Below are 57,671 nucleotides of genomic sequence, written 5' to 3'. Positions count from 1 at the left end.
GACATCTTGCCAGCAATGTCAGGTGCAAACGTAATTGAGAACATCATTACATCCCGCTCATCACCTTGAACGTTTTCAAGGTTGCGCACGATAACCGGTTCAATACGTTCATCAGCAAAGAACCACTCCAACTCAGGATGATTACGCAATTCAGCGTCAAACAAGTCCTGAATCAAACTCTGCTGTTGTTGGTTGAAGGTTATTACGCCAAGTGTAGGGCGATCTTCTTCCGGTAGATCGATCCACTTGCGCAGGCGTTTAACCGCTTCTTTTACGATGTTCTGGGCTTCTAGCTTATTGGTTCTGCTCTTGCCTCGATCATAAATTGCGTCCGGCGTGTGAACGAGTTTGACAGCACGGTCTGCGACGACAGGTGATGGGAATGTAATCAGCCTGTTTTCGTAGTAGTGCCAGTTGGAGAAGGCGATGAGAGACTCGTGACGACTACGGTAGTGCCAGTTCAGTTGCAAGTTAGGCAAACCAGAGGCTTTTGCCTCTTCAAGGATACTTTCCAGATCCTTCTCGTAGGCTTCCAGCTCTTCATCATCATCTTGTTCTGAACGACCAAAGAAGTTGGTTGGAGGCAGCTGCTTAGGATCGCCCACAATGATGGTTTGTGTACCACGTGCGATTGCTCCAACAGCATCCCATGTCGTGATCTGGGAAGCTTCATCGAAAATCACCACATCAAACTGGGATTGGCCTGCAGGAAGATACTGCGAAATTGACAGTGGAGACATAAGAAGGCAAGGAGCCAACTTGCTGAATGTCCCGGGCATCGCTGAGATTACGTCACGAATAGATTTGCTCGGGCGTTTCAAATTCATCTGGTGACGAAGTGTTCCAAGTTCTGAGTTCTTGGGAACAGCATGCTGTGATGGCAGTTTATGGTTTAGGGCAGATTGTACTTTGTATGCCGCAGTAGCTCGCGCTTGGTCATCCAGTTTTCGGAATTGCTGCAGCATCTCTTCATGCTTGAAGCGCTTAAAACTGCGAAGAACATGAGTGTTATCGATAGCTTCTGGGAGCCACCAGTTTGCAAAAGCAACCGTAAAACGCTTCTCTAAGTCTTCATAAGGAATGAGTTGGTTCTCAATGGCTTCAATAAATGGCGTGAGGTCTTGATTTTCAGCAGTTGTTTTGACTTTCTGCCATTCGGTCCAAACTTGAAGCTGCTTTGAATTGTTGGTTAAGACTTGGAGATCATCCTGCAATCTATGTAAGATTGCAGTCCCTTCAAAATGATCTTTGTTAGAACCTGCTGCGTGGCAAAAACGGCCTAACCCGTCACGGAAGAGCTTTGCAACTTCAATCAATTTTGCTGCCCGTAACCGTAACGGATCATCAGCACTTCCTTCAGATAGGCTAGTGCGGAGTTCTTCGCTTTTGAAGACCGTGGTATTGCTCAGGTGATTGATATGTCGGAAGGCCTTTGTGCTTTCCTCAGCCAAGTCAAAATATGAGCGAAGGTGGTCAATATCTGTTTGTGTAGCTTCCCATTTAGGTAGGGAGCGCCTATCTCTTTGGTTCGCGAGTGAACTTGTAAAGTCACAGAGTTGCGCAAACTTAACGTGAAAATGTTCTTTTGCTTTGAGCAACTTTTGGGATTGTAAACGCAACGGGTGGTTGAATTCTCCCCCCTCTAAGCAAGAACGTAACTTCTTGTTCTTGAAGATGGTTGAGTTGCTGAGGTGATCGATATGAACAAATACGGCTTTGACTTTCTCAGCTAAGTCAAAGTAAGAGCTGAATTTTTCAACATCTGTCCGCGTTCCATTCCATTTTGGGTAGAAACGTTGATCATCCTGTTTTTGAATTGCATTCAATGCATCTTGCATCTCTCGTAGCTGAAAAATTTCAGTTTCGGGATTTGCGCTACCATTTTTAGCATAGGTTTGTAGCAGTTTTCTTATTTTGCCTTTTGCAAAAGCGGAGAACGGCCACATTTTAGAACAAGCTTCACGCCAATTGTGGTCCAGAGAGTCTACCGGTAATCGCAAGATTGTTGCTTCATCATACGATGCACTTAGTTGTGCCTCTGCTGTCCTAAACCGGATTACATCTTTTTCTAGGCTTTGAGAGGTTGCCTTAATCTCGTCAAAGCGCTCTTCAAATACAACGCCTAACTGCGTTTCCTTTGTTGATTGAACCAGCTCGGCAAAGGCACAAACTTCTTCAATATCTTGCAAGCTTAAAGTGTCACTAGCTTTAAAATCACTAAGCTGGTTGAAGGTATCCAGCTGACTAAGAAGATCGCTTACAGCTGCTTTGATTTCATTAAAACGCTCTTCAAATACAACACCTGACTGCTTTCTCTGAGCTGATTGGACTAGCTCTGCTAGCGAGCAAACTTCCTCAATATCGCGTAAGATGAGGGTGTCATTTGCTGTAAAGTTTGAGAGACGATTGAAGGCCGTCAATTGATAGAGAAACCTGGAAACAGACGTCTTGAGCTTATTGAAGCGCGCTTCAAAGACCTGATCCAGTTTCATGTTTTGTGTTGATTGAATTAGTTCTGCCAGCGAGCAGATCTCTTCAATATTCTGCAAGATGAGAGTGTCACTTGCTTTAAAATCAACAAGTTGATTGAAGGCATCTAGTTGATGGATCAACTTTGATGCAGACGCCTTGATCTCATCAAAGCGCTCTTCGAACACGATACTCAACGGAGTGTTCTGAGTTGATAAAACTTGCTCTGAAAATGAGCAAATATTTTCTATATCCTGCAGACTAAGTTGTGCCGTTGCCTTGAAGTCAACAAGTTGGTTGAAGGCATCTAACTGCTCCAGAAATTTGGATGTCACATTCGCAGTTGCTGAGATTGCATCCAGTAAGTTATTTTGCCAGCGTACAGACCAATCTTGGTGCTTAATAAGGTTAAGAGCGGGGATTGGTTGTACTTGGCGGTGCACGCTGGCGATTTCACTTACAGTGTCCTGCAGCTGTGCAAGCGTTTCCTTTCCAATGGACCTGTTGTTATCCCAGTCGAGCTTAGGAACGTAATCATTGGCATGTTTGACGGCTAATCCCAGAGCATCAAACGCAGTAAGGCCGCAGGCAGAAGGCGTGTGAAGGGCAACAATATAGTCGTTAAGATGATCTCGACGAACCTTAAGCTGCTCGTTGATGCGCACCCATTCGCCCGTATCTGGCTTTGTACCTTGCTCCCATGAAGTCTTAAGTTGCTCTAAGAACTGCTTTCGTTCAGCTTTGTTTGAATGCAGCTCCAAGCAAAACTCGCCCAACCCATGTTGTCGCAAGCGACGGTACACAACATCCAAAGCTGCGGTTTTCTCTGCAACAAACAAGACGCTTTTGTTGTTAGCCAAACACTGAGCGATCATGTTTGTGATGGTTTGGCTTTTACCCGTACCTGGAGGACCGACAAGGATAAAGTCCTGACCTTCTACGGCAGCCATGACTGCGCTTAACTGTGAAGAGTCAGCGGGAAGAGGGGTGATGATGTCCTTAGGGTCGTACTTTACGTCAATATCGCGTTCAGAAGGAAAAGCAGTTGAAACACCCGGCTCAAAAGCTTTGTCTGGATTGTCAATTAAGTGCTTTACGACGCGGTTCTTGCGCAGATCATCAGTACGCTCAACGAGATCTTTCCACATAAGGAACTTGGCAAAAGAAAAGGTTGAGAGCGCTGTCTCATCGACAACTTCAAAGCCCGGCACGTCACGTACTGCTTTCCGAACCATCTCAAATACGTATGGAACGTCAATGCCACTCTCATCGGTTGGCAACTTTGTGTCAAATGGTGGGAGAGAAAGATTGTAGTCCTTCTTGAGGAATTCCATCAGAGTTGCGTTAAAGCGCACTTCGTCCTCATGGTGCTCCAAGTTGAATCGAGATGCAGCACTCTTACGCGTGAGTTTTACAGGGATAAGCAGCAATGGCGCTTTATAGGCTTTATCGTCGTCAGCTGACTTCTTCCAGCGCAGGAAACCAACAGCAAGGAACAAGGTGTTGGAGCCGCCCTCGTTCAGATCATTTTTTGCACGCCTGAAGAGTTCTGTAAGGCGTTTGTCCAACTCGCGCTTTTCGAGAATGGAAGGAAGTTCATTTCTCGCGATTGCTTGTGCCGCAAACTCTTGGTCCAGATCTTGTCCGGTATTTTTGAGATGCAAATCCTCATCGCGCTCCCCATGTGGGTTCTCATCCGGCAGCGAGATGACACGAATTTTCTTCCTCTCAGCGAGGCGGTCTTCCAGCAGGGGAACGTCAGTGCATAAGAATGGCACTGTTTGCTTGGTCGGCTTAAAGTTCAACAGGCGGTTTCTCAACGATAGATCAAGCAGCTTGTTTTGCCAGCGTGCGATCCTATCCTTTGGAGTACTCGGAGATTCTTCAGCCTCGTCTAGTGGCAGCGCTTCGAAACTAGGGGCTTTGGGCAATGGCAGAGTTGATGCTTCAAACTCTGGAGCCTCACTGTGATTTTCTGAGGTAACCGTTTGGTGTGAGGCCATAGGGCGAATTTGAGATGCTCTTGCGCGGGCAATATCAATCGCGCCTACGAACTTGGCTTCGTTTTCTTCGTTCGTGTAGCTCTTGGCGATTGCAATTGCTTTTTCAAATTGATCTGCTGGGCGATGAGTAATCCCAGTCGTTTCGAAAACAATAAGCTCGCGTGCAGCGAGTGCTTTTCTGATTTCAGTCGGATCTTGCTCAATGAGAGATGAAAGCGTTGTCTCTCGGAGCCAGAAACCGCAATAACTATGACCTTCAGTGATAAGCACTACAGGATTCAGGCCAATTGCCTCTAGAGCAGATGCAAAGAAGAGCGTGCTATCAAAACATGTTGCCAGGCCCTGTTCTCGGACAGTTGACGGGCGCCGAACTTTTTGCCCGTGAACCTCAAAACTCTTGGGCGGCTCAGCATAAAGCAAGCCCATACCCGCCACCGCTGACCAGAGCGCAGCGCCCAACATGTAAACTCTTTTAGGATCTTTACTCTGATATCCGTCCAGAGCTGGTGAATATCCGTACTTAGCAAGAACTTCCCCAGCATCGCGTTGAACCTGAGCAATAGCAGGATCATTGGGCATAACAAATGCCGCCGCAATGCTTGCCATGCCTGCAAAGCCGCCCCATTCGTCGCGAGCTAACAATCGCAATTCTTTTCTGTGCTCAGCGACAAGTTCCCCCTCAGCATTTCGCAGCTGGAATACGGCGACCCCTTTTTCAGCTTCATCCAGTCCTTGCAGGTAATCTGGGTCTAAAGTCACCTCAAGATTTGAAAGGCTGAGTGTCTCGTCTGCAGGTAAGCGATCAAGCTTCCAGCTTTTGGCCTTTGCGAATGACGGAGTGAAGCTTAGCTCTAGTGTAAGGTTGTTCTGAGCGTGTTCTGCTGAGTTATGCAGTTCGACGAAAGAGAGGAGGGGAACCGAGTTCTGCCAACTCGCATAATTTACAACGCTGGAGATCTTCACGTGGAACGAGATACCGCAATCCGTCTGCTCAGAACGTGCTTCTTGGGTGATCTCCAGCATATTTGCCTCTTTAAAGCTTAAATTTATTTAATTTATATGAGTTGATTCCAATAGCGTAGCTAGCCCAGACAGGCTTTGCTGTCCCAAGATAGCAAGAGTATCAACAGTTATAAGCTTATCTTAAATCGTAGTGGCAGCTAAAATTGCGCATAGGAGATATGTCAGGCGTTGAGTTGTAAAAGAGATTCTATTAGTTAAGTGGCTGTAATTAAATGACTTTATAGAATATTAGAAATGTTTAATGTAGTAATATTTATGATATTAGAAGGGGTCGATGGGTTTGTTTGGGCAGGTGAACATTGATCTGATGTGGATCCGTTTCACCAAAGCAGATTGTTGAAGACTGTGCAAAAATTGGTTTTATAAGCCTGATCTGGGGGAGGGGGCGTCAAGTGATGGATGTGGTCGTGTTTGGTTAAAAAAAGCAATATATGTCCTGATGAACTTTCTTGCTTCATCTACATTGTTGTAAGTCTTGAGATAAACCTCCTCGTACTTGATGATCTATCAGTCCAGACAGCTAATTATCATCATTTTTAGGAACACGCATATATCCGATCAATATGGGTAGCCTCTAAGTATCAGAAAAGCTGGCGCAGGCAGGCAATCTGCCTTTGAATTCTTTACCGGGTTTTCTGGTCGAAATAGTTTCCAAAATAGCGTGCATGTATGAGCACCAGATAAACGGTCGTTTTTCTGGCGGGACAAACTTCTCAAAAAGGGTATGTATAGGCTTCACTTAAACCTTAATAAAAATCCTAAAAATGTAATGTAACGACTCTGCATATGAGCTAAATGCGCGCTACATATGTAGGCTACACGCTGCAACCTATTGGAATAATGCGTATATATCGGCTCGGCCATTTTTGGCCGAGCTTGGCCATTTTTGGCTAAGGCCTTTTTCGCCTGTATATCCATAGAGATAACCCCTAATCATTCAAAGTTTAATGATAATTTCGGCCAAAAATGGCCGAAAGTGCCGTTAGGGAAGTAAGATTGACGTAAGGTGGGGATTTTGGCGGAAAATTATCGATAATTTTATCTGGTAAATATACCAATGATTTAGGTGAAGAGTATCTACTTTTCTCGTTAAAATTGTCAGTTTGGCATGGGCATTGCATCTTCATTGGTCAACCGGCACCCGCTGGTTGCAAGTGTTAATTATTCTTTTAGGAGATAATCCATGCCTACTCCCGCCTATATTACCATTGAAGGCGCAACTCAGGGTCCAATCACTCAGGCCGCGTTCACCGAAGATTCCGTTGGCAACGTGTGGCAGGAAGGCCATGAAGACGAAATCATGGTGCAGCAGGTCGAACATAAAGTTCTGGTCCCGCGTGATCCGCAGTCCGGTCAGCCGTCTGGTCAGCGCGTGCATACGCCGTTTATTTTTGTGTGCTCTTTGAACAAGTCCGTGCCGCTGCTTTACAACGCCCTGTGCTCCGGTGAGATGCTCACCAAGTGTGAAGTGAAGTGGTACCGCACCAACTCCTCCGGTAAGCAGGAGCATTTCTTCACCACCGTTATAGAAGATGCGTTGATCACCGACATCGACTGTGACCTGCCGCACTGTCAGGATCCAAAGAACGCCGACTTCACCCAATTGGTTCGCGTTGAGCTGTCCTACCGCAAGATCACCTGGGAGCACACCGTTGCCGGAACGTCTGGCGGCGACGACTGGCGTGCCCCAGTAGTCTAACCGGCCCTAATAAAGTGGCGGGTGTCGACAGGCGGAGCAACAGCAGAGGCCGTTTGCTGTTGTTGTTCTTGTTGGCTCCCGCCGCACGGGGTGCACTGGCTGCAGTGTGCCTGTGTTGGAATACCATTGTTGTTGCTGTTTGAGAGTACATAGAGTTGCTGCGTTTGTTTCAAAAAGCCCGCACCCGGGTCAAAACCTCCCTGTCGTATCTGCTGTTGGGGCAAAAGCGCCGCGATTATGGCAAGCGCCTCAGCAAGCACGCTACTGTTCACAAGGGCGAGCGGCAACCGGTGGGAACCATGAGCGCCAATGTGGGCGGCCGTCATATTCCTGAGCGTCCAAGGCAGGTGCAGGAAGACCTGTCGGGAGAACTGGAACTCAAAGGGTTTCTCGACACGTTCCAAGCCCACCCGCTGCATCTGGTGCAGGGACAAAATGACAAGGAGCACTCATGAGGAAACTTCTTAACCAGAAGGAGAGCGGGTAATGGTCTGGTCCTACGCAGAACAGCGGATGGCGCAGCGCCATTCCAGCGCAGCTCAACGCCCGCAGCAGTTACAGGGAAGTGACAACCGAGAACTGGAGCGGACACTACACGCGTTGGAAAGCGCCGCCTTTAACTTTGCCACCCGCTTTATCGGTGATGGTAAAGTGCGTCTGGATTACCAGCGGCAAACCTGTGCGTTATCACAGCGGATCCGGAACGAGGTTCTAGCGGGGAAAATCACTGCGAAGCAAGGCGCCCATGCGGCCACCTCGATCCGTAACGAAATTTTAAAAGCTTCCCGGTTTCGCACGAGTGATGTGGGGCTTGCCTTTGCCGAGGCCCATAAAAAGGCGGGAAGAACCTTTGATGATCTCCTGAAAAAGTACTCAGGTGAAAAGTTTGGGAAGAACTTCTCCAGCCTCACCAAAGCCCAGCAGAGTGAGGTGTATCTGGAGCTTGTCGACAGTGCGGGCCGTAACAGTCCAAAACATACGAAAGCGGCAGCCCGCAACCTACGCTTTGGACGAGCGCTTGTGGTTGTTTCCATCACCATTTCGGTGCTCAACATCATTGCGGCGGAAGATAAGGTCAAGGCCACCGCCAAAGAAGGAACTGTGATCGCCGGTGGTTTTGGCGGTGGCGCCGCCGGCGGTGCGGCCGCAGGTTTGCTGTGCGGTCCGGGCGCCCCGGTTTGTGTCACTGTGGGCGTTGTGGTCGGCGGGGTGCTGGGTGCCCTTGGCGCGGATTACGCCTTTGAATGGTTTTGGGAGTAAGTCCGTGCCAGCTCTCCTGCCCATAAAACTCTTTCGCCTTGAGCCGGCACAGAACGGCAAAGCACAGTTGGTTAATACGGCCAATGGGGCCGTTGTGCCCATAGCCGGGACAAGTCTTGCCGCCCAATACCGTTTCGGCGGGCAGTACCTGGTACTGGCTCACAACATGTCGTCGCTTGATGAGGGTATGGCGATCTATGTCCTTTCCGATTCCGCTGTGCTTGATAGCGCTGAAACCACAGATATCGGGTTGAGCGGCGACCCTACTGATATTGAAGTCATCCAGCCCGACACGGTTTACTTTTCTTTTCCAAATCATATGCGCTGGCGGCTGCGCTGCTTTGCCCGGCCCCGCGTTCGCCTGCACCTGCCAACCCCCTACATGTTCTGGGACTACCACCGTCTGTTCCGGTCCTGGTTCTCGCTGCGCCGCGCCAATTAATTGAGGTACCCGATGAATGTGATCAACCCGCTGCCCACCCTTTTGCAAAAAGACGATCTGGCGTTTACCTTTTATTCGCCGCACGTGGAGGAGAACGATCTTCTGGTTGAGGACTTCTCCGTCACTGAACAGGTGTTTGAACTGACCCGCATTGAGGTGAGTCTCGTTTCCAAACGGCCGGACATTGACCTGCAAGCTCTCATTGATACCCCGGCCTCCATCAGTGTGCTGCATAAATATGCGGGCATCCGGCACTTTTCCGGCGTGGTGCACCGGGCCCGGCGGCGCAATCAGGGCCACCACCGTACGTCCTATGAAGTCACTCTCCTGCCCAGCCTGCACCGGCTGGATTATGGCTCCGATTGCCGCATCTTCCAGCTGAAATCAGTGCCTGAGATCATCAAGGAAACCCTCAAGCGCTATGGGATCGAGAATATCAAATGGCACCTGACCGGCGAGCACGTCGCCCGCGAGTACTGTGTCCAGTATAGGGAGACCCACTATGAGTTTATCCGCCGCCTGTGCGCCGAAGAAGGCATCTGGTTCTACTTCACTCATAGTAAGAACGGCAGCCATATCCTGCACTTCATCGACAACTACCGGATTATTTCTACCCAGGAAGGCCAGCCACAGCTGGAATATAACGCTACCTCTGGCGGGGTGACCAAAGGCGTCTTTTGCCAAAACCTGTCGGTGATGGAGGAGGTCCGCTCCTCCAAGTGGACCATGCGGGACTACACCTTCAAGAACCCGCCCTACAATCAGGAACACACGGCCATTCGCCAGGAAGATAATGGCCTTGCCCGCGACTACGCCATGTATGACTATCCAGGCCGTTACAAGAAGGATGCGGCGGGCAAACCGTTTACCCGCTCGTTGATGGAGGCTACCCGTGTGGGGGCCACTCTTGCCGAAGGCCAGACCAACGCCGTTCATATGCTGGTGGGCCACAAGTTCGAGCTCACTGACCACCCGGACAGCAGCACGAACATCAAGTACCACCTGCTCTCCGCCGTTCATACCGGATCGCAGCCGGGGGCTTTAGAAGAGGAAGCCGTCCTTGGTGGCTCCACCTTCTTTATCACCCACTTTGAGGCAATCCCCGACCGACTGGCCTACGCGCCGCCGCAGCGCACCCGGCCCAAGGTGGACGGCTCGCAAATTGCCACTGTGGTCGGCCCTGCGGGAGAAGAGATCTACACCGATGAACATGGCCGGGTGAAAGTGCAGTTCCCGTGGGACCGCTATGGCGAGAGTAACGACCGCTCCTCCTGCTGGATCCGCGTGGCCTCCAACTGGGCCGGCGGCGCGTGGGGTCACATCGCCATTCCGCGCATCGGCCATGAGGTCATCGTCGACTTTCTGGAAGGTGACCCCGACCAGCCGATCGTCACAGGTAGAACTTACCATGCCAATAACAAGCCGCCCTATAAGCTCCCTGACCATAAAACCAAGATGGTCATTCGCTCCGATAGTCATAAAGGCAATGGCTATAACGAAATTAGCTTTGAGGATCAGGCTGGTGAGGAGAATATATTCACACATGCCCAGAAGGATCAGACCCTTAAAATCCTCAATAACCGCGCCAAACGGGTGGAGAACAACCAGATCGAGAGTGTTGGCTCCAACAAGAATATCGAAGTTGGCGCCAACCATCAGGAAAAGATTGGCGGCTCCATGAACTTAACGGTGGGGGGGGGCACTGGAGGGGCCCTGCTCGGAGCACTAGGAGCGGTTGTCGCCGCTGGCGGGGCAGATGCCAAAGCAGGCTCGGCGCGTACAGGGAACGGAGAAGTGGGAGCGTTTGCAGGGGCCGTTGCTGCTGTGGGGGCAGCTGCTGAGACGACAGCTCTGGGGGCGAATGCTTCGTTCAACAGTGCGGGCGGACACTTTAGTGAAGGGGGAAAAAAACAGCAAGGGACAGCTGGTTTCCTAGGCGGGCTGTTGTCCTCCCTCATGCCCATGTCCGGTATTGTCAATACGGTGATAGAAAAGTTCCGATCAGAAACCATCGGATTGGCCGAAACCAAACAGATCGGTGCCTACAAAAATACCAGTGTGGGCCACACTTACACTATCAACGTGGCCGAGGAGTTTGTGGTCACTGTTGGCAAGTCTCGCTTCATTATGAAGAAGGACGGCAGCGTGCGTATTCTCGGCGACAATCTTAACATCACCATGTCTGGCCCAGTCCAGATCAATGGCAAAACCATTGACTTGAACTAGGGGGGATCATGGAACTTAAGAGGCACTTCCCATTCTCTGGAATGGCTTTTCGGCAATATGATCCAAATGGGGTATTACATGCTGTGGTTGCAGTTAGCGCAGCTTATGAAGTTTTTGAAGGTCGAGTATTAAGACTACAGGATGAGCAACCAGACTTACTACTATCAGATATCTATACTGGCTCGGAAGATCCTCCTCGTCATCTTATAAAACAAGCTGATTTCATACCCTATAAACCCGCAACAGATGTTACGGTCCTAGCCCGTGCATATACCCCTTCAGGTGAAGCTGATACTGAGTGGTTTGTAGGCATCAAAGTAGGAGATAGAGAGAAGGTTTTACGAGTTCATGGACCTAGGTACTGGACACCCAGTGTAGATGGGGATGGCTGGGAAATGGGCAAAGGAAAAGCAATTAAGAGTCTTCCTCTTAGCTACTACCAGGCTTTTGGTGGATTAGTTCCTGCAACCAAACCTTTAGACGGAGCACATGACTGCCATGACTTTAATCCATTGGGAAAAGGAATTATTTCTGTCGAAAATAGTCCCAAAGATAAGCCCGTGCGTGCTCCGCAAATTGAAGATGCACACATACCAATAACCGACTGGCGAGAGGACTATGTTCCACAGGGGTTTGCTCCCTTAGCTCCTGTTTGGAGGTTTCGAGAGCAATATGCCGGAACGTACGATACGGCATGGATCAAGATCCAGCACCCCTTTCTACCGGCAGATTTTGATTATCGTTTCTATAACTGTGCACACCCGGATTTGACCTTCTCTCCTCACTTGCGTGGAGGTGAACGTATTCAAATCGCAAATCTGCATCCAGAGTTCAAACAAATTGCGCTGAATCTGCCAAACGACATATTAGGAGTTGTTGCGACGAGGTTGAGTGGAACAATAGAGCGCAAAGTGATGACTTTGGATGGTGTACATTTTGATCTCTTAGATACAATTCCAAAATTACGATTAACCTGGCGTATCTCCTTCCCTTGGGGAGAGGGAATTACTGGGTTTGATGCAGGTATCGTTCAGCAATCTGCTGCAGTTAAGAGTGGAAGGGCACAGGCTTATGGCTGACACGGTAATTCGGGGTGGGAGTGTTTCTGAAATAGCACAATCAGTCGGTACATTTGAGCGACTGGACCTTGATCCTGCCGGCAATATAATGTTCTTCCCTGATGACAACATGCTTATCTATCATCATCCAAGTGGCCTTTACCGTGGGCAGGAGATACAGGACAAGCCTCTACTTAATAAACTCGTCCCCGACAATGAAGAGCCTCCTCAAGCGGTATGGACCACTACGCCGCTTGAAGGTATCCGAGACAGTTCTGAGCCAATTGTTCTGTCAACCACCCCGGATGTGGCTAAAACACCAAGAGGGTCTTCAACGCCACCTATTCCTTATAGCACTAGCGCAAATCCAGCTGATGATCTTTCCTATACACCTTCTGTGCGTATGACCGGCATGAAAACGATGGTTTTACGATCAGATATTACAGTAACGAAAGGGGCAGAGCAAGGAACAGCTAAAGGTGTTGTTTCAGGAACAATTAACGACATTACTGAACCTAGAGGGCACTCAGCTACTGTAAATGCTGAAGGTTCACCGATCATCCGCCACTTTGACCCCTTTTATATGAATAACAAGAATAATCATGGCGAAGTAACATTTATAAAAAGCACAGAGATAGTCACTCCTGAAAATGGAGATAAAGCAGCTGATACCGAGAATGATGAAGATGAAGGATTCTTCACCAATTTATGGGCCAAAGCATCTGATGCAACCTCTGAGGCCATAGGCGCGATAGCAGAATTTGATAATAACTATGGTAATGTACTGACTCGTGGCATGGGCGTTTTACAAGCTGTTGGGGGGGCCGGAGAAGCGGTTCTCGGTGCAGCTATAGCAGGGGCAGGAGGAGCAGCAACTTCAACTGGTATAGGGGCAGCCCCAGGCGTGCCTGCAATGATTGGTGGTGGTGCCTTATTTGTAAATGGCTGGGATAACGTAATTACCGGTGCAAAAACCGCAGTCTATGGTGATTTCCAAAATACAATGGCTTCCGAATTGGCTGGCAGTGCAGCATCTGCGTTGGGAGCCAGTCCTCAGGCGGTTGAAACCGTGAAAAACTCTGTCGACTTGGCAAGCGGGGCTGCTCTCCTTGCCGGAGGACTGGTTGCTGCAACTCGCAAATCAGGAAAACAACTAGTAGAAACCGCATCAAAGCAAGCGGACGGACTCGTCGACGATGTTGCAAAACAAACTGATGAAGTACTAGAGGAGGTAACTGAAGAAACTGGCGAAGCTGCAGCAAAAAATGCAGATGAGGTCCAGAAGGCAACGCCTGATAATAGTGTGAGAGTTTCAAGTCAGCCCCCCACACTTCGCCTTGCCTATGAAAAAGAAGTGAAGGAACTAGCTTTAAAAGCAAAAAAAATGCGGGATGAAGGTTATTCAAGTGAGGAAATAGCTAGAGCCCTGAACTCAGACAGGCGTAATTTAGGAATCAAGTATAAGGACATAACACCCGAACCGCTAAGAAGTGAAATATTTGAACGAAATATGAAAAAATATAATGATAAATGGGGTCCAACAATAGATTACCTTCGTGGAGTAAAGGAGTATTCTTGGGAGCAAATAATAGAGAAATCTAGCAAACCTGGTGGACGTGATATTAACTTTAATAGGAAAAACTAATGATTTGGTTACAATCAGCGAGCAATTTTAACAGTCTTGCCCTGCTAGACACTTCTAATAGTTCAATAGAGTTTATAGATAGGTCAGCAGAGAGAGCTCCAATAAGTAAGACTGGTCATTATGACTATATATCAGGTACATTTGACATACTAAATGACTTCATTTTTGCATATTTTAAAAATGACAATAAAATATATGTTCTAGCTGGCTCTAATATTTATGAAATAAATAATAGATTTGATATTAATATTTCCGGCTCTCCAAATAACCGAATATTATCAATTTCGATTGATAATATAGAAGTTATGAATTTAAATTATCTCATAGATACTTCAATTGAATTTGATAACGATTTTACTCAATGGGATGAAGAAGATAACGATTTTGGTTTGAATCTATATAATTTCTGTAAAAGTAAGACCCGTCAAAATGTTTTACTTGGATTAGAATAATAAGTTGTGATGAATCACACATCTAAAAATCAACTTTATTTTGTGTCAATTAAAATTCTGAAAATATTATGCCAAATTACATTTTAAATTCTACTTGCTATTTAGATTATGTGGATCATCCCTGTAGCCCCACCAATGCATATACTTACGAAAACCCTTATCATAATTGGCAACATATCACTCAAATGCTGCGCGATGCAGATCAGATAGATCTGGAATTCGACCCAAATTTACTTTTTGCGATCATGTACCACGATGCTTTATATGATGGCAAACCAGATAATGAGCGGCGCTCTGCGAGCTATGCGGAGACAATGCTTGGTTGGCACACGCCTTCAGGGGTATCTATACCTAAAGTTAAAAGCTTGATTATGTCAACGGTAACGCATTCTCTTAGTGAGCAAGAAGAAGACCCACGATTAATCAAGTTAGATTTGATGGCGATCGCAATCCCAAATAGGCTTAAAAATTACAATCAACGGGTGATCGAAGAGGCATGTAAACTACATAATATGCAGGAGAAGGATCTGATCCCATTTCGATATAAGTTCTTAAGAAGGTTTCAAAGAACTATGTTAAATAATTATAATCAAACTTGTGACCCTTACTGGCAATCAGTTTATGATGGCATAGAAACTTTGTTGAAAGTCTAATAATCTTACTCTGAGGTTGTCGATACAACGGAAAATGGCTCCCGAATTTATTCTCCAGAATGTACCATGATAGATTCTATCAACCACACCTGATGTAGCAAAAACCCCAAGGGGCTCTTCAACGCCGCCCATTCCGTATAGCACTAAAGCAATGAGGCGCAACGCTGAATCGATTGGGGATTCCCAATCAGGTTGATTTGTGATTCACTCCTTTTAGGGAGGAGATCACATGGGCCGGCCACTTTCACTTGATTTACGCCTTCGCTTTAAAAGGCTCATTTTATCCGGGATGAGCGGGCGTGAAGCAGCACGCCGCCTGCTGATCTCTCCAGCATCAGGATCTCGCTTGGCCCGTAAAGTTCGGGAGGGGCAGAGTTTAATCCCGGTCAGGACAGGGCGCCCAAAGGGAGGCGGAAAATTGGAGCCCTACCTCTCCTTCTTGCGCGAGCTGGTCAATCAAGACGGAGATATCACGTTGATGGAGTTATGTGATGCACTTTTCATGGCTGAGGGAGTGAGGGTTCACCATACTTCCGTCTCCAAGGCTTTGCGCCGTCTTGGCTACACCTATAAAAAAAATCGTTGGTGGCAACCGAGCGTGGCAAACTCCATGTACAAAATGCCAGAGATGAATGGCGCCACACCCGTCAGCCTATAATGCGTGATCTGCCTGAGAGACTGGTGTTTCTCGATGAAACCAGTGTTAAAACGAATTTAACCCGGCTGCGAGGCCGAGCCTTTAAAGGGGAACGAGCCCTTGACACAGCGCCGTTTGGACGCTGGCAGAACCAGACCTTTATCGCCGGTTTGACCCACGAGGGACTCATTGCGCCCTGGGTTCTGGACGGGGCCATGAATGGCAAGGCATTCACCACTTATATCACGACACAACTGGCTCCATGCTTGCACCCTAAAACGGTGGTCATTCTGGATAACCTGTCCACACACAAAGTTCCAGAAGCCGCAAGGGCCCTCAGACAAAGCGGGTGTTGGTTCCTTTTTCTGCCGCCCTATTCTCCTGATCTCAATCCTATCGAAATGGCGTTTTCCAAGCTCAAAGCACACCTACGCAGAATGAAAGCCAGAACCTTTGAGACCTTGATAAAGGCTCTGGGTGACATATGCGATCTGTTCACACCCCAAGAGTGTTGGAATTACTTCAAGGCAGCTGGATATGTTTCAGTATAAAGGCTCAAGACTATAGTGCTAGGGTCCAGACTCATAACCAGTAGCATATGAGCGCCACTAGACTGAGCGCGGAAAGAAAGTTCTTTGCGCTTCGGTCATATCTTGTTGTGATACTGCGGAAATCCTTGATCCTGCAAAACATGCGTTCAATGGCGTTACGCCCCTTGTAAAGGACTGGTGAAAAGTAGTTTTTCCATTTTCGATTGGCTTTGGGCGGAATGTTGGGTACGGTGCCTTGATCTTCGATTTGCTTGCGTAAAGCATTACTGTCATAAGCTTTGTCAGCGTGCAGCATACGGCACTTGGGCAGCTGTTCCAGCAACAGCTTTGCTGCAGAGCAGTCAGCCACTTGGCCGCCTGTCAGTAGAAACCTGAGCGGATGGCATGCTGCATCCGTTAAAGCATGGATCTTTGTTGTCCGACCACCACGTGAGCGGCCTATGGCCTGAACTTTCTCCCCCCTTTACCGCCTGAAGAACAACGGTGTGCTTTTGAGCAGCCCCGTTTGAGTGGTCCGCTTTGAAAGTTAGTGCATGGTTGGCCTTTGGTCTATCGGAATAATGACTTCCGGAACTGGAGGGCGGTAGCCCAGAGCACTATGCGGTCGTTTGGTATTGTAGTGTTTCCTCCAGCGTTCTATGATTATTTGAGCTTCATGTAGCGAGTAGAAGATTTCTCCATTCAATAATTCATCACGCATTCGCCCATTGAAACTTTCGCAATATCCGTTTTCCCAAGGCGATCCTGGCTCAATGTAGGCTGTTTGGGCTCCGACGGATTTGATCCACTTTTGAACCGCCTCCGCCACGAACTCCGGGCCGTTATCTGAACGAATATAGGCAGGTATGCCGCGCAGGATAAACAGGTCCGTCAGCGCATCGATGACTTCGCTCGCATTCAGCTTTCGCTTCACCCGAATAGCAAGGCATTCACGCGTATACTCATCCAAAATATTCAACGTTCTGAATGCCCTGCCATCATCAGTGCGATGATGGACAAAGTCATAGGACCACACGTGATTGCGATACTGTGGCCGGAGACGTATGCAAGACCCATCATTGAGCCAGAGCCGCCCCTGTTTCGGTTGCTTCATGGGAACTTTCAGCCCCTCTCGTCGCCACAGACGTTCAACACGTTTATCGTTCACTTGCCATCCAGCCTCTCGGAGCAAAGCGGCAATGCGACGGTAACCGTAACGGCCATATTGGCGTGCCAGCTCAATCATATCTGCAACCAGCTGATCTTCATCCGCTCGCCCTTTGGGGAAGCGACGCTGTGTGGAGCGATGCTGGCCAAGAACACGACAAACACGCCGCTCGGAAACCTTCACCTGACTGCGTATATGGTTAATGCAGGCTCTGCGACGAGCAGGGCTCAGAAGTTTCCCTTTGCAGCCTCCGTAAGGATCAGCTTGTCCAATGTCAGATCAGAGACCGCACGGCGCAAACGTTCATTTTCTTTCTGCAGCCGCTTCAGTTCCTTGAGTTGCTCCGTACCCATTCCGCCATACTTCTTCTTCCAACGGTAATAGGTTTGCTCGGTAACGCCGATCTGGCGGATCGCATCCAAGCGCGCCATTCCTTGCCCCATCAGGACTTCAACTTGCCGCAGTTTAACGACAATCTCTTCTGGTTTGGGTCTCTTGATTCCCATATCGAGTCCTCCGTTTTCCTAATCATAAACGTGGACCACTTCTTTGGGGGAGGCTCATAAGCTTTGGAGTCAACAGCCGAAGGGCCTTGTTGCACAAATCTATCTCAGTTTACAGTTTACCCTTACCCGTTGACATTCAGGTCGCACTAATGCGTTCGAACGAGGGTCGTCCGAGTACGGTCATTTTGTTAAGAACGACAACAACGACTGGTAGTGATGGAGCGGGTAAAGCTCAATTTGTTGATGGAGGATCTGTTACAGGAGATGCTCCTCGGGATACTACCGCTGTTAAAGAGGGCTATAACTTAGCAAGTAGAAAGAGCTCAGTAGTCGCATACAAAGATCTTATTGAAATTTTGGGGCGGCATCCAGAATGGGTCTATGATCAACAATGAGAAAGATTCGTGTTATTGTTTTAGTACTACTGAGCTTGGGAATTCCCTACTTAGTGTTTGTTGTATACGTCAATTTAGTCACCTATCAAAGGTTCGGTACCCCCCCCCACACACATTTCGGCGTTATCATTGTCAAAAGTGATGGGGAGATGAAAAAAGAAAAACATTGGTACCGCACTGGGAGTTCTGGCCGTCCTGAAGTATGGGCCTGGAGTGATAGGAATTTTAATTACTGGGATATTTGGGAAAATTATGGTTTGATCACTCCTGTTAAAGGGAGATCCAAATCATTCCTCGAACGGTGCCGAGAAATACGCTGATGTTTGCTATTAAGTTTGGGCTAAACAGTAAAAATGTGGTGCAAAATAAAGTATTAAAATTAGCTACAGTTATTACTTTGCTGGCTGGAATCCCGTACATATTATTTGTTACTTATCTAAATATTGTTACCTATCAACGTTTTGGTGCGAAGTTCTGTTGGTATGATCAGGACTATTCAAGTAGAACTAATAAAGTTATTATGCTTGAATCCAATATTTTCTTTCCCAATATTTTCAAACACTTTGATCGAAAATACATGGGGCTAGGTTGGTTTTTTTATGATTGGATTATTGATCGCCCCCCCCATTTCGGCGTTATCATCGTCAAAAGTGATGAAGAAATGAAAAGCGATGAACATTGGGATCTTACAAGGGGGATAGGAATACCCCGTCCTGAGGTTTGGGCGTGGAGCTACAAAAACTGGGGCTATTGGAATATCTGGGAATCAGAAGCTCTGATAACGCCTATCAAAGGACGTTCGTTCGATTTTCTAGCACAGTGCAGGAAAATTCGTTGATGCCTGCCTTGTATTTAAATCTCCAGCAACGGAAAAAATTTTATGCCTGCCGCCTATAGAAAAGGGGATATTGCCGCTGGCCATGGGTGTTTCCCGCCCTCGCCATCAACTGCGGGAAGTCCCGACACCTTTATAAATAGTCTCGCAGTTGTACGCGTAGGCGATGGGATAGCCGCACACGGATGTTCTGACTGCTCATCTCATGGCCGTGCAATGGCAGCCGGCTCAGGCACTGTTTTCGTTAACGGTATTGCTGTTTGCCGGGTAGGCGATGCTGTAGACTGTGGCGGGACAGCTGCAGCAGGTTCAGGGAATGTAGACATTGGTGGTTAGTAAAGATGAAAGTAGGAAAGGCCCTTTAAATTAGGTGAGGGGTTGACACCCGTAGATATATGGCAAGGCTTGCACACCAGTGAGCCACTCTGGATTGCTTCAACTGGTTAATCTGGTAGCGAGGAAAACCAAAGGAGTATTGATGAAAACACCCTCAGCTTGCTGAAGAGGCTTATTAGATTTCCAGCAAAAAGATGGGCACAGATGTGCGATGGAATCGGTTGGACTCCCCTTGGTGCAGCAGCCTTGTCATGGTGTAAGCAAACTAGTCTAAAAGGTGTTCTGAGATGTTAGGACAGCGCGCTGGAGACCTCAGTTGGTGGGGATAGTGCGAAGCGGGCCGCTGGCTTCCTCAACCCTAAATTGTTACCAAAAGAAAAGCTAGCCTGCATTATCGAGGCTGGGCAAAGCGGTGTGGGTGTTTGAGGCCTTTCAGCGGCACCAGTCTTTTCAATAGGTTCCTTATAGGAGCCCTAGCAGGTGCTGTGTTGCAGTGCTAGGGCGGGTTTTATGGTCTTTTAGGTCCGTCCCAAATTACACCAGAACTTTATTTGTTAGGTAGATCGGGTTGTGCAGGTCTGTTCCAAGGGCGGGAAGAGGGCGCTCGGCGTTGTCTTCGTATCCAACTGCAAACCGTACTTTGTTGATGCATACTTTTGCCATTGTGGGGGTGAACAGGTCAAAGAGTGCGAAGCGTTCTGCCAAGGCTTCGTGTTCGGCCATATATTGTTGGAGAACACTTCCTAAAACCGCGTAGAAGGTTTCCTCGTCAATAATACCTGCCCTGTTCAGCCCAGCGGAGAAAAACCGCAGCAGTGAAGCGAAGTGGGCGGTTTGGATGTCGTGGATTATGTAATGTGCGGGTTTTTGAGGCAGGTTGTCGCGCAGGTCCTGAGAAAGGCTTGAGTGCTCGGGAAACACTTGATCCACAACAGCACAATCTCCCTGCAAGTCCTTGATAGCGATACCAACCGGCACGTGGTTTTGCATTGTCACCGTGATGTTCTGGCCGTGGGCTATGAAGCCAACACCATATTTCGCCAGAAAATGGTAGAGAGGAGCAGCCGTGACTTTAAAAAGCTGCGTGAGCCAGTCCTCAATAGACAAGCCGGATTTCTGGGCGTGGTAAACCGCGAGGGGAATACCCTTGGTGTCTTCATGAAGCAGCTCTGCGTAAAGGCAGGCCTGCTGTCCTTCTGCTAAGTGCTTTGCCACATTCTCCCGCCAGATAACGCCCAGACTTTCATGGTGCTGATAGGGAGCATGAGGTGCTTGGGCATAAATGGAGTGTTCAAACCAAACGCCCCTTTGTTCTTGAAGAATGAGGACTTTGTCTTTCAAGAAGCTGTCAGCTTGAACGGTATCATGGAGCCACAGGGAGAGCTTTCCGCCCTTTGCAATATACTTTCCCGGAATACCTCGGTAAGCGGAGGTATTGAGAATTGTCAGGGCGACTTTGATATCCGGAGACCCGGGGCGGTCAATATTGACAAGAGTGCGAAGGCTGGGACCAGAGACGTAACTATCTCCGAACTCACCCAGCATGATAAGGTTTCCCCGCTGGATATCGACAAGGTGGCTCTGCTGAATCACGTGATCCCATTGCCACGGGTGGACAGGAATGAGCACATGAGATTCCAGACCCAGACCTTGCTCGTGTAGGACTGTGTGCAGTCTGTTGAACTCGGCACTCCCCAGACTTTGGGTAAGGGTGTCTGTCTCGTTGCTGTCCAAACTCTCGCTGATTTTGCAGCTACCACGTTTTGCGGCTATCCAAAGCAGCTTGAAAGACCGGTGATATTCAGGTGCATACTGCTCCAGATCGGGAATACTCCAGCCTAGACGTCCTTTGTTGGCAACAGCCTTGGGGTGGCCCGCCAACAGGGATTGGCGCTCATGGGCAGGCAGAGGGAGAATATCCTCCCCGGCACTTTCTTTTGTGCGCTGAAGCAGAACAAGATCTTGCCGCAAGGTGTTTGCCAACTCACGTAGAAATGTCGCCTCGGTCGCAGCACTCATACCCATTTCAGTGCGGGCATCAATGGTAAATTGTTGCGGACAAGCTGGCTCATCGTTGTCAGGGGTTCGCCTGATGCTGTCGCCATTAACGACAAGGTTCCCCCAGATACCAACTTTCGCGGAAAAGCTGTAGGAGATGCCGGAGGATAAAAGAAGATGATAAGCACCATCTTCCTCAGGCTTGGTCACAGGCTTTAAAACCTCTTCAAAGCTCAGTTCACTTATGAGCTTGGCAAGGCTAGCGCGGCAAATCTTGCCCCATTCCAGTTCACTTGCAGTCATTTTTTCTGAGTCGCTCATAGTGCCACCTTGGAGAAAAAGCGGTCTCGGGTGCACTCCATCAAGGCGGATCGTTTATGGGGGAAGTCGAATTCCTTTAGCTTTTTATAGCCAAGTGTACTTGCGTAGCTCAGCAGCTTGGTGTTGTCCGCTCTTGGTTCCCCCATAACCTGTTCAGTCATCGGGCAATCTAGAAACAGGTAATGCAGAAGACTGCGTAAAGTTGCGCTGGTTTTGGCTCTGCCCAGATGCGAACGCTCGCCAATCAAACCGTGCCACCCACGGTCCCAAATCTGGGAGTCGTAGTAGGGGCCAAGCCTATCTTCTCTCACCCAGTAGGTTTCAAAGTAACCCGCATCCTCTCCGTTAATACAGCTGATGAGCGGGTAGGTATGTGGCCGGTTTGCAAAAGCTTCCAGATAGGACCGCAGCTTGTCCTTTGATTCATCCAGTTCCCAGAAATATGCAACCCGGCGATCGTTCATCCAGCGGTGAAACAGGTCCAGATCTTTTTCAAGGTCCACACTGCGGAAGGAAACTGTGAGATCTGATTCCCTATCGTAGCGCTCATAGAAGAGACCTTGAGGATGGGGAGGACGCCTTGGGTGGTCACGCCCGTCAGGACCGGCCATCAGGCCAACGGAATTTCTCGAGGCAGGTTGGTGCCCAAGCCACATGAGCGGTGTTTGATAAAACCCGCTTCGCTCAACAAACAGTTCATTCCCAGCAGTGTATAAAAACGGAAGATCCCGTAGTGGGAAACTGGCTTCAAGGAGTTCAATACAAATTTTTTCCAGCTGCGGGTTCAGTGAGAACTGATGTGATAACTGTGCCACCACTGCTGCCCGCTGGGCTTCGCACGGTGCTCCACCTGCAAATGTCAAGGTCAGCTTCTGCGCAGGCTCTGAGCTGAGAACTGCTTGGGCAACCCGCTCTCCATTACAGATCAGATCTGCAGATGAAACATTGTTCTGGCTTATTGAAACCGTGAGTGGTGCAGCGCTGGCAGGAAATACCTTGTACGCTTCCAGCGGTGAAAAAGTGTGCAGGCTATGATTAAGTGGCTGGTTCATATTGATCTATTTTCACGAGAGGATTGGGAATTTCAATAAAGGAGGCAAGCTGGCCGTCTGTTCCGCCGGAGGCCTCGTTTACCCCACTGAAGCTGGTTTTAAAGTTCGCTTTGCTGCACAGGGTCTGCGCGTTAAGCAGCATTTCATAGAAGGTGGGGTCGGTGTCGCATGCTGCATGTTCTTCTTTTAAAAATGTGTGCAACAGGCAATAAGAGTTTTGCTCTTCCAGATGCCCGTCAATCGCTAATGTACTGATAATGTTCATCAGATTATTGACGATGACGTAGTAGCACAAAAGCGCGTTGCCCAGCTGCGGGCTTGCGATGTTGTTGCTGTCTATGCCGATATTCGGCAGGTGTTTTGCCAGCTCGTCGTGGTGGCTGGTCAGGTGCCCTGTTCCCTGACAGTCCCTGATCCAGCATTTGACAGGAAGACCGTTTGCCAAGGACACCATCATGTTTTGCTGGTGTGAGCCAAAGAGCAAGCCGTGACGGGCACGGATGCGTAGTACAGGGGCGATTGCGACTTTCAAAAAGTCCGTCAGCCAATGCGCGGCAACTTGGGCGCTTGTTTGTCCGGTCTTTTGTGCTCGCTCGGTAATCACTTCTCCAAGGGGGCTGAGGCTGTTCAGCCGCTCCTCGCACAGGCTTGCCAACATGAGCGGGCCGGCCTCGGCAGAATCTTGAAACGGATTGGAGCGAAGCACGATAAGGCTTTCCTCCAGCAAGTCTCCCGCTTGGTCTTGCAGGGCCAGATATGCCGGTTCCTCGAGTATGGTGAGGGTCTTTTCACTGTTATGAATAGCCTCGCCAACCGGACTTTTCATAAGCTGGCAAATCTGAATGCCTCGTTCCACCTCTTTGCGGCTCAGGAAACGCATGGAGTTGGTTAGCCGAACGCCGAGGGAGAACTTGAGCATGTAAGGGGCATGCCAGCCGTGAACGCCCCGTGTGGAGCCTGTTGGGGTGAACGTTTTTCCAGCCACACCCACCGGAATGAGCTTCCCCTCGGCAATGTACTTGCAAACCGCGGGATGTTTTAAAATGTCTCGTGCTTGCAAAGGGTGCCAAGGTACGGGAACAAACCCTTGAGGACACTCATCACGCAACAGGGGCGGCAGGGTGCTATCAGCTGAGACCATCTGCTGGAGGTAAGAGGACAAGCCCCTCTCATCTGCCGTTTTTCCGCTCAGTATGGTTTTATCTGCAAGTACCCAAAACAGAGCAAATTGCCCATTTTGTTCTGGAGAATACAGCTTGGATTCTTCCAGATTCATGCCGTCTTTACTGCGCGGGTTCGGGTGTGTTGGGTGGCCGGAAAGTAAAGCTGTCTCCGCCTCCTGAAAATTCCAGAGGCTGGCTGAGCTGTGAGTGTTATCTCTTGCAAAAGCTTCTGCCATATTCTGCTGGCTGTTGAGAATACGCTCCAGCAATTTCAGCTCAAGAGAGCCACTTTGTCCCTCTGTCCTGTTGTTCTTGACCAGCAGGGCAATGGCCTCAAACAGCTCGATCTCCTCCCTTTTCCCATCTTCAAACTCGCGGATAAATGGCAATTGGATTTGATAGCGAAAATGCCCTTTAAAAGGCATCGCGATGAGTAAGGCGCCGTTGTTGCTTGTAAGAGGCATCCTTGCCATCGGCACACGAGAGCCGGAGGCGCGTGCGCTTGGCTGTGTTAAAAGTGTCCAGCCCTCCCATTCCCGTAGGTAGGCATTGAGAAATGCTGTGGCTGTTGCGTGGGCCGCGCGGGTGTCGGGAGAGATTTCGCCCTGCTCGCACTTTAGCGTTGGTGCATTCATGATCTTGTTTTCGTGAAAGTGTTGGTTTGCAATCAGTAGATGAGGGAAGCTGCTAGGAAGCCAAGCAGCTGGTTTCCCCGTAATTTGCATTGGAGTTTATTTGAGGGCTCCAATCTACCAAGCTGTGGCCTGCGGTGGTCTCGAATATCTCTTTATCCATCAGACGATTGATGATTTTAGCACTGCGCCACGCCATGAGGCTCATTTGCGGGTCAACAATTCCGTGGGAACGCAGGCCCATGTTCAGGCCGAATATCTTGTTCTGGGAGGGGCCATCCCATTGGATCTCATAGGCGTCATCCAGCTTTGGAAGACCACGCTCATCAAGGTCCAGACGCGGCTTTAGATCCTCAAGGAACTGTGGGAGCTTTGGAGAGGCGCCGGTGGCAAGGATGATGATATCGACACTATGGCTTTCTTTAACATCACCAATAATCTGCTGGCACACTAGATCATAGTGGGACCCATTATGGGACAGGGCAACAGCATTGCGGGAGGGGAGAAGGGAAATGCCGCCCTTTTGGGAAACCAAGTGTGTACGCTTGTAGATTTCTTTATAAAGCGCATCAACCGTGACCGGTGTCAGGCCATCACTTGCAAGCTTTTGCCCAGCAAACTCAAAGGCTTGCTGTTCTGGCCCCATGGACTGATAGCTCTCCACATAGTTCGGGGTGAAAACCTGATCGACAAAACCGCCTTCTTCCAGCGGAGAGAAACGCGGTAAATTGCTGATCCAGCTGACATGATGGGGCTCCACAGAAGGATTGCTCAAAAGGTCGAGGACAATTTCAGCTCCGGTCTGTCCGCCTCCTATGACGGCAATTCTTTTGCCAGCGGTTTCGAGTTTGTGGTTGAGGTAGTGGCCCGCGTGGATACAGCTGGTTCCCATATGAGTTTGCGCCCATGCTGGAATGTTGGCGCTCATGCCGATGCCAAGAGACAGGTTGCGCGCCCTTACGTTTTTGCCGTTGCCGAAGTCTACGGTGAACGCACTATCTTTAAACGATATGCTTTGCGCCTGATGATCCCAGTTAAGGCTGTCTATACGCTGGGCAGCCCATGCCAGATAAGCGTTAAACTCCAACCGGCTTACACCCGTGAACCGTCCGGCAAGGAAGTCATAGAAACGCTTGTGAGAGACCAGAAAGTTCGTGAAGGAATGGGGGTTTGTGGGCTGAACAGGTGTCACCAGATCCTTAAGGAAGGATGTTTGTAAAATACTGTCTGGAAACAAAAGGCCCGGATGCCATGCAAACTGGGAGTTTTTGTCGTAGAAACCGGCTCTTGTGTTTGGAAGGCTATCCAGCAGCGCTGCGAGGCTGAGGTTGAATGGACCTATTCCTATACCCGCGAGATCTAGAAGATCACTTGCATCATCTTGATGCCCTATCATTTTTAGCTGGCTCATTGGTCAGGAGTCCTTTTGAAAAGGTTGGGATTTGAGTTGAAATTGAGAAAGGCCCCGGAAGAGGACGAGGGCGGCCACCAAAATAAAGGTGAAGAGTGATGCAACGTGAAAGCTTGTTGAAATGCCCAGCTCCCCTAAACGGGCAAAGACAATACTTCCCACTCCAAGGCCGACCAGCTGGGCACTGAATAGCGTTGTGGTCACTGTTGGAGAGCGTTGTTGACCCGCCCCTTCAAGGGTTAAAGCCAGATTGGAACTCAGTGTGAGAGCGGTACCGGAAGAGAGCAGGCAGGTTATCAGGACGACCTGTACAATTGAGCTTGCAAAAGGCAGCGCGGCTAAGGAGATGGACACCAGTGTCAGGCCAAGCAGCATTGCGATTTTTTTGCGTGTTCCAAGTAGTAGCGTGAGAGCCAGTTGACTTAAGAGCGTCGTAAGTGTTGCCCAAAACAGACAAAGCGCGGTGGTCGAGGCGGCAGCTTCGGCACTAAGGTCAAATCGCTCCCCCAGCCACGGGCCCAGAAGAACATAAGTTCCACCAATGACCATTTGGAGGGTTAAGGTGACCACCAGTGGCTGCAGGAGTACCTTAAAAGATGTGGCTTCGCCTTTTGGTGCGTGAACACTGGTGGGGGGGATTCGAAACAGCGATAGAATAAATAGCGGAAGGATGCTCAAAAGAGGCATAAGGATACTGTAGGACAGCATAAATCCGCCTAGGCCGTTGGCGATCAAGCGGCCAGCCGCCTGCAAGGAACTGGAGGCCGCGACCTTCGACAGGACTTTCCCCTTTGCGGCACTGCTTGCCTTGTAAGACTGTATCAAGGGAAGCAGAGCGGCAGAAAACAGGCAGTAAACAGAACGGGCGGCAACAAGGAATGCGAAATACAGTTCACTCAAGCCCAGTACATTGTGCTGCTGCAGCCAGATCGCAATAATCATGAGCACCAGACCGCACAGGCTTCCCACTGTGGTCAGTTGCAAGGTTCTGCGATACCCCAGCCGCGATGCAACTCTCCCCCAAAGCGGAACCGTGCAGGCGGAGATGATTAATCCGCCGCCAATAAGAATGCCCAGAGAGCTCAAGCTGATTGAAAACAGCTGCTGGAGCAGTGGAACCATTAGGATCAAAGTGCCCTGATAAAATGAATTTGCAAGTATTGTGAAGGACATAGAACTTTGCGGTGTGAACGCTCCCAGAGTTTAAGCCTGCCGGTAAACTAAAAATTAAATATGAATATTAAACTCATGATATGGAGCAGTGGATACATGAGTATAATACTCAAGTAAAGAGGGCGCGTGCAGTTTTAACAACTACACGGTCTTTTTGGTGTCGGATCATTGCTCCGAGCAGGGGGGCGGTAGTGCGCGCGGTAAAGATGAAGGCAAAAGCCATCGCTGGAGGCAGGCTTTGTGACAACTAAGAGAGGAGGGTAACGTAGGAAGAGGCAGGTTAGGCTTTACGGGCAAATACCCTGAAGCGCTTTGTTGAAGCATCTTCAGGGCAGGGAGTGATATTTATCCCAAATAGCTGCGCAGTGCGGGAGGAGGGTTGTTTAAAAGCTCCTCAGTGGGCTGGGGAGCATGTGCGCTTCCATCTGCCACCAGAACAGAGTGCTTGGTGATACGGCGGGCATCTTGCGGGTCATGGCTTACCATTAAAAGCGTTGTGCCGGTCTCCCTCACAAGCTCTGCCACCAGATCCAGCATTTCAGCTTTAAGTGCCGGTCCAAGGGCTGCAAAGGGCTCATCCAGCAACAGCAATTCGCGCCGTTGCACAAGAACGCGGGCCAGAGCCACACGGCTTTGCTGTCCTCCTGACATCTGCGCGGGTTTGCGTGTTCCCATGTCAGAAAGACCCACACGGGTCAGCGCGCGCTGGATGGTGTCTTTCTCATCATGAGACAAACGGCCTTTAGTGCGCAGACCAAGGCTTACGTTTTGCTCCGTGTTCAGATGTGGGAACAGGTTACCATCTTGAAAGAGCATTGCTGCCGGGCGTTTGCCCGGATGTACTTTGGCAAGGTTCTCCCCGTTCCAGAAGATTCCGCCGTGAGCAAGATCACGAAAGCCTGCAATCGCCTCCAGAAGGGTAGACTTTCCAGCGCCAGAGGGGCCGATGATGGCAACGCTGCTTCCAGCTTTGATGGACAGCTCCGCTTTCAAAGAAAAGCCGCCGTTTACGATTATGCAGTTTTCAAGCTTCAGCATGCCAGCGTCCTCCACGGTCCAAGAGCCAGAAGAGTGACATGGACAACATCAATAAAAGCAGTGCTCCCCCTGCTGCGCTTTGCATTTTATAGGCCCCCATCAGCCGGTAAATCTGCAAGGGCAGGGTGGCAGTCTCGGAATTTGCAAAAAGCGTAATCACACCCAGATCCCCCATGGAAAGGGCTGCGGCCAGCCCTGCAGCAAAACCGATTTGCGCGCGCATACGCGGAAGAAGTACACGGGTTACAAAGGCCCATCCGCTCATATCAAGCGAAAGGGACAGGCGTCCATACCGGCTAACAGTATCGCGCGCCGCAGGAACAAGAATCCTAAGGGCAAACGGCAACGCCAGAACGGCATTTACCAGCGCCGTGACCGGCAACGCAAAAGCGGATGGATCGACCAAGGGGCGCAGAATAATGAACAGTCCGGTGCCCAAGACCAACGGAGAAGCGGCCAGCCCCAAAATGCCGCTGATCTCCACCAGCCCTTGCCGCCCAAGGGCAATGGTTGCTGCCATGGGCAGGGCTAGGGCCAATAGAACAACTGTGCTGATTGCAGCAACCGAAATTGAAACCACAGCGGCTTTCAAAACAGATGCAGGCAATTCAAAAAGCCCCATTGCACCGGAGCTCGCCACCGCCGTTAGGGGCAGCAACAGGAAGAGAGCGGCCAGAGCAATCCAGAGGCTGTCAATAAGCGCGGAGCCGCCGTCCCAGCGGCGTACGGCATGGTCAAGCCCCGCTCCAAATCCATCGGTACGTGAAAGTTTCAAGGCTGCAACTGCGGCGGTTGTTGTGAGTAGTATCTGAACGGTTGAAAGAAGCGCTGCGCGTCCAAGATCAAAATCATAGGTAAAGGCTTGATAAATCGCCAGCTCGACTGTCGTGGCCCGTGGGCCGCCGCCCAATGTCAGTGCAACAGCAAAACTTGTGAGGCAAATGGAGAAAATAACAGCGAGAATACCGGGTAGAATCCGGGAGAGCATTGGCAGCTCTATCAAGCGAAATAAAGCAGTTCCTTCGCATCCCAACTGTGCCGCCAGTCGAAACCGTTCTGAGGGAACTTCCTGCCAGCCTTGCAACAGCAGGCGTGTTGCTAAAGGTAGATTGAAAAATACGTGAGCAAGAACAACGCCATGCAGGCCATAGATACGCAAGGGCGGTAACCCGAATAGGCCCAAGATATCCGAAATCCAGCCCGAACGCCCGAAGACCTGTAGCAGCCCGAGGATTGCTACGATGACGGGTAGGATGAAGGGGGCTCCTAAAATTGCAATCAGGAAACGGCGGCCCCAAAAGCGCCTGCGTGCCAAGGCGCGGGCCACCGGAATGGCAAGAAGCGCACTGATAAGCGCTGAAAGCGCAGCTTGTGTAAGGGTGAACCGCAGGGCCGACCAGTCTGAGGGGCCAATACCATGCCCCGCCTCGGCGTGAAAGGCCACTGCGGCCAAGGTGCCAATAATAAGCGCCGCGACAAGTCCTGCCGCGGCGATACCCGCAAACGGGTTTACTGGCTGAGCGCGTTCAGCCATTCGGGCAGAGCCTCATCTCGTGCAGCAACAGCCTCGGTTGGTTCAAGGTACAAAGATTTTTCAGGGATGAGCAGCGTTTCAAAACCTTTTGGCAAACCTGCTGCCGGTGTCACGGCAGGGTACATCCAGTTGGTTGTTGGAATGATCTGCTGGAAAGCATCCGATACCATGAAGTTCAGGAACTGATCGGCCAATTCCTGCTGGTCGGTGCCCGCCAGTTTCGCAGCCACTTCAACTTGCATAAAGTGCCCTTCATCAAAGGCGGCAGCTTTTTTACTGGCATCTTCCTCTGCAATCAGATGGTAAGCGGGAGATGTGGTGTAGCTGAGCACCATATCGGCCTCGCCCTCAAGGAACAGACCATATGCTTCGGACCAGCCTTTGGTCACGGTTACAATGTTATCTGCAAGGTCTGCCCAGATTTTCGGAGCTTCATCCCCATAGGCCGCTTTCACCCATAAAAGAAGCCCGAGGCCGGGTGTGGAAGAGCGAGGATCCTGTATCAGGATTTTGGTGTCGCTTGCAGCCAGATCGCGGAAATTTGTCGGCACTTGCGCACCGTCTTTATGAACAAAGGCGAAATAGCCCCAGTCATAGGGCACAAAAGTCTCGTCGCTCCACTCGATTGGCAAGGTGTAGTCAGCCTTCACGGAGTGCGGTGCGAACAGGCCGGTTTTTTTGGCCTTGTCCAGAAGGTTGGTATCCAGCCCCAGCACCATATCGGCCTTGGTGTTTTTCCCTTCCAAACGCAGGCGCGACAGCAGTGCGGCGCCATCTTCAACACCAACAAGGTTCAAGTCGCAGTTACAAATGGCCTCAAAGGCTTCTTCCACTTTCGGGCCCGGGCCCCAGTCGGAAACAAAGCTGTCGTAGGTGTAAATTGTCAACTGTGGATTGTCAGCGGCAAAAGCCGGTGTTGTGCTCAACAGTCCCGCAGCAAATAGCAGATGTTTCATGTCATCCTCAATTGCGGCGAGAGGGTAAGGAGGATCGAAACCAATACCTTTCCCTCCGCCGGTTCTAGCCGGTTCAGGTTCAACGGGTTTGCAAAAAAAAATGCATCTCAGCGCGGCATCTGCGCGCACCCCGAGGTCGGGCTTTTCTTAACGGGTGGCAACCCCAAGCGCAACCGAATATGCGCGGGAACTTCTGGAAGTATCAGTTGGGTATATATCAAAGGGGTTGTCCCCTCAAAGAAGAGTTGGTGGCCATAACTAGGGGGCTACCTTACAACTTTAGGGAAAAGGAGCTTGGAAAACTGGTGTTTTCAGGCTTAATTAGGTTTGTCGGGGATAGGGCATCCCCCAAATAAGGCTAGTAGTTTCGTTTATGAAAGCCGGATCAGTGCTGGAGGGGCAAACCATTTTCACCATGATCAATCGTGCTGCACTTGCATAGTAATATGTGTGGGTAGAGCAATCCATGCATATCATTAGACACGCCAACATAAACTCTGCGCGTTCACCCCACTGGAGAACTCCGGTTGTCATGCTGGCGGTGCTGTTGACCAGCCTGATAGCAGGGGCGCTTACATGGGTCATGTGCGAGCAGAAATTTTTAGAGGATGTTGGCGAAAAGGGCCTGTCCACATTGTCTGTTCAATCGGCAAATCTGGAACAGCATCTGGATAAGTTTCGCTTGCTGGCCCCCATTCTTGCAAGAAGCGGCGAAGTGAAGGCAGCTTTCAAGAATAAAGACGTTCGCTCGGCAAGGCGTATTGCCCGTTTGATTGCCGGAATGTCCGGCGCGGATGAGGTTTGGTTTTTCTCGCCGGAAACAGACTTCACTGTCACGAATTTGCTTTCAAGGGATGCCTTGGCCAATAAAGGTAGGTTCGCAGCGCCCGAAGCTTTTAAATCTGCCACTCAAGGACGGCTGGGCCGCCAGCTCATCGTTCGCGGGAGCAATAAGCAAACCAGCTATGTATTTGCCTTCGCTGTAAGGGAGAGGGAAGCCCAGCTGGGTATAATCGCCGTGAGAGTGAGCCTTTCAGGGGTAGAACAAACATGGGCTTTGAGTGCGAATGGCGTGTTTGCCGTTGATGAGAGCGGCCATATTGTTGCAAGCAACAGGCCGGAGCTGAGAGGGCGCCGCTTTGCTGTAACAGAGCAAAAAACCACAAGTGCACCGCCCGACCAGCTTAACCTTGTCAGGGGCCGAACCCTTCTGGGCCTTGAGCTGTTTCAAGCCAGTGAACTGGCCCCCGCAGCCCCGCTTTTGAAACTGGAGCAAACCGTCGCGCCCTTGGGGTGGAGAGTTCTCACGTTCATTGATGTATCAAATGCACGCACTCTGGCGATCTGGATAAGCATTGCCACTGCTGCTTTTGTGCTTGGCAGTTCCCTTGGTGTGTGGGGGCTTTGGCAGCGGCGGCGGCGGTTGCTTTTGCTGATGTACAAGGAAAAAGCCATTGCGCAGGAGCTTGAACAACGGGTTGACGAGCGCACAACTGCCTTGCTTTGTGCCAATAAAAAGCTGGAGCAGGAAGTTCGGGAACGGAAAAATGCGGAAGAAGAGCTGCAAAAGGTGCAGGCCGGCTTGATCCAGTCGGCAAAGCTCGCCACGCTTGGCGAAATGTCCGCAGCTCTTTCCCATGAATACAATCAGCCACTAGGTGCAATCCGCTCCCATGCGGACAATGCGCAAACCTACCTGCAAATGGGAAAGCAGAAAAACGCGGGCAAGTCCTTGGATCGCATTGTCTCAATGGTCGAGCGCATGGCCACCTTGAGCAAAACGCTGAAAGGCTTTAGCAGGAAGGCAGGCGATGGTGTTCAGCCAGTCTTGTTGGCTCCGGTTTTTGATGAGGTTTTTCTGCTGGTTGGACCCAGATGCAGGCAAATGAATGTTGATTTGCAATACTCGCCGCCGGGTGAGGGGGTTGTTGTGATGGGAGGCGCCATTCGCCTTTCTCAAGTTCTCGTCAATTTGATTGGTAATGCGCTGGATGCACTGGGCCCCGTTCAAAACCCGTGCCTGAAAATTTCAGTGACGCAAGCAACAACGCAGGTCTTCATAGCAGTTGAAGACAATGGGGCGGGCATTCCTAAGCAAGCTGTTCAGCAGATCTTTGATCCGTTTTTCACCACCAAGGAAGCAGGTCACGGAGTGGGGCTTGGCCTGTCCATTTCCTATAAGATCATCAGAGATTTTGGTGGGTCTCTTGAATATTCAAAGTCAAAACAGGGCGGCGCGTGTTTCACGCTTGCTCTCAATTATGAGCCCATGAAGGTTGAAGGTTAACAAGATGCCGCAAGCAACAATCCTGTTGGTGGATGATGATGTAGACCTGCGTGAACCGGTGGCTGAAGGGCTGGAGCTTGCAGGGTTTCACGTGATTGCCATGAGCGATCCCGAAACCGCCTTGGAGCACATCTCCCACGAGTTCTATGGTGTTCTGGTCAGCGATATCCGCATGCCCAAAATGGACGGGTTTGAACTGCTTAAAAAAGTGTTCGAGGTGGATAGCGCCCTTCCGGTTGTGTTTATCACCGGCCACGGAGATGTACCGCTGGCGGTGGAGGCCATGCGGGCGGGGGTCTATGATTTTATTGAAAAGCCCTTTCCGGTGTTAAAGCTCAAGGCAGTGGTGGAACGCGCGTTGGAAAAGCGCCGCCTCACCTTGGAAAACCGCCGCCTGAGAGAAGATGTGGGCAGCGTTTCCGGTCTGGAGGAGCGTCTCGTGGGCAAAAGCCCGAGGATGGAGCATTTGCGGCATACCATTCAGGCCTTGGCCTCCACTGCCGCCGATGTGCTTATCATTGGGGAAACGGGAACGGGAAAGGAAGTCGTTGCACGTGCTCTTCATGAAGAGGGGGAGCGTAAAGACAAGCCGTTTGTGGCCATTAACTGTGGTGCAATGCCGGCAGACATTATCGAATCCGAGCTCTTTGGTCATGAAAAAGGGGCGTTCACAGGGGCCAGCGGCAGGCGGATCGGAAAGCTGGAACATGCCAATGGCGGGACGGTTTTTCTGGACGAGATCGAATCCATGCCTATGGACCTGCAAGTCAAACTCCTGCGGGTTTTTGAAACGCGTTCCATTGAGCGGGTTGGGTCAAATCAGGCTATTTCTCTTGATCTGCGATTTGTGGCAGCCACCAAGGAGGATCTGGAGCGGGCAAGTGATGCCGGACGTTTTCGCAAGGATTTATTCTACCGCCTCAATGTCATCACCATCGCCATTCCCCCTTTAAGAGAGCGCCTGGAGGATATTCCCTCCCTGTTTCATTATCTGTCCATAGGTGCCCGTGCCCGCTACCGCAAGGAAGTTCCTCTCATAACACCAACGTTTCTAGCTCAGCTTATGGAGCGGCCTTGGGCGGGCAATGTGCGCGAGCTGCGCAATGTGGCGGACCGCTTTGTGCTGGGGCTGGAGGGGCAACCAAGCCCCATGAAGGGGGAAGCCCAATCTGGCCAGCCTCTGGCCGAGCAGGTGGCGGCTTTTGAAAAAAGCCTCATCTCGAGCGAGCTGCAACGGCAGGAGGGGCGCATAAAACCCACTTATGAAGCGCTTCAGGTCTCGCGCAAGGCCCTTTATGAAAAAATGAAGAAGTTTGGCCTGAACAAAGAAAACCTGCTGGAAGAGGAATAAGAATGTGTCGGTTTCGACACGTCTGTTGGAGGTTTGTAGCTGTTTGGTAACATTTTCGTTACTTGCCGGAAGCAATTACCCCTAAAAACTAAGGGTTCCTTCATTTGGCACGGCGTTTGCTAACTTATTCCCGACATAGCTGATGGCTCATGTTCAAGACTATTTCGGGAGGAAGAAAAATGAAGAATTTAATTATGGCAGCTACGGCTGCCGCAGCTTTTACCCTTTCAGCTCCAGCGTTCGCTGCTGAAGAATGCGGTGACGGGGAAACCGTTATCAAGTTTAGCCATGTTGTTTCAGCAAAGGGCCACCCGAAAGGGGAAATGGCTGCAGCACTGGAAAAGCGCATCAACGAGGAAATGGAAGGCAAAGCCTGTATGCAGGTGTTCCCGTCTTCCCAGCTGTTTGACGACAATAAAGTAATGGAAGCCCTGTTGCTGGGTGATGTGCAAATCGCAGCACCTTCCCTTTCCAAGTTTGAGGCCTACACCCTCAAGTACCGCTTGTTCGATCTGCCGTTCCTGTTCAATGACATGGATGCAGTGACAACCTTCACAAAAGGCGAAAAGGGGCAGGAGCTTTTAGGTGCCATGTCCGATGTTGGCTTTGTTGGACTTGGATATGTCTTTAACGGGCTGAAGCACTTCTCCGCTGGCAAACCGCTGTTGACACCCTCTGATACGGAAGGGCTGAAGTTCCGTGTGCAAACTTCCGACGTGGCCGTTGCCATGATCGAGGCTATGCAGGCGAACGCACAAAAACTTGCGTTTAAAGAGGTCTATGGTGCGTTGCAGACCGGTGTTGTGGACGGACAGGAAAACACTTGGTCCAACATCTACACCAAGAAGTTCTTCGAGGTGCAGGACGGTATCACCGAGACCAACCACCAGCTGCTCACATACCTTGCCGTGACCTCTCAAGAATGGCTCGACAGTCTGGATCCGGACGTACGGGACCAGTTCTTGCAAATCTTCAATGAAGTGACCGATGAATATAACGCTCGCTCTACCGAGATTAACGAGCAAAACAAGCAGAACATCATCAAGGCGGGTACGCTTGTGCGCACTTTGACCCCTGAACAGCGTCAGGAGTGGGTGGATGTGATGAGCCCTGTCTGGGCAAAGTTCGCCGATGATATCGGGCAGGACTATATTGACGCTGCTGTTGCCGCAAACAAGTAAGGGCACTCGCCGCCCGCGCTGGGTGCGGGCGGCCTTCTTGAAATACCGACAAGACAAAAAACAAAACCGTAATTGCAAACGGTAGGGGAGGTTTGCGTGGGGCGGATCGGCGAATTTATTGACAGTTTGGAGGAGAACATCCTTGCCTTTCTCTTGGCATTGATGACGGCGGTGACGTTCTCCCAAGTTGTTGCACGATATTGTTTCAATACGTCATGGGGCGGTGCGCTGGAGTTCACGCGCGTGCTGTTTGCATGGCTCATACTCTTTGGAATGAGCTATGGCATCAAAGTCAGCTCTCACCTTGGGGTGGATGCGTTTATCCGGTTGTTTCCAAAACCGGTTTTCAGAGGTTTTGCACTGCTTGGGGCAACACTAACAATTTTGTATGCCGCGCTGCTGTTTGATGCTTCGTGGTTTGGTGGCCTTTGGGGGCTTGAAAACAGAGGCTCGACAGGCGGCGCATATGACTATGTTGCGAAGTTCTACAAGCTTTCCATGATCGGCATGGAAGATCTCAAGTTCCCACTCTGGTTTCAGGAGCTTTTTGGGGTGAAGGAACGGGTTCCCCGCTGGATTCCCTATTTGATTATGCCCGTGGGGCTCCTTCTGCTTGGCCTGCGGTCCATTCAGGCGTTCTGGCAGATTTTAAGCGGTAAACGTGAGGCAATGATCGCGGCTCACGAGGCAGAAGAATTGGTTGAAGAAAACCGTGATGTATTGAAGGACCGGGATTAACAATGGAAACCGCTGTACTTTTTATCCTCTTGTTTGGGCTGTTGCTCATTGGCGCGCCCATCGCCATTGCCCTTGGCCTTTCCTCAATTCTTTACATTGCGCTGTTTTCCCATGACACCATGAGCTCGGTTGCGGTGCAAATGTTCAATGCATCCCAGAACTTTACACTGCTCGCCATTCCGTTTTTCATTCTTGCCTCAACCTTCATGTCCACCGGCGGGGTTGCCAGACGGATTGTGAATTTCGCGGTCGCCACTGTCGGTTCCTTCCGCGGCGGCCTTGCCATGGCTGCGGTTCTTGCATGCATGATTTTCGCGGCATTGTCCGGTTCCTCGCCTGCAACGGTTGTTGCCATTGGAACGATTGCGATCGGGGCCATGCGCCAAGCAGGGTATAGCAAGGAGTTTGCCTCCGGTATTATTGCAAATGCAGGAACCCTTGGCATTCTCATCCCACCGTCCATTGTGATGGTTGTGTATGCCGCCGCTACAAATGTGTCCGTTGGGCGCATGTTCCTTGCAGGTGTTATTCCAGGTATTATTGCAGGCCTCATGTTAATGGGTGCAATTTACTTTGTTGCATGGAAAAAAGACCTGCCTCGCCAGCCATTCCCTTCCCTGCGGGAGTTGTGGGACACCTTTTCCTCCGCCGCGTTCGGCATGTTCTTGATTGTCGTCATCATGGGCGGCATCTGGGGTGGGGTGTTCACACCAACAGAAGCTGCAGCCGTTGCCGCCGTTTATGCAGCCTTTGTCGCCCTGTTCATATACAGAGACATGGGGCCACTGGCAGGGCAGGCATGGCGCCAGCAAGGGGAGAGCCTTTCGGTTGCAACCCTGCGCAATATCTGGCTTTTAAGTTCCCGTTTCCTTCCAGCGTTCTTTCACCGCGACACGAGAAAGGTGTTCACGGATTCTGCAAAAACAACGGTCATGTTGATGTTTATCATCGTGAACGCGCTTTTGTTTGCGCACACGTTGACGGCAGAGCGGATCCCGCAGGTGATAACGGACTGGATGCTTGATGCGGGCTTTAACTGGTTCACGTTCCTTCTGGCAGTAAACATTATCCTGCTCATTGGTGGGCAGTTTATGGAGCCTTCCGGACTGCTGCTGATTGTGGCTCCGGTGGTGTTCCCAATTGGTATAGAGCTTGGGGTTGATCCAATTCACCTTGGCATTTTGATGGTGGTGAATATGGAGATCGGCATGATCACGCCTCCGATCGGGCTGAACCTGTTTGTGACCTCGGGGATAACGGGAATGAGCTTGGTTCAGGTGGTTCGAGCAGCCTCCCCGTTTGTGGTTGTGCTGCTGGTCTTTCTTGTGCTGGTCACTTATGTACCGTCGATCTCAACCTTCCTGCCCACCATGTTCATGGGAGCGGAAACTGTTCTTGAATAGGTAGCACGCCAAGCTTCTGTTGGCCTTTTTATTCAGTAGTAAGAGGCCGGAGACAGGCTTTTTAAAAAAGCAGAGAGGTAAGGGCCATGTTGCCCTTCCTCTCTGAAGTTGCAGGGGGATTATGTGATCTTTGGGGAGATGATCACTTATTTATCACGAATAGTGCAGGTGAAACCGATGAAGGCACCACTTGCGTCTTTGGTCGTGACATATGCGGCCTGTGTGTTCTCGTTGGCCTGACATTCAGATGCGTGCGCCACGTAGCGGTCATAGTTACCGCCACCAGTTGCCAGCACGATGCTGCCGTTGGTTTGCACCAGTTGCTGAACTTCTGTCTTGGTTAAAGTCGTTGTGTCTGGCAGGGAGCTGATAGCGGCACTTGCTCCGGAAGTGGCTGCAACGGAACCAAGCAGGGCGAGGGCGATAGCGAATTTTTTCATGTCTTATCTCATTTCATTTTCGTAGCTTTCCATTGCAGGCTTGGGAGGTCGCTCATTTGCAATGGAAGCTCTAGGATTACTTTTAGGGTTATGAGTGGAGGGGCAATGAAAACTTGTCCCGCCTTTCCTGTTGGGTAGCCGGCTTTCTCTTGAAATTACGGGAAGCGGCTATTCTTGAAGAACGTCGGTCTGATGTGCTTACTTGTCGTTGATGACGCAAGTGAAGCCGATGAAAGCTCCGCTTGCGTCTTTGGTGGTCACCAGTGCGCGCTGGGTGGCTTCATTGGACTGACATTCGGATGCATTGGCCACATAGCGGTCGAAGTGACCCTCACCAGTTGCCAGCACAATGCTGCCGCTGTTTTGAACCAGTTGCCGCGCTTCAGTTGTTGTGAGCGTATTGGTGTTTGGCAGCGCGCTGACAGCTGCACTGGCAGCGCCGGTGGCAGCAATGGAACCAAGAAGGGCTAGGGAGAGTGCGAGTTTTTTCATTTTAATATCTTTCAGGTTTCGTTTCTAAATTTTGGTCAAAAAGGGGTATTGCCCGACTTAACGCCGGAGCACAGTTTTCGTATTTGTTGTTTTGAGAGTGGCGGGGCCGGGGGAACCCCGCCAGAGTGTGAGAGCCAGAAGCCTAGAGTTTTTCTTCGGCCATGCTGCAAGGCCCTCACCAGTATCTTTGAGTTTGGCTTGGAGGAAGTTAGCCAGATGGTCTTTTTCTTATCCGTTATTGGTCATGTGTTTATCTCTTTCTGCAAAGGCGTCTCAAAGCTATTCATCTCGAATAAGTTTGTGCCTCGTTCCGTTGGGGTTGTATGTAGGTGGACAAATGAAACTATGAAGAGTTATTTGTTACACAGGGCGGCGCATAAATGAGACACGCAAAAACCTTGAATATTTTCAGATGCATATTATGCATGTAAAATGCATAAATTAAATATACCTCAATAATGTTCTTTGTGAATCTTGAATAAATGCGAATGGTCAACGTAAATGTTGAGATTTGAGGCAGACTGTGAAATTCCCCAAAACTTAAGGGAGTAGAGGGCCGTCCCTGCATTCTATGAGAATTTGACAAACAAAAAAATTTTTGATCAACCCTTGATGCAGCCAATTTGAACTCTTTTTCACCTTGTACCTGCTGCTGTAAATCAACTTTGAGCGTTTTTCGCCAGAAGGTTTTAGAGTATCCGTCTTGGTCAAGCCGTTTTTGGTTGCCATTGCCGGTCCGCTTTTATGAGAGCGTTTGCCAGTTCGATTAGCTTACGCATGAGAGCTATTATGGCGATTTTGGGAGGCTTACCAGCCGCTCGCATCTGGTTGTATTTGGCTTTCAGGTCTGGATTATAACGGCTGGCAACAACGGCAGGCATGTAGAGTGCATCGCGTACCGGCTTGCGCCCTGCTTGAATAAAAGCAGCGCCCCGCCAGCGTCCTGACTGGCGGGTCATGGGGGGCAGCCCCGCCAGAGCAGCGGCCTGTTTACGGGATAATTGTCCAAGCTCTGGCATTTCAATCACCAGCGCCGCGACGGCGACCTGTCCCAGCCCGGGAATAGAGTGTAAAATCTTTGCTGCCCGCGCCCTTTGAGGGCTCTGCTCAATTTGCTTTTGAGTTTCGGCGTTAAGGGCCTCCAATTGCTTTCGCACGAGTTTCAGGCGTTGCTGTGTCTGTTTGCGAACCAGGTTCACCCGTTGTGTTTTCAACCGGTTCTCCAGTTGCGTGGCTTCTTTTACAAGAGCTTGACGTGCAACGCGTATCTCTTTGAGATGACATAGGCTTGCATCGACTGGCTTGTCTGGTTCCAACTGGAAATCCTGCCCCATTTGGGCCAGCAGGCGCGCATCAATCCGGTCCGTCTTCGCCCTCTTGCCTTTGGCCTGTGCAAACCGGCGTGCTTGCCATGGGTTAACTTTGCTCAGAGGATAGGAACCCGACAATGCCAACTCAAAAGCGCCGTGATAAGAACCTGTGGGTTCAAAAATAATTCGAGCGACAGGCAGGCCTTTCAGCCAGCTTTTTAACTGTCTGTACCCTGCAGCTGTATTGGTAAACTGCTTGCTCTGCTCATCCGGCAGGCAGTACACATCAAGATGGTCTTTCGAAATATCGACACCAATGGTAACCTCAGACATCTTCGCAAGTATCCTATGCTTGTCGTGCAGAGCTTTGGGCTGCTGCGTATCCGTTCAGGCCTGTTGCGAAGACGGTGGCCGATCATACTCTAAAACGGTCCCTTGTGACCTAGCGCGTCCCGATCCGACCACCGCCACTGCCCTCCCGACTCAATACGGTGGCCATTGGCCTATATTCGCAGAAGACACTAAAGCAATGAGGCGCAACGCTGAATCGATTGGGGATTCCCAATCAGGTTGATTTGTGATTCACTCCTTTTAGGGAGGAGATCACATGGGTCGGCCACTTTCACTTGATTTACGCCTTCGCTTTAAAAGGCTCATTTTATCCGGGATGAGCGGGCGTGAAGCAGCACGCCGCCTGCTGATCTCTCCAGCATCAGGATCTCGCTTGGCCCGTAAAGTTCGGGAGGGGCAGAGTTTAATCCCGGTCAGGACAGGGCGCCCAAAGGGAGGCGGAAAATTGGAGCCCTACCTCTCCTTCTTGCGCGAGCTGGTCAATCAAGACGGAGATATCACGTTGATGGAGTTATGTGATGCACTTTTCATGGCTGAGGGAGTGAGGGTTCACCATACTTCCGTCTCCAAGGCTTTGCGCCGTCTTGGCTACACCTATAAAAAAAATCGTTGGTGGCAACCGAGCGTGGCAAACTCCATGTACAAAATGCCAGAGATGAATGGCGCCACACCCGTCAGCCTATAATGCGTGATCTGCCTGAGAGACTGGTGTTTCTCGATGAAACCAGTGTTAAAACGAATTTAACCCGGCTGCGAGGCCGAGCCTTTAAAGGGGAACGAGCCCTTGACACAGCGCCGTTTGGACGCTGGCAGAACCAGACCTTTATCGCCGGTTTGACCCACGAGGGACTCATTGCGCCCTGGGTTCTGGACGGGGCCATGAATGGCAAGGCATTCACCACTTATATCACGACACAACTGGCTCCATGCTTGCACCCTAAAACGGTGGTCATTCTGGATAACCTGTCCACACACAAAGTTCCAGAAGCCGCAAGGGCCCTCAGACAAAGCGGGTGTTGGTTCCTTTTTCTGCCGCCCTATTCTCCTGATCTCAATCCTATCGAAATGGCGTTTTCCAAGCTCAAAGCACACCTACGCAGAATGAAAGCCAGAACCTTTGAGACCTTGATAAAGGCTCTGGGTGACATATGCGATCTGTTCACACCCCAAGAGTGTTGGAATTACTTCAAGGCAGCTGGATATGTTTCAGTATAAAGGCTCAAGAATATAAAAAGCATAAGACAAGCGCGTTCCGTTTGATTGAGTTCAATCAAACGACAAGAATTCGCTCAAAATAAATAAGTTAGAGTGCACAGCGTGAATGCGAATGAACGCGAAGTGCTCTAATTTCTAGAGGGGCGTCCCTCACAAAACTTATCCCCCTTCGGGTAAATGCCCCTATGCTTGTTTTCGTGCCCATAAAAACGAGCAGCGGCGGACCGTCCGTCGTGAAGTTATGGGTCGGGATGGGGTTCTTTGGGGAGGTAACGCATCTTCAAAGGGCCCGGTGAGATATTGTTCGGGCTTTGCTGTAAAGGTCCGGCGGATACAAGGAGCCCCTCCAGAGTCGCGAGCAGCTGCGGGAAACCGTATTTTTCGACTGCTGTTGGTTACCCCAGTATTTTGCATAAAATAATCCCGGGCAAGGTGGAATGCCAAAGCCGAAGAAACATTTTATACCAACGGCACTTATAATTGACCTGTATGCGCCCAATTTCGTCTACCGATTGATGTGATTGTGTGGGGTTGTTGAATAAGCTTATTCCAAGCGGAACATGCGGCATCGACAATTTCCTGGTAGTCTTGAAAGGTTCGGTTAGAGAGCCAGTTTTGCCGTAAGTACTGCCAAACATTTTCAACCGGGTTGAGCTCCGGAGAACGGGGTGGGAGCAGCAAGATGGTTATATTATCAGGCAACTTCAGTTTTGCCGTTGTATGCCAACCCGCTTGATCCATCAGGACCACTGCGTGCGCCCCTTTGGCGACGGTTCGGCTGATTTCTTTAAGGTGAAGCTGCATGGAATTGGTATTGGCTTTGGGCAAAACAAGTGCTGCCCCTTTGCCGTGGGCGGGGCAGATGGCCCCGAATACATAAGTTGATTGATAGCGCCCGTCGCTGGGAGCCCGTGGTCTCGTTCCTTTTTTTGCCCACCTTCTGGTGAGCCCATTTTTTTGACCAATGCGGGCTTCGTCCTGCCACCAGATTTCCATGGATGTTTGTGAGGGCAAGCGCGCTTTTATTTCTTTAAGCCGGGCATGGAAGTTTTTTTATATGTCTCCATAACTTGCTCGTCCTGTGCCGGGTGCTGTGACCGAACGCTGACCCGAGAAAATCCCAGAACTCTGAGGAGGCTTGAAATAGCCCTTTCGCTATAGCTGACCCCAAACTTCTGCTCGATCACACCTTGCAGATCCCGCCGACGCCAGCGAATTACGCCGTGTTGTTGTAAATCAGGCCCAGCCTCAACCAGATCTGCAAATTCAGCCATTTGCTCTTTATTTAACCACCGGACACGGCCCGGGCTCTTACGATTGTACAGGCCGTGCGGCCCTTCTGCGTTAAACCGATGCACCCAGTCTCGCAGTGTTTGGCGGTCCATGCCGCCCATGCGTGCCGCCTCCAAGCGCGACAACCCATCATAAACAGCAGCAAGAGCAAGAAGGCGGCGGCTCTGCCTGACATCCTTACTTTGACAAGCAAGAGTTCGTAACGAAGAAGCATCATAGTCTCGGCGCAATGGGATCGCTGACATTGGGAATCTCCTTTCCCAATGTTGAATCACAATTCAAGTGATTTGGGAATCCTCATCCCGAGTCAAAAACAGGTGCCGTTGGTATTATTAGTCACTGCGCAGGTTTTGGCCTGCACGCCTTGCCACTCTCGTTACCTGCGAGACCAAGTCCAACACTGCATGGTTTCCATGCGGTGCTAGAACCCGTTCGCCTTAAAAGAGTGGACGGACACAGCCCGCTAAATAACTGGACCCTACAAAGATCCCCCGTAAAGAATGGAGCGATTGACTTCATTAATATCCCGTTTTCCGCAGTGGGCCATAGTGATATCAAGTTCGTTGCGCAGGATTTCGAGGACTTTTGTAACGCCTTTTTTGCCCGCCACCCCCAGTCCATAAATATATGGCCGGCCGATATAAGTGGCTGTCGCACCCAAAGCTTTTGCTCTCAAGATGTCCTGCCCCGAGCGAACTCCACTGTCCAGATGCACTTCAATATGTTTTCCAACACTGTCAACAATTTCCGGCAACACGGAAATAGAGGAAGGGGCTCCATCAAGTTGGCGTCCTCCATGATTTGAAACAATGATGGCATCTGCTCCGGTTTTGGCAGCCTTCAGCGCGTCGCCCTTGTCCATGATCCCCTTCAGGATGAGTGGACCACCCCATCGTTTCTTTATCCACGTAACATCCTCCCAGCTGAGGCTAGGATCAAACTGTTGTGTGGTCCATGACGAGAGCGACGACATATCGGAAATACCAGTTGCATGTCCTATGATATTGCCGAAACTACGATTTTTTGTCGCTAGCATTTGCAGGCACCAAAGCGGGCGTGAACCCACCTGCCAGATATGTTTCATATTGAATTTCGGGGGCGCAGACAGACCATTACGAATGTCCTTATGTCTTTGGCCGAGGATTTGTAAATCCAGTGTGAGCACCAGTGCGGAGCAATTGACTGCTTTGGCCCTCTCGATAAGCGCTTCCACAAACTTGCGGTCACGCATCACATAGAGTTGGAACCAGAATGGCCTTGACGTTTTTTCGGCAACGGCTTCAAGGGAGCAAATACTCATCGTGGAGAGAGTGAAAGGTATGCCAAATTCTTCTGCAGCTTGCGCGGCAAGGATTTCTCCATCTGCATGCTGCATGCCTGTCATGCCGACTGGAGCCAAACCAACGGGCATAGAAAACTTCTGGCCAATTATGTTTGTTTCAAGAGTTCTGTTTGCCATGTCGACCAGAACCCGTGGCACGAACTTCAATTTTTCAAAGTCAGCTTCATTTTCCCGGTAGGTGCTTTGTGTCCAAGATCCGGAATCTGCATATTCGAAAAACAGTTTTGGGACACGTTTGCGGGCTTTCTTCTTAAAATCATCGATATTGAGAAGCATGGATACAAGAAACTCCCTGAAATGATGTTTATTGAAAGCGTGCCCCAAGTGTACAACCAGTGCTTTTATGAACCACTAGAAATCGAACCTGACTATCACCTTTAGAGCACATTGCGTTCACTAGCATTCACACTTTGTATTCTAACTTATTTACTTTGAGCGAATTCTTGCTCTGACCAGATATGAGCCTGCTGTCAGGGTGCTTAGCAGTGACAGGTTCATTCATCATGCCCGCTAGATGGATTGGGCGATAGTACGAACGATCCGCTCTGCCGCATGCCCATCACCGAAGGGGTTTACCATTGTCTGGTCTTTATTTTTCTTATCTATTGTTTCCTGAGCCCCGGCTTTGATTGCCTCGGTGTTGACACCAACAAGGCGTGAGCACCCTGCTTCTATAGCCTCCGGTCTTTCTGTCGTATGTCGCAGGACCAGAACCGGAGTTGAAAAAGTAGGGGCTTCTTCCTGCAGGCCACCACTATCAGTCATAATAAAATCCGCGTCCTTTTGTAGCGCAATCAAGGCCGTATAGTCCAGCGGTTCGGTCAATATGACCCGGTCGACATTTGTAAGTTCCGGTAGAATGACTTGCTGAACATTCGGGTTGGGGTGGACGGGCAGCACAACAAAGTAGGAAGGGTTTTCAAGGAGGAGCTCCTTGATGGCCTTGCAAATCTGATGCATCGGCCTACCCCAGTTTTCCCTGCGATGGGTTGTGACAAGAATAAACGGACGGTTTTTTGGAAGTTGGCCTTTGAGTTGCGGCAGAAAATGTGCCGCTTCCAAATTGCTTGATATCAACCGAAGCGCATCAACCACGGTATTGCCGGTGACGATGATTTTATCGGAGGAGACACCTTCGCGAAGAAGTAAGGAGGCTGAGTGATGTGTCGGGGCAAAGAGTTTGTCGCACAGGCGGTCAATGAGTAGGCGGTTCGCTTCCTCGGGAAATGGGTTGTCAAGGTCGCCACTTCGCAGGCCCGCTTCCACATGAGCGACTTTAATACGGGCATAAAAAGCTGCAAGCGCACCGGCCAAACCCGTTGTGGTGTCTCCGTGAACAAGCATATATCCGGGCTCAAGCTGCTCGATGGCTGTGCTGGTTGCTTGAAGGTAGGTGGCAGCTTGCGTTGCGAGGCTGTGGTTTTGAAGATGGGGATTTAACTGAATGTAGTTCACCAGCCCAAACAGGTGCAGAGCATCTTTGGTGAGATTGGAGTGCTGACCAGAGAGAACAATTTTCGGCGAGAACTTCGGATGCTGGTCGAGAGCGAGCACCACAGGTGCCATTTTGATGGCTTCTGGCCGTGTTCCTATGAGGCAAAGTACCTGATGGCTGTTACTTGATACCTCCTGCTGCATCTTTCATCCTACATTGGAAGTTGATCATGGCATATTATTGTATTGTCTTTAAACAAATCTTCTAGCTGAGCCTTGTATGGAGACTTTGACTGAAGAACATGACTTGATAGAGAAAAGACAGCTACTGGATTATCACGGTTTTGTTCAACTTCATTCATACGTTCAATGACCTGCCGGGGGGACGCACTTACAGTCTGAAACTGATTGGAACTTTTTTTAATATTGAACAGCTCAACCACTGGAATAATGTTCCAGCCGTATTTAGTCGCGTAGTTGCTCAATAATAGATTGTAGTCCCCAGCTTGTGAGAGGGTTTGAAGTTTTGCCCCCACGCCATCTTGGTTGAAAAGAACATTGATACCAGTGGCCGTCATAAACTGGTTCCAAAGGAAGGCGAGGTTCTGCTTATCTCCATTCCCTCCGGTATAAGCGGAAACAGCAACGGGGACACCTCTAAGTATTTGTAGGTTCTGTCTGACCTCCAAAAAATACTGAGAGAGAAAAAGGTAATAAAAATCGTTGGTAAGAAGCTTGCTATCAACTTCGTCAGACAGGTACCACCCTGCGAAGTTGTCGGCAGGAAAGGCAAGGGCCTCCATCTGTGAAATCAGGGCTTTGGCAAGGGCAGTGCTTTCCCGTGATCTTTGCGCCAGATAGGTTCTGACCCTGTTGCCTTTCAATTTTATGATGAACTGCGGGTCATAATGAAGTCCGACCCATAACTTCACGCCTGTTTTTTTGGCTGCACGCAAGGCCGTTGGAAACCACTGCGGTGTCGGTGGGGAGGAGTGAATTTGAGTGCCCCACAAGGTCCATTGAAGAACGATTTGGTCAATTCCAAAGTTCTTGTGTTGTTCGAACTCGTTGACCCATTGCTCATAGCTATCCGAATAATGATCTCCCCATGGCTGTATGAAGCTGTATTCTACTTTGAAACACCGTGGAGGTTCGGGGTCTTCTTTTGCGGAGAGGCAAGAGGAAAGAAAGAACGCAAGAGAGATAAGAGTTATGACACCTATCTTAAAACGTGGTCGTAACGCCCACCAGAATTCTATCGTTTCGGTCGCCATTTTTCGTATAGACCTCGTGGCCAAAACGTCCATAAATCTCCAAATTTAGTAGGTCGCCATAGTAGGTGTTTTCCAAACCCCTTAGCTTGTAGCTAAAGCCAGCACCTGCTTCCGCTGCAAAGCCTGTGTCTTGTGAGGTCCAGCTGCCGTTAGCAATAGAGTAGGCAAAAATTGACAGTAAATTATTACGGTTCAGGCGAAAAGTATAACCAAGCCTTCCGTCTCCATAGAACAGGGCTGCCCGTTCATTTTGCAAAAACTTCCCAAGCTCCAGATACACATTAACATATGGGAGGCCACTAATAATTTCCTGGGTTTCCGGATCGACAAGCGGCAAAAAATCATGGCCCTGAGTGTAGGACCACATGGCGTGCATGAGCCAGTTATTCTCTGTAAGGTCACCCACCTTCATAAACCGCTCCATTCCAAACTTCAGGTTTTGCTTTTGAAGAGGTTTATACCGAATGCCGACAATACCTTGAACGGAATTAGGGTCGGGCTTGAAACTTCCTCGCCGGTTTGCCCATTGCGTTCTCCCAAAAACTTCAAAAACCCTTCCATCTCGGAAGCCGATGATCGGTGGTCTCCATGATAGCTCAACCGAACCGAAAGGACTACTGCTGGGGATTGCAAAAGCCTCCCCAGAGCTGAACTCATTTTGCCGGGAGGGGCTAAGGCCGGAGTTCGCCACAAATGAAAATGGTATCTCCAATATTCTTAGCTGTCTTTGGAAGCGTTCCCGTTTCTCTTCCACAGACGGGTCCGTTGGGTTTCGGGGCAGTTCCGACAATCTTTGTCTGAAGAGCTTGGCGGCATTGGGGTTATCTGCTGCCTCCAAATAGGTATAGGCGAGGTTCTCTGTAATTAATGGTTGGTCGGGGTCGATGGTTAGAGATGTTTTGAACCTAGTAATAGCATTGGGCAAATCTGAGCGGGATTTGGCTATAAACCCTCCTAGGTTCAAAACCTCCGGGTTGTGGTAGTCGCTCTTTGGGAGTTGCTCATACTCAGCTTCAGCTTGATCCAGATCACCTTGCAAATACATGAGGTTTACGACTGAAAACCGGTTACTTTGCCGCGAAAAAATGTCTCTGGAGCGCTTCATATCCGCAAGTGCCGCAGCCAGTACTGCGGACTGGTCCGGGTCATTTGCTCTGAGTTTTAAGATTAACCGAGCACGTGCTTCAAAATAAGAACTTTTTTGAGGGGAGGATAAGTCAGTTACCTGAATGGACTTAAGGTAACTTTGAGCTTCCAGCCACTTGCTTTTATTGATGTAAATAAAAGCCAGCTGGAGGCCTGAGACTTGATCCTTGAAATTAATGAATGCGCGCCGGTACCAGAGGATTGCCTCCCCAAGCTCTTGTTTTTGTTCATGGATAAAACCAATTTCACGGGCAAGTGATCCTGTCGGTTTTAAGGCAAAGGCGCGCCTATAATATTCCAATGCTAGGACCGTATTGTGGGTTTCCTTAGCTAAAGAGGCAGCCAATGCCTGTAAATGGTAGGAACTGGGGTCTTCATTTGCTCGCTTCAAGGTACATTTCAATGCAGCTTGCTTATTGCCGATAACAGCATATGCCTCACATTGAATGGCCTCAACGGCACTCTTGTAGGCACTCAACCCTTGAAGATTGTTGGAGAGCTTAAGTGCCTCATATCCGTTGCCCAGATCCAAGGCCAGATATGCCGTCTCGAGGCTTGCTTCTGGTATGGACCAGATTTTATTTGCAAGCTCATAGGTCATAAACGCATTGGCGTTCTCACCCGAGCTTTTCATTATGCGGGCGATCTGCAAGACATAACCTGCCTTGGATAAGGACGGTTTGCCGGTGGTCCCGACAAGCGTCAGCCATAACATTTGGTTACTGTTGGTTGTATCAGTTGTTTTGAGAGCAATGAAAATAGGGACAATATCTCTAGGGTCCTTGTTTTCAGACCATAGCTCTTTCGCATGGGTCCATGCAGCCTCTGGATTCCCGGTTATGCTATAGGCCTTAACGAGATTTAACTGAAGTTCGCGATGCCATTGATGACTTGCGGGGCTGAGTGGGGGTGCCTCCTTATATGACTTGAGAAGGATCTGCAGCGCGGCCTCCGTCTGTCCAAGGGAAAGGAGCACACTTCCCAGCTTTGCTTGTGTCTGTGCGCTTGGAACGAGATCATTTGCTTCTTGAAGAACAATTTTTGCAAAAGAAAAGTCGTGGGCCTTAATGGCCAGATCCGCCATTTGTTGTAGAATGACACTCCACTTTGCAGGCCTTTTCTGCCTGTTTGTACGACCTGTTTGTGACCATACGCGTATAAGGGGAAGAATTGCGGTATCTTCCCAATCATTATTTAAGGCAATTCGGCAAAGTAGCAGTGCGGTGTCTGGTCCCGGGTCAAGCTTTACGAGGCTTCGGGCAGCATCAAGGGCCAGACCATCATCTCCTGCCTTGAGGGCGGTGTCGATAAGAGCCAGATAGTAGTTCTCTGCGTGTGCCGTTGGAATATCCCTCATCGCCAGCATCTGGTTCTGAGAGTTCAGGAGAACTTGTACGCCCTCAAGGCTCTGCCCCACTTTGGCCAGTGCATAGGCGAGACGAACCCTGTTTGCGACTGAGAGGTATTGTTTGTCCTGCTGTTGCAGGTCTTCCATAAGGCCGTCAAGGTTTCCGGAGCTGAGAGCAGTTGCAACATGAAGTCTTTGAAAAGTACGAAGGTCGGAAGTCTGCACATCCTCACCAGAGAAGAGGCCCTGCTTGTGTGCGTTGTGGAGGATGTCAAAGGCATATTGATTGTCTCCAGCCTGACTGCTGGCTATGGCATCTCTGAGTAAGGCTGTACGTTTGGTTTCGGGGGAGGTGGATAGTTTCTGCAGTTCAAGCCATTCCTGATGTGCAGCCTCCAGATCATCAGCATTTTTGAAAATTTCCGCCCTGATTAGCTTGTCTTTATCACTCCACTTTGTATTGCTTGGGAGGTTTTGTATGAGCGTCAAAGCGTGTTGGGGGTTTTTCATCAATAAGGCTGCAGTCAGGAGTTTTTCGGTTGTCCCATGAAAGTCCTGTGGAAGCAAATTTCCGGTCTGTAATGCCTCAAGATAACTTTCGGCAGCCTGATGATACTCGGATCTGGCCTGCTGAATATTTCCAAGGGCGACATAGCCAATACTGAATTGGGGTGCCTGTACCAGCAGTGCCATTATTTGCTGGTGCGCATTTTCAATGTCATTTGTATTTATGTAAAGGAGTACGAGTTGCCACCGCGCAATTAGAAAATTGTCTTCAACACTGAGTACTTTTATCAGCTCGCTTTCAGCTTCAGTATATCGTTTCTCTTTTATGTAGCGATATGCGAGGTCCAGAAGCGGGTAAGAGCGGTAATATCGCCACAAACTACCAATCAGAGATCTGTTTTGCTGGAACTTTTTGAGCTCGTCCATGTAATAGGAGCTAAGGTAATCACTCGTATATTGCTGAGGGGCGGTCTTAGTAGGTTCATTCGCGAGACTAGGGCTTATAGGTAAGTACAAGATGAGCAGGATGTACAAATACAAGCCGTGTTTCATTAAAGTTTTGCCCGACCTTGATCATTGTATTCATCAGGGAAGTCGTGGGCGGTTTTATCCCAACCAATGACTTTCTTATTTATGCGATGCTTAAGCCAGGTGATCGTAGCTCTGCACATAGCCACGTAATTGATAATAATTGAGAGTATGTAGCGGTAGGTTACAGGCGGCAGGTATTTCCATCCATAGTGGTAGCCCGTCCAAATATGGCGTTGAATTAAGCGGTGAAAAAACAAAAAGATATTAAACCAGATAATGATCCAGAACGGACTATTTTCGTCCAGAAGTGCTGGGATCTGATAGCCAAAAGGGAACAGGATATGATAGAGCCACAGGGCTCCATAGAGGAACATAGCCAGATAACCGACAAAAATCGCATGGCTGAAGAAAATCATTTTGCGGTCGCGCCAGAAAAAGTACTTGTCGGCTAAATTGCCTTTCCAGCCCAATTGCTGCCACCCTTGAAAGCCGATGCCGATGGTCCATCGCGTTTTTTGTCGTATGCTCTGCCACAGGTCACTGGGAAAAAATTCTTGAGTGACATGAAATGGGCTGTAGTCACTGGTTTCTTTTGACTTTACCCATAGAAACGTGTGGTTCACTTTTTGACGGTGCAAGCGCATTGCCAAGTCGTAGTCTTCTGTGAGGGTCCCGACGTTAAATGTGCTACCTTGTATTTCTACTGCTTTTTCCAGAGTACGTCTCGAATATCCTGTACCAACCCCCGCACCGGCAACTGTGCCTGTAATGATACTACGAACGAGAACCTCTTTTGAGTGATACTCAGCAAACTCATCCATGTAATGGCCAGCTGTTGGGCTTTTGTTTGTGCGAGGCAGAGATAAAACGGGCAGCTGAACAGCATCGTATTTTGTTAAGGCAGCATTAAAAAGGTGCAGGCAGTTGGGCTGGATGATATCTTCCGCATCCTGCATTATAAACCCGTGGTATAGCTTTCCAGTTTTCTTCTCATAGTCAAAAATATGAGAGACAATGTCGTTCAGGCAGTCCGCTTTGCATGTTGGGCCGGATGAGGATGTGATGACCCTATGGACGTTTTTATGCTTCAAGCGTAAATGCTCGACTTCACTTTGCGTTTCTAAATCATTTGGGTAGACGCCAATAAAAATGTCATACTCTGAATACGTAAGGACATTGATGATTCTGGAGACAGATGGGCGAATGATATCGGCTTCATCCCATGCCGGTATCATGATTGCCATTGGTAGCTCTTCAGGGGTTCCAAGCTTTTTTAATAGATCCATTTCATTGATATTTGCCCAAGGACCGATAGTTCCAGCACACCTAATATAGTAGAAAATATCAACAAATAGATCATCAACTCCTGAGAATGCAAAGATGTAGGCAGCAAGCAAAAAAAGTGCCTGAGTAACAAGGAACGCAATTACAAAGTAGTCTGTTACCAGCATGAAGGGGTATCCTCGGTATGAATACCAATTTTAGGTATATGATATTATTGGATTATCTGCGTATGTTGCTCTTCGGTATTAGTAGTGATTGCAAGTGCTTCGGAAAGTACTAATTTGTTGCTTGTTTCTTTTGCGTACTATTAATACTTAAACGGGCAGAGCTAATTGAAGTATGCATTGCAAGTAGGCGGGAGCTTGCGCTATCCACTTTGATAGATTCGAACATATTTGGGTTAGTCTGCTCTCTCTAAGTACGGTTTTGAGCGGGGCAGCAGATGGGGTCCGGCATATCATCTATATATCCGGCTACGATTTGCGGAGGTTTGCAGTTTTTCATGAATTGCAAAGTTAAGGAACCAGCCGGTTTGAAGCGCTAGGGGAACAAGAGTTCCGGAAATCGCATTAGTGGTTTTTTTGTTTCAAGCCCCTCTCAAAGAGGAATATCATTTATTTTAAAGAGGTTTTGGTTGAGCCGTAAAGTGTAGCGGGCTTCTTATAGTTGGTAAAAAAACCGGGGACTTGTTGCCACGAAATTGTCGCTGGGAGGTGCCCGAGCTTGAGAGGAGATCACTCTCGGTTTTCATTTGATTATAAGAATGTAGGGGCTGAGATAGGCATGAGTGTCAAAGGACCATTCCTATGATTAGATAGTGTTCTGAGTGGGGGGAGCTCCAAAGGAGATGCCAATGAAGTTTCGGGTAAACTCTGACAAATGGTATAGAACGACTTTAATGAGTGATGATATTACTCTTATTGATGAGCTATATATTCAGCCATTTTATAGATGCAATATTTGGCACGTCAGAGGATGCGATCGGGATATGCTGGTCGATAGTGGGATGGGAGTGGTCAGTCTTCGTGAGCATGTTCCATTGGTCAATGAAAAAGATGTCATTGCCGTTGCTAGTCACACTCACTTTGATCACATAGGAAATCATCGTGAATTTGAGGAACGTTGGGTTCATGAGGCTGAGGCCCATATTCTAGCGCATCCGACCCGTGGGAATACTTTAGCTGAACCTTTCGTAAGCGATGATATTTTTGATAGTTTGCCACCGCGTCCTTATCGGTCTACCGAGTATGCGGTAAAGCCTGCTGCAGCTACGCGCCTTTTGAAAGATGCAGACGTGATTGACCTTGGAGACCGGCAGTTCTTTGTAATTCATACTCCTGGGCACTCACCTGGAGGAATTGCACTTTATGAAGAAGCTTCGCGAACTCTCATTTCAGGTGATGTCATTTATGATGGTCCGTTGATTTCTGATCTCTATCACTCTGATATGCAGGCATATATTTCGAGTATGAAACTGCTATTGGATATGGAAGTCCAGACGGTCCACGGGGGGCATTTCGCCAGCTTTGGAGGAGAGAGGCTTAAAGAGATCGCAAGGAATTTTCTGTCCGAGCATGACAAGTAGACTGACGACATGTTTTATCTGAGAAATGAACCTGATAGAAGCTCCTTCATATCAGGTTCATATTTTTATGTGGCAGCCTGTACCGACACATGTGATTTGGTGTCTGATTTACGCGGCTGTGTCTACGCTCTTTGAGAGGTTAAGTAGACCGAAAAGGTTCCGTGGATCCGCAGGATCTGCGACCATATCCAGCTCTTCAAATTGTCCGGTCTGCGTGACTTGATCATAAAGGTAACGCAGTGCAGAAAAGTCCTCAGTCGCAAAACCGACAGAGTCAAAGAGGGTTACCTGATCTTTGTTGGTTCGGCCTTCAACTTGGCCGGTGATCACTTGCCAAAGCTCCGTTACCGGATAATCTACAGGCAACTGTTGAATTTCACCTTCAACGCGTGTTTGCTCTGGGTATTCAACAAAAATACGGGACTTGAGAAGAATGTCTTTATGCAGCTCTGTTTTTCCCGGGCAGTCCCCACCTATAGCATTGATATGAATTCCAGTTCCAACCATATTGTCGGAAAGAATAGTGGCATATTGCTTGTCTGCAGTACACGTTGTGATGATATCTGCGCCTGTAACAGCCTCTTCTGCAGACTGGCAAACTACAAGCTCCAATCCTTTTCCTTGAAGGTTGTGAACTGTTTTGGCGGTTGCTTCTGGATCAATATCGTAAAGACGGATGGTTTTAATGCCCAATACCTGCTTGAAGCCCAAGGCTTGAAACTCTGATTGTGCTCCATTGCCAATCATCGCCAAAACCTTGGAGTTTTGAGGGGCAAGGTGTTTGGCTGCAACAACTGATGTTGCCGCAGTGCGCAGTGCAGTTAGAACTGTCATTTCCGAAAGGAAGAAGGGGTAGCCCGTTTCTACTTCTGAAAGTAGGCCAAAGGCGGTTACCGTTTGCAGGCCTTTGTTTGTGTTGGATGGATGACCGTTTACATATTTGAACGAGTACAAGTCTCCATCACTGGTGGGCATTAATTCTATCACACCGATTTTGGAGTGACTGGCCACACGAGGTGTCTTGTCAAACTGCTCCCAACGGCGGAAGTCGTCTTCAACATAGTCGGCAAGCTCGGCAATAAAGTTTTCTACGCCTTTCCTGCGAACAACATCAAGGATAGTGCTGACGCTAACGAATTTTACCATTCTTATTTTTCTCGCTTACCAATTTGCATAGGGACGGTTCGGGCGGTCGAGAACATTTTTGCCAAATAGGCTGGCCGCTAGATCAACCATGAGCGTTGCGGTTCTACCCCGCTCATCAAGGAACGGATTGAGTTCTACGAGATCCAAAGATGTTACCAGCTTACTATCATGGAGCATTTCCATGATGAGATGCGCCTCACGGAAGGTTGCCCCCCCTGGGACTGTGGTTCCGACTGCGGGTGCGATATCCGGTTCCAAAAAGTCTACATCGAAGCTAACGTGCAAGCGGCCATTGGCTTCCTTTACACGATCCAAAAAGGCTTTGAGGGGTTTTGCTACGCCATTCTCATCCAGAGCACGCATGTCGTATGCGCTGACTTTCTGTTCTGCCAATCGAATTCGCTCAGCTCCATCAACTGAGCGTAGCCCCATCATACAAATGTTCTGAGGATTTACTTTGGCAGGTAGCGGCGGAAAATAGTCTTCAAAACCTTCCTGACTGGTGTAGTAGGCAACTGGAGTTCCATGAAGATTTCCACTTTCCGTAGAGGAGAGAACATGGAAGTCAGGGTGGGCATCAAGCCAAAGGACAAATTGTTCCTGATCAGCTTCATGCGCAGCAGCTGTAATACCGGAAACACTTCCAGCTGCGATCGAATGATCTCCTCCAAGGAAAATCGGCACCTTTCCAGCGCGCATTACTTCAAGCGCTTTTTGTTGGATGGCCTTTGTCCATTGGCATGTTTCGCTAAGGTGGTGAATATTCTCATTCATATGAGAAACAGGAGCAACAGAGGGGATCTCCATGTTACCATGATCTTCCACTGAGTGCCCCAGATCACGCAAGGCCTGTTCAAGGCCTGCTGTTCTAAGCGCGTCAGGGCCCATAATACAACCGGGCTGATGCGTTCCAGTTTGGACCGGGGTGCCTATTAGCACGACGGACTTTGTCATTCTTAATTTCCAAAAAAGTGTCGGTTAAGAACATTATCCTTGGATTGCTGGCAGTATGAAGATAGCAACCTGTGCAAAGTGAAGGGTATACAAGCCATAATGATAAGGCATATTGACCACTATGGATGAAATTGATCGTAAATTAATAGGGATACTACGTAGGAATGCGCGTGCGGGTATATCGGATATAGCTCTAGAGTTGAAGCTGTCTCGAGCAACCGTACGTACTCGCATGGAAAAGCTGAGTGATCGTGGGGAAATCCTTGGCTATACAGTTGTACTGAGCTCGGATGCCTTTGAGCTCCCGGTCCGAGGAATCATGTCCATTAAAATTGAAGGCAAGGGGGCGGAACGCATTGTTGCACAACTAGGTGCCATGCCGGAAGTCTCTGCCCTTCATACAACGAATGGAAACTGGGATCTCATATTGGAACTGGGTACTCAAACTTTGTTGGAACTGGATGAAGTTCTCAATCGTATTCGTAAGGTTGATGGGATTACATCCAGTGAGACAAATTTACTATTATCCACCAAGCGAAGTTCCCGGCATATTTCTGCGTCCAGAAGGGGGGAATTGTCTATTGGGGACTAATTCATCAGCAAAAACAAGACTAAAGGTGCTGGGTAAAATAGCAGGGATAGGAACGGAACCATAGGGCTTTGTGCAGCATCAACCCGTGCACGCAATAAAAAGAAGATAGGGGGAATCAGGCAGAAGGTGAGATATCCCAGCGGAACAGACTTTTCGAAAACGTTCCGTAGGGCCTTTCTGTCTAGACGGTAAAATAGCGCGGAGATGAATGGCAAAGACAGGAGATAATTCATAGGTAATAGGACGCTGTTGAACTCCGGGAGAGCTGGATTAACAGCAGATCCCACCAGCAAAGTAATAGCAGCGCATAACAACGGAGTTATGACCATGAGCCAAACAACAGTATTACTGATGATAAAAACCGGTTCCGCCTCTTTGGGCTTATCAAAAGTTGGGGTTGCGGTTTCGATGTAGCCTTTCAAGTCAGGAATTTCGCTTGCACGTTTCCACACTGGGCCAAGGTCGGGATGCCACACTTTGGTTTTTGGCAAAATTTTCCCCTGAGAAATCTGAGAGGTGATTTCTTTATCATCCACTGGACCCAGCGTTTTTTTCCCGATTTTATAAAACCACTGCCGCTCGCGCGCGCCGTACAGCATTCGGCTACCCCTTAGTTCCTGCCAATTCCTCGCATTCTAGCTGCACTGCCAGTTGTGAAACTGAACAGTGAGAACCATATATGGCACGAGTGGATACTTTAGGTAGTCTCTCGGTACCATATTGTTTGGAATGTTCGGAATCATGCCCATTTTCGCGGAAACCTAAGGTTTTATCCGTCGAAGTACAAGTCTAAATACCAAAACATTTTTATTAAAATACTAAATATTTAATTGAAATTTCTAGACCTATGAAAATTCAAACTCTTTACTAGAGTGATATTGACACTCTGAAGGGCTTCTTCCCAATTTATGTATGTGAAGCGGGCTTACGTTGGTGCGGTAATTGCAATGCCTATCTTTTGCCTGTTGATGCATTAGAGTTATATACCTGAAGGATATTTCGTACTTGGAGAAGCTAGTGATTGTTATTGAGAAAAGCCTACCTGGACACATAAATCAGTACCTACCAAGTTTGAGTGAAGTACTTTTTCAGACAGTTATGACTGGTGCAAGTGTAGGGTTTGTCTCCCCTTTCTCAGAGGAAAAAGCCGCAGAGTTTTGGGAGCAGGATGTCTTTCCGCTTATCGAATCTGGTCGCGTTATTTTGTTTATAGCTAAGGTGAGCGATAAAGTTGTTGGATGTGTCTTGCTTACTCTTCATATGATGCCAAATCAGAAACACCGCTGTGAAGTTGCTAAACTGCTGGTGCACCCATCATACAGACGCAAAGGCATTGCCCGTAAGTTGATGGAAGCTTTATTGGAAGAGGCGGCAATCGAAGCAAAGTCTTTGATTACATTGGATACTCGTAGCGGTGACGCAGCAGAGCCGTTGTATGCTTCTCTTGGATTTCAAGTTGCAGGTATTATACCCGACTATGCCCAGTCGGTGGAAGGGGCCCGTTTAGATAGTACTACCCTAATGTATTTAAAGATTTAGCGGGGCTGGGTATGCCATAGTTTGTCTGAAAGAAACTTGTGGCTATGATGTTATCAAGAGATAAAAAACCGGACCATTTGCAGACCCGGTTTTTTGGAATGAGGAGCGCTTGTTAGCGGTACATAGTTTCCAAGCGGTACTTGATCTGACGGTCACAGTCACCGTTCGGATTGCGTACAACCTCTTCAGCCTTGAAACTCATGATTTCTTTGGCAGGATCACGAACAGTGTCAGCACTGATGTTGCTCTTGAACCACTGAACAACTGCATAATCGCCACCTGCATCTGTAAGGAATGCGAGAGGCTTACCGTT

Annotated in this window: 46 protein-coding genes, 1 pseudogene and 1 riboswitch (2 of these 48 running past the window's edge); of the genes and pseudogenes, 22 read left to right on the top strand and 25 right to left on the bottom strand. The window is 49.3% G+C overall.

Features of this window, described 5'->3' with window-relative positions; genetic code table 11:
• Both P6574_RS17920 and P6574_RS22165 read right to left on the bottom strand, forming a co-directional pair.
• Positions 1–5,495, bottom strand: the 5' portion of a protein-coding gene (locus P6574_RS17920; protein ID WP_310621606.1) for a DUF3320 domain-containing protein. 1,270 nt of this gene lie to the left of the window's left edge; the window shows 5,495 of its 6,765 coding nt (coding positions 1–5,495); its start codon is at positions 5,493–5,495; the stop codon falls past the left edge of the window.
• 360 nt (positions 5,496–5,855) lie between these two features.
• Positions 5,856–5,996, bottom strand: a complete 141-nt coding sequence (locus P6574_RS22165; RefSeq protein WP_405048159.1) for an integrase core domain-containing protein — start codon at positions 5,994–5,996, stop codon at positions 5,856–5,858.
• A gap of 682 nt (positions 5,997–6,678) precedes the next feature.
• Between P6574_RS22165 and P6574_RS17915 the strand changes: the two genes are divergently transcribed.
• From P6574_RS17915 to P6574_RS17870, 10 genes are all read left to right on the top strand, one after another.
• The gene (locus P6574_RS17915) at positions 6,679–7,194 is read left to right on the top strand and encodes an Hcp family type VI secretion system effector (RefSeq protein WP_310621605.1); all 516 of its coding nucleotides are present in this window, start codon (positions 6,679–6,681) and stop codon (positions 7,192–7,194) included.
• Positions 7,195–7,349: 155 nt separating this feature from the next.
• Complete coding sequence (locus P6574_RS17910) at positions 7,350–7,649, top strand: hypothetical protein (protein ID WP_310621604.1); 300 nt, start codon at positions 7,350–7,352, stop codon at positions 7,647–7,649.
• 31 nt (positions 7,650–7,680) lie between these two features.
• Positions 7,681–8,454, top strand: a complete 774-nt coding sequence (locus P6574_RS17905; protein WP_310621603.1) for a hypothetical protein — start codon at positions 7,681–7,683, stop codon at positions 8,452–8,454.
• Positions 8,417–8,896 carry a hypothetical protein gene (locus P6574_RS17900; RefSeq protein WP_310621602.1) on the top strand — a complete coding sequence of 160 codons (480 nt, stop codon included), beginning with the start codon at positions 8,417–8,419 and terminating at the stop codon, positions 8,894–8,896. The genes P6574_RS17905 and P6574_RS17900 overlap by 38 nt, the downstream gene beginning before the upstream one ends.
• Before the next feature lie 12 nt (positions 8,897–8,908).
• The gene (gene tssI / locus P6574_RS17895) at positions 8,909–11,122 is read left to right on the top strand and encodes a type VI secretion system tip protein TssI/VgrG (RefSeq protein WP_310621601.1); all 2,214 of its coding nucleotides are present in this window, start codon (positions 8,909–8,911) and stop codon (positions 11,120–11,122) included.
• A gap of 8 nt (positions 11,123–11,130) precedes the next feature.
• Positions 11,131–12,201, top strand: a complete 1,071-nt coding sequence (locus P6574_RS17890; protein ID WP_310621600.1) for a DUF2169 family type VI secretion system accessory protein — start codon at positions 11,131–11,133, stop codon at positions 12,199–12,201.
• The gene (locus P6574_RS17885) at positions 12,194–13,825 is read left to right on the top strand and encodes a DUF4150 domain-containing protein (RefSeq protein ID WP_310621599.1); all 1,632 of its coding nucleotides are present in this window, start codon (positions 12,194–12,196) and stop codon (positions 13,823–13,825) included. The genes P6574_RS17890 and P6574_RS17885 overlap by 8 nt, the downstream gene beginning before the upstream one ends.
• Positions 13,825–14,277, top strand: a complete 453-nt coding sequence (locus P6574_RS17880) for a hypothetical protein (protein ID WP_310621598.1) — start codon at positions 13,825–13,827, stop codon at positions 14,275–14,277. The genes P6574_RS17885 and P6574_RS17880 overlap by 1 nt, the downstream gene beginning before the upstream one ends.
• Positions 14,278–14,345: 68 nt before the next feature.
• Positions 14,346–14,930: a hypothetical protein gene (locus tag P6574_RS17875; protein WP_310621597.1), complete on the top strand. Its 585-nt coding sequence runs from the start codon at positions 14,346–14,348 to the stop codon at positions 14,928–14,930.
• Positions 14,931–15,159: 229 nt separating this feature from the next.
• Positions 15,160–16,118, top strand: a protein-coding gene (locus P6574_RS17870; RefSeq protein WP_310619020.1) for an IS630 family transposase whose coding sequence is annotated in 2 segments (ribosomal slippage) — positions 15,160–15,501 and positions 15,504–16,118 — 957 coding nt in all. Because the reading frame shifts where the segments join, the coding sequence is not laid out codon by codon here.
• Positions 16,119–16,149: 31 nt separating this feature from the next.
• Here the strand turns inward: P6574_RS17870 and P6574_RS17865 are convergent.
• Both P6574_RS17865 and P6574_RS17860 read right to left on the bottom strand, forming a co-directional pair.
• Positions 16,150–16,610 (bottom strand): annotated as a pseudogene (locus P6574_RS17865) (IS5 family transposase); the annotation flags it as partial.
• A 34-nt stretch (positions 16,611–16,644) separates the two neighbouring features.
• A protein-coding gene (locus tag P6574_RS17860; protein ID WP_310621596.1) for an IS3 family transposase occupies positions 16,645–17,771 on the bottom strand; the annotation gives its coding sequence in 2 pieces (ribosomal slippage) (positions 16,645–17,507 and positions 17,507–17,771; 1,128 coding nt in all).
• 149 nt (positions 17,772–17,920) lie between these two features.
• On the opposite strand from P6574_RS17860, the gene P6574_RS17855 reads away from it, so the two are divergent.
• The 3 genes from P6574_RS17855 (at position 17,921) to P6574_RS17845 (ending at position 19,337) form a co-directional block, all read left to right on the top strand.
• Positions 17,921–18,166, top strand: a complete 246-nt coding sequence (locus P6574_RS17855; protein WP_310621595.1) for a hypothetical protein — start codon at positions 17,921–17,923, stop codon at positions 18,164–18,166.
• A 319-nt stretch (positions 18,167–18,485) separates the two neighbouring features.
• Positions 18,486–19,004: a hypothetical protein gene (locus P6574_RS17850; protein ID WP_310621594.1), complete on the top strand. Its 519-nt coding sequence runs from the start codon at positions 18,486–18,488 to the stop codon at positions 19,002–19,004.
• A gap of 42 nt (positions 19,005–19,046) precedes the next feature.
• Positions 19,047–19,337 (top strand): PAAR domain-containing protein, encoded by a 291-nt coding sequence (locus tag P6574_RS17845; RefSeq protein ID WP_310621593.1) that lies wholly within the window; start codon positions 19,047–19,049, stop codon positions 19,335–19,337.
• A gap of 534 nt (positions 19,338–19,871) precedes the next feature.
• Here P6574_RS17845 and P6574_RS17840 read toward each other — a convergent pair.
• The 8 genes from P6574_RS17840 to thiB form a co-directional block, all read right to left on the bottom strand.
• A complete protein-coding gene (locus tag P6574_RS17840; protein ID WP_310621592.1) occupies positions 19,872–21,656 on the bottom strand; it encodes an IucA/IucC family protein in 1,785 nt (594 codons plus the stop codon).
• Entirely contained in the window at positions 21,653–22,708 is a 1,056-nt protein-coding gene (locus tag P6574_RS17835) for a GNAT family N-acetyltransferase (protein WP_310621591.1), read from the bottom strand. Before P6574_RS17835 ends, P6574_RS17840 begins: the two co-directional genes overlap by 4 nt.
• On the bottom strand, positions 22,692–24,506 hold the full coding sequence (locus P6574_RS17830; protein ID WP_310621590.1) for an IucA/IucC family protein: 1,815 nt from the start codon (positions 24,504–24,506) through the stop codon (positions 22,692–22,694). The genes P6574_RS17835 and P6574_RS17830 overlap by 17 nt, the downstream gene beginning before the upstream one ends.
• A gap of 52 nt (positions 24,507–24,558) precedes the next feature.
• On the bottom strand, positions 24,559–25,914 hold the full coding sequence (locus P6574_RS17825; RefSeq protein ID WP_310621589.1) for a lysine N(6)-hydroxylase/L-ornithine N(5)-oxygenase family protein: 1,356 nt from the start codon (positions 25,912–25,914) through the stop codon (positions 24,559–24,561).
• A 3-nt stretch (positions 25,915–25,917) separates the two neighbouring features.
• A complete protein-coding gene (locus P6574_RS17820; protein ID WP_310621588.1) occupies positions 25,918–27,087 on the bottom strand; it encodes an MFS transporter in 1,170 nt (389 codons plus the stop codon).
• A gap of 345 nt (positions 27,088–27,432) precedes the next feature.
• Complete coding sequence (locus tag P6574_RS17815; RefSeq protein ID WP_310621587.1) at positions 27,433–28,125, bottom strand: thiamine ABC transporter ATP-binding protein; 693 nt, start codon at positions 28,123–28,125, stop codon at positions 27,433–27,435.
• Entirely contained in the window at positions 28,112–29,659 is a 1,548-nt protein-coding gene (locus P6574_RS17810) for a thiamine/thiamine pyrophosphate ABC transporter permease ThiP (protein ID WP_310621586.1), read from the bottom strand. The genes P6574_RS17815 and P6574_RS17810 overlap by 14 nt, the downstream gene beginning before the upstream one ends.
• Positions 29,635–30,615, bottom strand: coding sequence for a thiamine ABC transporter substrate binding subunit (thiB, locus tag P6574_RS17805; RefSeq protein WP_310621585.1), 981 nt, complete (start codon positions 30,613–30,615; stop codon positions 29,635–29,637). The genes P6574_RS17810 and thiB overlap by 25 nt, the downstream gene beginning before the upstream one ends.
• Before the next feature lie 32 nt (positions 30,616–30,647).
• Positions 30,648–30,758: riboswitch (TPP riboswitch) on the bottom strand.
• Positions 30,759–31,081: 323 nt separating this feature from the next.
• Between thiB and P6574_RS17800 the strand changes: the two genes are divergently transcribed.
• The 5 genes from P6574_RS17800 to P6574_RS17780 all read left to right on the top strand — a co-directional run bounded on the left by P6574_RS17800 (position 31,082) and on the right by P6574_RS17780 (position 37,575).
• A complete protein-coding gene (locus tag P6574_RS17800; protein WP_310621584.1) occupies positions 31,082–32,902 on the top strand; it encodes a sensor histidine kinase in 1,821 nt (606 codons plus the stop codon).
• 4 nt (positions 32,903–32,906) lie between these two features.
• Positions 32,907–34,253 carry a sigma-54-dependent transcriptional regulator gene (locus P6574_RS17795; RefSeq protein WP_310621583.1) on the top strand — a complete coding sequence of 449 codons (1,347 nt, stop codon included), beginning with the start codon at positions 32,907–32,909 and terminating at the stop codon, positions 34,251–34,253.
• Positions 34,254–34,432: 179 nt separating this feature from the next.
• Positions 34,433–35,434 (top strand): DctP family TRAP transporter solute-binding subunit, encoded by a 1,002-nt coding sequence (locus P6574_RS17790; RefSeq protein WP_310621582.1) that lies wholly within the window; start codon positions 34,433–34,435, stop codon positions 35,432–35,434.
• Between the two features lie 96 nt (positions 35,435–35,530).
• On the top strand, positions 35,531–36,172 hold the full coding sequence (locus tag P6574_RS17785) for a TRAP transporter small permease (protein WP_310621581.1): 642 nt from the start codon (positions 35,531–35,533) through the stop codon (positions 36,170–36,172).
• A 2-nt stretch (positions 36,173–36,174) separates the two neighbouring features.
• A complete protein-coding gene (locus P6574_RS17780) occupies positions 36,175–37,575 on the top strand; it encodes a TRAP transporter large permease (RefSeq protein ID WP_310621580.1) in 1,401 nt (466 codons plus the stop codon).
• A gap of 146 nt (positions 37,576–37,721) precedes the next feature.
• Here the strand turns inward: P6574_RS17780 and P6574_RS17775 are convergent, their stop codons facing one another.
• From P6574_RS17775 to P6574_RS17765, 3 genes are all read right to left on the bottom strand, one after another.
• A complete protein-coding gene (locus P6574_RS17775) occupies positions 37,722–38,015 on the bottom strand; it encodes a hypothetical protein (protein WP_310621579.1) in 294 nt (97 codons plus the stop codon).
• Between the two features lie 198 nt (positions 38,016–38,213).
• Positions 38,214–38,507: a hypothetical protein gene (locus P6574_RS17770; RefSeq protein WP_310621578.1), complete on the bottom strand. Its 294-nt coding sequence runs from the start codon at positions 38,505–38,507 to the stop codon at positions 38,214–38,216.
• Positions 38,508–39,214: 707 nt separating this feature from the next.
• The gene (locus tag P6574_RS17765; protein WP_310621577.1) at positions 39,215–40,150 is read right to left on the bottom strand and encodes an IS110 family RNA-guided transposase; all 936 of its coding nucleotides are present in this window, start codon (positions 40,148–40,150) and stop codon (positions 39,215–39,217) included.
• 274 nt (positions 40,151–40,424) lie between these two features.
• Between P6574_RS17765 and P6574_RS17760 the strand changes: the two genes are divergently transcribed.
• Positions 40,425–41,383 (top strand): IS630 family transposase gene (locus P6574_RS17760; protein ID WP_310619020.1). Its coding sequence is split into 2 segments (ribosomal slippage): positions 40,425–40,766 and positions 40,769–41,383, totalling 957 coding nucleotides; the frame shifts between segments, so codons are not numbered across the junction.
• 474 nt (positions 41,384–41,857) lie between these two features.
• Here P6574_RS17760 and P6574_RS17755 read toward each other — a convergent pair.
• From P6574_RS17755 to P6574_RS17730, 6 genes are all read right to left on the bottom strand, one after another.
• Positions 41,858–42,921, bottom strand: a protein-coding gene (locus tag P6574_RS17755) for an IS630 family transposase (protein WP_310621255.1) whose coding sequence is annotated in 2 segments (ribosomal slippage) — positions 41,858–42,438 and positions 42,438–42,921 — 1,065 coding nt in all. Because the reading frame shifts where the segments join, the coding sequence is not laid out codon by codon here.
• Positions 42,922–43,154: 233 nt separating this feature from the next.
• Entirely contained in the window at positions 43,155–44,294 is a 1,140-nt protein-coding gene (locus tag P6574_RS17750) for an alpha-hydroxy acid oxidase (protein ID WP_310621576.1), read from the bottom strand.
• Positions 44,295–44,528: 234 nt separating this feature from the next.
• Entirely contained in the window at positions 44,529–45,656 is a 1,128-nt protein-coding gene (gene wecB, locus P6574_RS17745; protein WP_310621575.1) for a non-hydrolyzing UDP-N-acetylglucosamine 2-epimerase, read from the bottom strand.
• A gap of 8 nt (positions 45,657–45,664) precedes the next feature.
• Positions 45,665–46,726, bottom strand: coding sequence for a DUF4434 domain-containing protein (locus tag P6574_RS17740; RefSeq protein WP_310621574.1), 1,062 nt, complete (start codon positions 46,724–46,726; stop codon positions 45,665–45,667).
• Entirely contained in the window at positions 46,677–50,153 is a 3,477-nt protein-coding gene (locus P6574_RS17735; RefSeq protein WP_310621573.1) for an NfrA family protein, read from the bottom strand. Before P6574_RS17735 ends, P6574_RS17740 begins: the two co-directional genes overlap by 50 nt.
• Before the next feature lie 125 nt (positions 50,154–50,278).
• Positions 50,279–51,709, bottom strand: a complete 1,431-nt coding sequence (locus P6574_RS17730) for a glycosyltransferase (protein WP_310621572.1) — start codon at positions 51,707–51,709, stop codon at positions 50,279–50,281.
• Between the two features lie 731 nt (positions 51,710–52,440).
• On the opposite strand from P6574_RS17730, the gene P6574_RS17725 reads away from it, so the two are divergent.
• On the top strand, positions 52,441–53,127 hold the full coding sequence (locus P6574_RS17725; protein ID WP_310621571.1) for an MBL fold metallo-hydrolase: 687 nt from the start codon (positions 52,441–52,443) through the stop codon (positions 53,125–53,127).
• A gap of 108 nt (positions 53,128–53,235) precedes the next feature.
• Here P6574_RS17725 and P6574_RS17720 read toward each other — a convergent pair whose 3' ends face one another.
• Complete coding sequence (locus tag P6574_RS17720; protein WP_310621570.1) at positions 53,236–54,273, bottom strand: ornithine cyclodeaminase; 1,038 nt, start codon at positions 54,271–54,273, stop codon at positions 53,236–53,238.
• A 15-nt stretch (positions 54,274–54,288) separates the two neighbouring features.
• Complete coding sequence (rocF, locus tag P6574_RS17715; RefSeq protein WP_310621569.1) at positions 54,289–55,227, bottom strand: arginase; 939 nt, start codon at positions 55,225–55,227, stop codon at positions 54,289–54,291.
• A gap of 121 nt (positions 55,228–55,348) precedes the next feature.
• Here rocF and P6574_RS17710 point away from each other — a divergent pair, with 121 nt between their 5' ends.
• Positions 55,349–55,819, top strand: a complete 471-nt coding sequence (locus tag P6574_RS17710; RefSeq protein WP_310621568.1) for an Lrp/AsnC family transcriptional regulator — start codon at positions 55,349–55,351, stop codon at positions 55,817–55,819.
• On the opposite strand, the gene P6574_RS17705 is transcribed toward P6574_RS17710, so the two are convergent.
• Complete coding sequence (locus tag P6574_RS17705) at positions 55,816–56,418, bottom strand: DUF4339 domain-containing protein (protein ID WP_310621567.1); 603 nt, start codon at positions 56,416–56,418, stop codon at positions 55,816–55,818. The genes P6574_RS17710 and P6574_RS17705 overlap by 4 nt on opposite strands.
• Before the next feature lie 418 nt (positions 56,419–56,836).
• Here P6574_RS17705 and P6574_RS17700 point away from each other — a divergent pair, with 418 nt between their 5' ends.
• Entirely contained in the window at positions 56,837–57,358 is a 522-nt protein-coding gene (locus P6574_RS17700) for a GNAT family N-acetyltransferase (RefSeq protein WP_310621566.1), read from the top strand.
• 112 nt (positions 57,359–57,470) lie between these two features.
• Here P6574_RS17700 and P6574_RS17695 read toward each other — a convergent pair whose 3' ends face one another.
• Positions 57,471–57,671 carry the 3' end of a hypothetical protein gene (locus P6574_RS17695; RefSeq protein ID WP_310621565.1) on the bottom strand. 591 nt of this gene lie beyond the right edge of the window, so the window shows 201 of its 792 coding nt (coding positions 592–792); its start codon lies off the right edge, out of view — the gene reads right to left on this strand; it ends in the stop codon at positions 57,471–57,473.

Origin of the sequence: Pseudovibrio sp. M1P-2-3 (assembly GCF_031501865.1) — a bacterium.
GTDB classification, from domain to species: domain Bacteria; phylum Pseudomonadota; class Alphaproteobacteria; order Rhizobiales; family Stappiaceae; genus Pseudovibrio; species Pseudovibrio corallicola.
This window is presented reverse-complemented; position numbering and strand designations above follow the sequence as displayed.

What these genes read in the sequence shown, in the direction of transcription:
- P6574_RS17915 (WP_310621605.1), top strand. Translation starts at nt 6,679, where the DNA reads ATGCCTACTCCCGCCTATATTACCATTGAAGGCGCAACTCAGGGTCCA.
- P6574_RS17905 (WP_310621603.1), top strand. Translation starts at nt 7,681, where the DNA reads ATGGTCTGGTCCTACGCAGAACAGCGGATGGCGCAGCGCCATTCCAGC.
- tssI (WP_310621601.1), top strand. Translation starts at nt 8,909, where the DNA reads ATGAATGTGATCAACCCGCTGCCCACCCTTTTGCAAAAAGACGATCTG.
- P6574_RS17890 (WP_310621600.1), top strand. Translation starts at nt 11,131, where the DNA reads ATGGAACTTAAGAGGCACTTCCCATTCTCTGGAATGGCTTTTCGGCAA.
- P6574_RS17885 (WP_310621599.1), top strand. Translation starts at nt 12,194, where the DNA reads ATGGCTGACACGGTAATTCGGGGTGGGAGTGTTTCTGAAATAGCACAA.
- P6574_RS17880 (WP_310621598.1), top strand. Translation starts at nt 13,825, where the DNA reads ATGATTTGGTTACAATCAGCGAGCAATTTTAACAGTCTTGCCCTGCTA.
- P6574_RS17875 (WP_310621597.1), top strand. Translation starts at nt 14,346, where the DNA reads ATGCCAAATTACATTTTAAATTCTACTTGCTATTTAGATTATGTGGAT.
- P6574_RS17855 (WP_310621595.1), top strand. Translation starts at nt 17,921, where the DNA reads ATGCGTTCGAACGAGGGTCGTCCGAGTACGGTCATTTTGTTAAGAACG.
- P6574_RS17850 (WP_310621594.1), top strand. Translation starts at nt 18,486, where the DNA reads ATGTTTGCTATTAAGTTTGGGCTAAACAGTAAAAATGTGGTGCAAAAT.
- P6574_RS17845 (WP_310621593.1), top strand. Translation starts at nt 19,047, where the DNA reads ATGCCTGCCGCCTATAGAAAAGGGGATATTGCCGCTGGCCATGGGTGT.
- P6574_RS17840 (WP_310621592.1), bottom strand. Translation starts at nt 21,656, where the DNA reads ATGAGCGACTCAGAAAAAATGACTGCAAGTGAACTGGAATGGGGCAAG.
- P6574_RS17835 (WP_310621591.1), bottom strand. Translation starts at nt 22,708, where the DNA reads ATGAACCAGCCACTTAATCATAGCCTGCACACTTTTTCACCGCTGGAA.
- P6574_RS17830 (WP_310621590.1), bottom strand. Translation starts at nt 24,506, where the DNA reads ATGAATGCACCAACGCTAAAGTGCGAGCAGGGCGAAATCTCTCCCGAC.
- P6574_RS17825 (WP_310621589.1), bottom strand. Translation starts at nt 25,914, where the DNA reads ATGAGCCAGCTAAAAATGATAGGGCATCAAGATGATGCAAGTGATCTT.
- P6574_RS17820 (WP_310621588.1), bottom strand. Translation starts at nt 27,087, where the DNA reads ATGTCCTTCACAATACTTGCAAATTCATTTTATCAGGGCACTTTGATC.
- P6574_RS17815 (WP_310621587.1), bottom strand. Translation starts at nt 28,125, where the DNA reads ATGCTGAAGCTTGAAAACTGCATAATCGTAAACGGCGGCTTTTCTTTG.
- P6574_RS17810 (WP_310621586.1), bottom strand. Translation starts at nt 29,659, where the DNA reads ATGGCTGAACGCGCTCAGCCAGTAAACCCGTTTGCGGGTATCGCCGCG.
- thiB (WP_310621585.1), bottom strand. Translation starts at nt 30,615, where the DNA reads ATGAAACATCTGCTATTTGCTGCGGGACTGTTGAGCACAACACCGGCT.
- P6574_RS17800 (WP_310621584.1), top strand. Translation starts at nt 31,082, where the DNA reads ATGCATATCATTAGACACGCCAACATAAACTCTGCGCGTTCACCCCAC.
- P6574_RS17795 (WP_310621583.1), top strand. Translation starts at nt 32,907, where the DNA reads ATGCCGCAAGCAACAATCCTGTTGGTGGATGATGATGTAGACCTGCGT.
- P6574_RS17790 (WP_310621582.1), top strand. Translation starts at nt 34,433, where the DNA reads ATGAAGAATTTAATTATGGCAGCTACGGCTGCCGCAGCTTTTACCCTT.
- P6574_RS17780 (WP_310621580.1), top strand. Translation starts at nt 36,175, where the DNA reads ATGGAAACCGCTGTACTTTTTATCCTCTTGTTTGGGCTGTTGCTCATT.
- P6574_RS17775 (WP_310621579.1), bottom strand. Translation starts at nt 38,015, where the DNA reads ATGAAAAAATTCGCTATCGCCCTCGCCCTGCTTGGTTCCGTTGCAGCC.
- P6574_RS17770 (WP_310621578.1), bottom strand. Translation starts at nt 38,507, where the DNA reads ATGAAAAAACTCGCACTCTCCCTAGCCCTTCTTGGTTCCATTGCTGCC.
- P6574_RS17765 (WP_310621577.1), bottom strand. Translation starts at nt 40,150, where the DNA reads ATGTCTGAGGTTACCATTGGTGTCGATATTTCGAAAGACCATCTTGAT.
- P6574_RS17750 (WP_310621576.1), bottom strand. Translation starts at nt 44,294, where the DNA reads ATGCTTCTCAATATCGATGATTTTAAGAAGAAAGCCCGCAAACGTGTC.
- wecB (WP_310621575.1), bottom strand. Translation starts at nt 45,656, where the DNA reads ATGCAGCAGGAGGTATCAAGTAACAGCCATCAGGTACTTTGCCTCATA.
- P6574_RS17740 (WP_310621574.1), bottom strand. Translation starts at nt 46,726, where the DNA reads ATGGCGACCGAAACGATAGAATTCTGGTGGGCGTTACGACCACGTTTT.
- P6574_RS17735 (WP_310621573.1), bottom strand. Translation starts at nt 50,153, where the DNA reads ATGGACGAGCTCAAAAAGTTCCAGCAAAACAGATCTCTGATTGGTAGT.
- P6574_RS17730 (WP_310621572.1), bottom strand. Translation starts at nt 51,709, where the DNA reads ATGCTGGTAACAGACTACTTTGTAATTGCGTTCCTTGTTACTCAGGCA.
- P6574_RS17725 (WP_310621571.1), top strand. Translation starts at nt 52,441, where the DNA reads ATGAGTGATGATATTACTCTTATTGATGAGCTATATATTCAGCCATTT.
- P6574_RS17720 (WP_310621570.1), bottom strand. Translation starts at nt 54,273, where the DNA reads ATGGTAAAATTCGTTAGCGTCAGCACTATCCTTGATGTTGTTCGCAGG.
- rocF (WP_310621569.1), bottom strand. Translation starts at nt 55,227, where the DNA reads ATGACAAAGTCCGTCGTGCTAATAGGCACCCCGGTCCAAACTGGAACG.
- P6574_RS17710 (WP_310621568.1), top strand. Translation starts at nt 55,349, where the DNA reads ATGGATGAAATTGATCGTAAATTAATAGGGATACTACGTAGGAATGCG.
- P6574_RS17705 (WP_310621567.1), bottom strand. Translation starts at nt 56,418, where the DNA reads ATGCTGTACGGCGCGCGCGAGCGGCAGTGGTTTTATAAAATCGGGAAA.